A 57,671-nucleotide genomic window follows, 5' to 3' on the forward strand; every position below is an offset into this window, starting at 1 on the left:
TCCTAATCTTGATCTCGCGCATTGACGCCAATCTCGCCAGCAGGGCAGGGGCCTTTGGTCCAGATCAAGCAGTCCCGAGGCGCGACCGGGTAACCCGGTCGAGCAGCGTCCTCGCGCGCCGCCGACAAGTATTTGAACCATCCTCAGGAGGAACCATGCGCTTGCTAATCGTCGAAGACGAACCGGGAATTGCTCTCGCAATCGAGGACGTCGCAATCGCCGCCGGCTTCGAGATTGCCGGAATTGCGACAAACATGTCCGAAGCCGTGGAGCTTGGACCGGAGGCGGATGTCGCACTCGTCGATGTTCGGCTTGGCGATGGCCTCACAGGCCCTTCCATCGCTCGTGCGCTTTTTGCTGGGTTCGGACTGGGCGTCGCCTATTTCACGGCCAATCCCGATCTCATCGAGCAGACAGATGGGCGGCCCGTCATCAGTAAACCAGCAAGTCCCGAAAAGATCGGGGAGGCGTTGTCCCTGGCGGCTAGAAACGCTCGCGAACAAATGCTTCAGCATCAGTCAGGACAGGCGACATAGGAGGAGACGCGATTTAGGCCGCCTTCCTTCCGCTGCACGCAGCGCGGCTTCCGGTATCGCAAGAGAACATGAGGGGATCGTCGCGAGGTGTGGCTGGAACTCATCAGGGTCAAGAACCTCGATACCTGATGTTCACTCCGCTCAGAAGTTTCTGCCATTGCGTTTGATGGGGTCACCATTGCGCAAGAACTGCCATTCGATACCGGTGATCCGTGTCGGCTTCACAATGTGCATGCGCGCCTGCAGCAATCGGAGGGTTGGAACAAGCTTTGTAGGGTCCGCGATCTCCGCTGGGACGGGTCTGCCAGCCTCTATATAGTATTGTTCCAATTCACCGCGAAAGTCTCTGATATCGAACGTGTCTATTCCCGCGTTGAACCAGTCCGCCAATATGACATCGCAGACAATATCAAGACTATTCGGGTCATCGAAATCGAGCAATGTTGTCGGCATTGGCGGACCTTCTGATGTTCGTCCTTCAAGCCCCCAACGCAGCCTTTTCTGACGCAGCCTCGCCATGAGTGCGACGAGAATATTGGGGCTCGCCACCCAGCACGAAGACGAGCCCCAGCCCCGGTGCCTGTCTCATCTACGCCCTTCACCGTGACGATCCGATTAGAACCCCGCGCCCTGGCGGCCGCAATTCGATCGATCGGATTAGCTCTGCCGTCTGCCGCATAGAATCCCGCTAGTGCGGGCTTTTTTGGGCAATTATTTCGGAAGCGAAACTGTGGATAAGTTGGCAATGCCTCGATGTGATTAGCCTTTTCCGAATTGCCGTCTGGTGGTCGGCCTCCGGTTGTCGAGGGAATGATGTGGCGACCTGACCCGTTGCTGCCACCGGCATCTCATGCCGGTGGCAATTGTAACCACAGCCCAATGGCGACTGTGTCTCTTACCTTGCGCTTTCGGGGAAGACCGGCAGGCGCGAGATATGGCTGGGATCGTGCTGGATGACGAGCGTGGCATTCAGCCCGGCGGCAACCGCCTCGAGGCGTTCCATCGATGCAAGTGTATCTGCCCGGTTTTCATTGAAACCCGGCACGCCATGAGTGGCCAGGTTGTCCGCGAAGTGTACGACATCGCCGGAAAGCAGGACCGGTCCCTTCTTCACAAGCTTTACCAGGAGGGCGGCTTCCCCTTTGGTATGGCCAGGCATCGATAGCATCATCACGCTACCGTCGCCGAAGACGTCGCGGTCACCGGTCACGAGGTCGAGTTTCGCCTTGCCATCAAGCCAGGGTTTGACGAGATCCGGTACAACCGCGAAGGGTAGGGGGTTGTCATGAAAAGTCTGCCAGTCGGCAGCCCCAATCATGAGCGTTGCTTTCGAAAAGGTCGCGGCCTGCCCGAGATGGTCGAAATGGTTGTGGCTGATACCGATGGTGGCGATCTGCTCCGGTTTGATGCCGATCTGTTTCAACTGTGTCGGGATGTCGGCTTTGAGCGAGACGCCGATCGGCGCATCCTGATCGGGTGCCTTGCCGATGAGGCCGGCAGGAAGCCCTGTGTCCCAAAGCAGGTAATCGCCACCGTGGCGGATCACGTAGCAGCTGTCGGTCAGCACGCCCTTCTTGCCGGCAAAGGCGAACGTGTCCGAAAACATCGACAGATCCTTGACGATGACGTCGCCACAATCGAGACGCCAAAGTTCAAGGTCTGGAGCCGCGCGTGTCGGAGTGGAGGCGAAAGATAGCGATGCGACCGTTGCTCCGATTGCAAGCGCAAATTTGAAGGTCTTCATAAAGGTCTCCTTGTGTTGAAGACCTTTCTTGTGCCGCCCTTCCTCGCAGGCCGTGCGCCAGATTTGTGGTCACTTGAGCCCGAAACGCTCACCCGCGGTATTTTTTCTTGCCGCGCCTTCTCATACATTGCGCTTATGAACATGATGATCCGCGACCGACGTTCCGAGCTTTCCCGCCGCCTGCTCGATCGACTCCGCCCCATGGTGGCGGGGAAGCTCGACGTAGGGATGCATCCTTATGGCGAGCAACTGTTCGCCTATTGCTGCTTCGACCGCGAACGGCTGGCCGCTCTTCGACTTGATTGTCCCATGATCTGCATCGTGCTTCACGGCCAAAAGGACGTGTGGCTTGGCGATCGCACCCGGTCCTTCCCAGCCGGCTCGCTCTTCGTGTTGCCCGGCGGTGTAGCGATGGACGTGGTCAACATTCCGGACGACAAGACGGGCGTCTATGCAGCGTTGCGGCTCGACGTGCCGTCCCTGCCGGCGGGCATTCCACCGCTTTCCGTTGCAGAGCGCGCCGGTCGTGCCGCCGATCTCGATGCAGTGCCACTAAGCATCGATCTCGTCGAGACGATTTGCCATGCAGCATCCACGATCGCCGATGTCAGCGTTGGCGAAACGATCAAGCGGCTGAGGCTGACAGAAGTTCTGGCGCTATTGCGGCCGCTTGCCGAGGCCCGACCGCTCTTCAGACAAAGCCTGTCGGACGATATCGCCTGGCTGATCGCAACTGCTCCTTCAGAGCCCTGGAACGTTTCTGATGTTGCAGAAAAACTTGGAATTGGAGCGTCCACGCTGCGACGTCGATTGGCCACGGACGGCACCTCCTTCCGTGCAATCTTGCGGCGCGAGCGTCTAAGGGCAGCGCGCCATGCAATCACGTCCGGCGCGACGGCAATCGCCGCCGCCGAGGCTGCGGGTTACGTGTCGCGTTCACACTTTTCCCGCCGGTTTCGCGAGAGTTTTGGGACCAGTCCGACAGGGCGGTCATAACATCGAAAGTCTGTGAACCAGTTTCGCTGTCGTTCGAAACGCTTTGACGCGTCACGATCGGAGCGACTGGCATATCAAAGACCCCATACGACCGCCTCCTCGTGGCGTTTGATGAGGTGCCTCAGACTTTCGAAGCCGGAGCGGACAAATGTGGCAAACTGGTCGACGGCGGGCGAACGGGGCGCATCGACACGGCTGAGGATCGCCAACGCTCGTTCGGGATGCGGAATGGTGATGGGCAGTGCCGTGATCGATTTGTCCCTGCGCTGCGCAAAGACGACGCTATGGGGCATGATCGTCAGCGCATCGGCCATTTTCAGATAGTTGATCACTGCCATCAGCGAGCCGCCCGAATAGCGGATCTTGAGCTCGGTTGCGCCGAATGAGAGAAGCAGCGCGCGCAAGTCCGCGAGCAAGGGGCTGCCCGGTGGCGGCGCGACCCAAGGATATTCGAGAAGATGGCTCGGCTGTGGCCGCCTCTTCAAGAGCAGGGGATGCGTGATCCGACAGGCGACAACGTTGCGGCCGGGAAGAATCTGCTGAAACTCGAGCCCCGACCCTTCGTCGAGAATATCGATAGGACAGATAGCAAGGTCGATCTGGTCGGCCTTCAGCGCCGCCCTGAGATCCGGGAAGTAACCGTAGCTCTGGTCGATGCGTACATCGGGGTGGCTCGACTGAAACTCCGCACAGATGCCGGCAATCAGTCCGTCCATGAAAAAGGGCGTACCGCCTACGCGCACGACGCCGCTCTTGCCGACCCTGAAACTCTCGACGAGATCGGAGGCCTTGCGTGAGGACGCCAGCATGACGAAACCGTGCTCGGCGAGAGCGAGACCAAAAGCCGTCGGCTGCAGCGGGCGACGGCCCTTGACGAACAGCGGCTCGCCCAGGCGTTTCTCCAGCATCGACAAGGTGCGCGAGACGGCAGGTTGCGCGAGCCCCAGCAAAGCCGCGCCTTCGGTAACGCCGCCGGTCTTGACTACGGCCGCGAGCTGGATCAGGTGACGCTCATCGATCTTCATAACGATCTGTTATATTATCTTCCAACAAAATCATCAATCGATGTGTCTCCACCTGCTATTCTCCCGATACTGTCGCAGAGCAAGTCGGGAGGATTGGCATGGCGGGGCGCTCTCAACCGCTGACATTCAGCGAGGCTACTTCGTCCGAAGCCTTCGCCGAGCGCTTTTCTTCCGGCCGGGACGACAGGCTGGTCGAACTGCTCGCCGCTGCCGTGACCCATGTGCACGACCTCATCAAACAATTTCGGCCGACCCAGGACGAGTGGCGAAGGTTCATCGCCTTCCTGACGGAGGTCGGTCATGCCTCGGACGAGCGCCGGCAGGAATGGGTCCTCCTGTCCGATCTGGTCGGCGCTTCGGCACTCGTAGAAGATATCAATTCGCGCCGGCCCAAGGGGGCGACGCCCAATACCATCCGCGGGCCGTTCTTCCGCGCCGATGCGCCGGAACGTGCTTCGGCTTCGTCGATCTCGCTCGATGGCATCGGCGAACCGCTGTTGGTCTCGGTTTGTGTCCAGGATCTCGACGGCCTCCCGGTCGCAGATGCTGAGGTGGTGACCTGGCAGGCCAATGCAGAGGGCTTCTACGAGAACCAGCAGCCGGATCTCCAGCCGGAACATAATCTGCGCGGTCTGTTCAGAACCGATGCACAGGGGTGTTTTACCTATCGCTCCGTTGTTCCGTCCGGCTACGGCGTGCCGGCCGACGGTCCTGTCGGCGGGCTGCTGTCTGCGGCCGGCTACCCGTTGCGCCGGCCCGCGCATCTGCATTTCGTTGTGCGTGCGAAAGGCTTCGAGACGATTACGACGCATGTTTACGACGCGAGTGATCCGCATCTGCACGAAGACGCGCTGTTTGGCGTGCGGCCCGAACTCGTCACCTCTTTCGATCCCCTCGAGGTCGACGGTCGCAGCGCAAAGGCGGTCAAACTTACCTTCGTCATGGTCCGGGCAAAACCGGGGAGGGCGGCATGATCCGCCCATTTTCCTATGCGGGCAGTCCTGCGCAGATCGTCTTCGGTACGGGCAGTAAAAACAAACTGGCTGAATGGATTACGAATGCCGGCTGCAAGCGGGCACTGGTGCTTTCGACGCCGCATCAGAGGGCCGATGCCGAAGCACTGGCCCGCGACATTGGCCCGCTTGCCTGTGGGGTCTTTGCCGGCGCAGTCATGCACACGCCCGTCGACGTGACCGAGGCGGCGATGAAGGTCGTGGCCGAAACCAGGGCGGATTGTGTGGTCTCGCTCGGCGGAGGATCGACGACGGGGCTCGGCAAGGCGATTGCCTATCGCACCGACCTTCCGCAGATCGTCGTGCCAACCACCTATGCCGGCTCGGAAGTCACCCCCATTCTTGGCCAGACGGAAGGCGGTCGCAAGACGACCGTTCGCGACGCACGGATCCTGCCGGAAATCGTCATCTACGATCCGGCGTTGACCCTGGGACTGCCCATTTCGATGAGCGTGACGAGCGGGCTCAATGCCATGGCGCATGCCGTCGAGGGTCTCTATGCGCGCGATCGCAATCCGATTTCGACCCTGATGGCCCTTGAGGGCCTACGCGCCTTTTCCCGCAGCCTGCCCATGATCGTCGAAAGGCCCGATGACGCGGGCGCCCGAAATGAAGCGCTCTATGGCGCCTGGCTCTGCGGCACGGTGCTCGGCACTGTCGGCATGGCGTTGCATCACAAAATTTGCCACACGCTGGGCGGTTCTTTTGAAACCCCGCATGCTGAAACCCATGCGGTGATGCTACCGCATACGGCCGCGTTCAACGCCAAGGCGGCAGCATCGGAACTTGCTACGGCAGCCGACATCTTTGGCGGTTCGATCGGCGGCGGGCTTTGGGATTTTGCCAAAACGATCGGCGCACCTTTGTCGCTCAAGGAATTCGGATTGTCACAGTCCGATCTCGACCGCGCTGCATCGATCACCATCGAAAATCCATACTGGAACCCGCGCCCCATCGATCGGGATTCGATCCGGGCGCTCTTGCAGGAGGCCTGGGAAGGCCGCCGGCCGGTAGATTGAAGATCTGCCGGATCACGCGCTCTTTGGGAGGAGAGGAAAATGGGAGGATACATGTTTACGAGACGCGATTTTCTGAAGACGACGGCCGCCGGCGGAGCCGCGCTTGCTGCGTCCGGCTTGGCTGCGCCGGCAATCGGCCAGACGGCGGCTATCAAACTTGGTTACGTCAGTCCGCAGACCGGTCCGCTTGCCGCTTTCGGCGAGGCTGACAAGTTCGTCATCGATTCCTTCCTGGCAACGACCAAGAAGCTCGGCCTCAGCTATGAAGTCGTGGTCAAGGACAGCCAGTCCAACCCCAACCGCGCCGCCGAAGTTGCCAAGGAACTGATCGTCGACGACCAGATCAACCTCATGCTGGTATCTTCGACGCCGGAGACGACCAACCCGGTTTCGACCACCTGCGAAGGCGAGGGCATGCCCTGCATTTCGACGGTCGCGCCCTGGCAGCCCTGGTTTATCGGCCAGCAGGGTAATCCGGGCGACCCTGCCTCATGGAAGCCCTTCGACTATGCCTACCATTTCTTCTGGGGGCTGGAGGATATCATTGCCGTCTTCACCGGCATGTGGGGCCAGATCGAAACCAACAAGAAGATCGGCGGGCTGTTTCCGAACGACGGAGATGGCAATGCCTGGGGCGACAAGGTCGTCGGCTTTCCGCCCGTGCTCGAAAAGCTCGGTTATAGTTTGACCGATACCGGCCGCTACCAGAACCTGACGGATGATTTCTCCGCACAGATCAACGCCTTCAAGCAGGCGCAAACCGAAATCCTGACAGGCGTGATGATCCCGCCCGACCTCACCACCTTCTGGAACCAGGCCAAGCAGCAGGGTCTGAAGCCGAAGATTGCCTCGATCGGCAAGGCGCTTCTTTTCCCGCAGACCGTCGAGGCGCTTGGCAATGCCGGCCACAATCTGTCGACGGAAGTCTGGTGGACACCGAGCCATCCGTTCAAATCCTCGCTGACCGGTGAGACGACGGCTGCCGTTGCTGACGCCTTCACGAAATCCACCGGTCGTCCCTGGACGCAGCCGATCGGCTTTGCCCATGCCCTGTTCGAACTCGCCGTCGACGTCATGAAGCGCGCCGGCGATGTCAGCGACGGTGATGCGGTGGCGAAGGCGATCGGGGAAACCAAGCTCGATACGCTGGTCGGACCGATTGCCTGGGGCAATGAGAAGCTTCCGCCCTTCGCTCAGAAAAACGTCGCCAAGACGCCGCTGGTCGGCGGTCAGTGGCGGCTGAAATCGGGCGGCGGCTACGATCTCGTCGTCGTCGAAAATGGCCTTGCACCAAACGTGCCGCTCGGCGGCAAGCTCGAAGCCCTTGCGTAGGGCGCACGTCCGCCCGGCTCTGCGGCCGGGCGGATATTTGCGGAGATTGGCCGATGCCCATCCTGGAACTTAATGATGTCTCGAAGTCCTTCGGCGCGCTCGTCGTTGCAGAGGATATCAGCTTTTCGGTCGAGCCTGGCGAGGCGCTCGGGGTCATCGGACCGAATGGCGCCGGCAAATCCACGCTCTTCAATCTGATCAACGGCAATCTGTCCGTTGCGGGCGGCGCCATCAGCTTCGACGGCCGCGACGTTACCCATGCGCCGCCGATGCAGCGCTGCCTTGCCGGCATGGGCCGCACCTTCCAGATCCCGCAACCTTTCGAGCGCCTGACTGTCTATGAAAACCTTCTGGTCGCAGGCGCTTTTGGTACCCGGGCGAGGGAGGTCGATGTCGCAGGCTTCTGCGCCGATATCCTGGTCGAGACCGGCCTGATTGCCAAAGCCAACAGGCCGGCGGCATCGCTCACCCTTTTGGAGCGTAAACGGCTGGAACTCGCCCGCGCGCTTGCCACCAAGCCGAAGCTTCTGCTCCTCGACGAAATCGCCGGCGGCCTGACGGAGGGCGAGTGCCGGCAGCTGGTCGCGACGATCAGGCGCGTTCATCAGCGCGGCATGACCATCATCTGGATCGAGCACGTGCTGCATGCGCTGACGGCGGTTGCTGAGCGCATATTGGTCCTCAATTTCGGACGGGTCGTCGGCATCGGTGCGCCGGAGGCGATCATGGCTTCGGACGAGGTGCGCACCATCTATCTCGGTGTGGAGGTCTGATGGCAAGCCTTCTTGAGATCCGCGCCCTGACGGCTTTTTACGGCGACTTCCAGGCTATTTTCGGCATCGACATTGATCTTGATGCCGGTGAGACGATTGCCGTCATCGGCGCCAACGGAGCGGGAAAGTCGACGCTGATGCGCTCGATCGCTGGCGTTATTGCGAACCGCGCGGACATGGTCTTGCATCGGGGCGAGGCGATCGGTGCAGTGCCTGCCTTTGATGTCGTGCGTCGCGGCATCGCTCTCGTGCCGGAAGGGCGCAAGCTCTTCGCTTCGCTGACGGTGGAAGAGAATCTGCAGATCGGCGGCTACGGCTCAAAGCGCTCCGGACCTTGGTCGTTGGAAAGCGTCTACGCTCTGTTTCCTGTCCTGAAAGAGCGACGCGGCAGTCCGGCGACAGCGCTTTCCGGCGGCCAACAGCAGATGGTGGCAATCGGCCGGGCCCTGATGTCGAACCCGGAAATCCTTCTCTGCGATGAGCTCAGTCTCGGCCTGGCACCTGTCGTCATCAAAGACATCTACGCCGCCTTCACTCGTATTCGTGCATCCGGGATGGCGATCGTCGTCGTCGAGCAGGACATCGCCCAGGCCCTGAAGGTCGCCGATCGTGTCTATTGCATGATGGAGGGACGAATCACACTCACCGGGCGCCCCCGCGATCTCGACCGGGCCGAAATCCATGCAGCCTATTTTGGAGCGGAGAGCGATGAACTGGCTTGATACGCTTCTTCAAGGGGTATTGCTTGGCGGGCTCTATGCGCTGTTTGCGGCCGGCCTCAGTCTGGTCTTCGGGATCATGAGGCTTGTCAATCTCGCCCACGGTGACCTCATCGTGCTGGCAGCGTTCTTGATCCTGCTTCTCGTCTCGTCGCTTGGCCTTGATCCATTCACCGCGGCGCTGATCGCCGCACCCCTGATGTTTGCGATCGGCTGGCTGCTGCAATACCACCTTCTCAACCGCACACTCGGCAAGGATGTCCTGCCGCCACTGCTTGTGACCTTTGGCCTCTCCATCGTCATCCAGAACGGCCTTCTGGAGGCTTTCACGGCCGACAGCAGAAGGATCTCCGCCGGCTCGCTGGAGACGGCGTCGCTGCAACTGGGGAGCATCAATGCCGGCCTGATGCCGCTCCTGACCTTCGGCTCGGCAGTCGTGGTCATCGTCGCCTTGAACCAGCTCATCTATCGCACGGCCCTTGGGCGCGCCTTCCGCGCGACGTCGGATGATGTGGTCACCGCCGGCCTGATGGGTATTCGCCCGAATTCGATCTTCGCCATCGCCACGGGCCTGGCGATGATGATCGTTACCATCGCCGCACTCTATCTCGGCATGCGGGCGAATTTCGATCCGACAGCCGGGCCGGCGCGGCTGATCTATGCTTTCGAAGCGGTGATCATCGGTGGTCTCGGATCGCTCTGGGGCACACTTGCCGGCGGAATCATCCTCGGGCTGGCGCAGACGATCGGCGCCGCCGTCAATCCGGAATGGCAGATTCTTGCCGGGCATCTCGCCTTCCTGATCGTCCTGCTCCTGCGTCCGCGCGGCCTCTTTCCGCGCGCTGTCGATTGAGGCCGCGCCATGACCACGGGTTTGGAAACGATGACGAGCGAGAGCCAGGCATATCAGGACTGGCGGATCGAAACAGGCACACGGCTGTCGCGGGCCTTTTCATTCGTCTGCCTGGTTGTGTTCGCCGCCCTTGCGGTCGCACCGCTTTTGCTGTCGCGCGGCGTAGTGCAGGATCTGTTCTTCATTCTGACGATGCTGACGCTGGCGCAGAGCTGGAACCTGCTTGCAGGTTATGCTGGGCTGATTTCGGTCGGCCAGCAGCTCTTTGTCGGTTGCGGCGCCTATGCTCTCTTCGGCCTTGTCATTCTTGCCGGGCTCGACCCGATATTCGCCATTCCGCTCGCCGGCGTTTCGGCCATGCTCATCGCCGTGCCGACCGCATTCTTCGCCTTTCGCCTCTACGGTCCCTATTTTGCGATCGGAACGTGGGTGATCGCCGAAGTCGGGCGGCTGCTGCTTGCCCAATGGAAGGCGCTCGGCGGCGGCACCGGCACATCGCTGCCGCGGGATGCGACCCGCGACATGCTCGGCATTTCCCTCCTTGAAGACTGGTTCGGCATGCGTGCGGCAGCGGCAGCCGACGCCCTGTCCTTCTGGCTCGCGCTAATCGTTGCGGCTATCACAATTGCACTCGTCTACAAGCTGTTGCGCAGCCGGCAGGGTCTCGGGCTTGCCGCAGTGCGCGACAATGAGACGGCGGCGCGTGCGCTGGGCGTCGATGCACGCCGGTTGAAGACGATGATCTATCTGCTCACGGCCTTCATTACCGGCATCATCGGCGCGCTCATCTATCTCCAGAAGGCGCGGATATCGCCCGACGCCGCCTTCTCGCTGACCGACTGGACGGCCTACGTCATCTTCATCACCGTCATCGGCGGCATCGGCACGATCGAAGGGCCGATCCTTGGCGTACTGGTCTTCTTCTTCCTGCAGAACGCCTTTTCGGCCTACGGCTCCTGGTACCTTTTGGCACTTGGAGCGCTCGCCGTCGTCACCATGCTGTTTGCACCCCGGGGTCTCTGGGGATTGATATCCGACCGTACCGGCTTCGAACTCTTTCCAGTTCGTCGCCTGCTCAGGGGCGGACCTGTTGTACCAAATGAAAAGGGAGGACCGAATGGCTGACATCACCACCGACGTCTTGATCATAGGCACGGGACCTGCGGGTTCGGCGACCGCCGCATTGCTTGCGAGCTACGGTCTGGAGCCGCTTATCATCAATCGCTATCGCTGGCTCGCCAATACGCCACGCGCGCATATCACCAACCAGCGCACTATGGAGGTCCTGCGCGATCTCGGCCTGGACGTTGAAGACGAGGCCTATCTCTTTGCGACGGAACAGGACCTGATGGGCCAGAATGTCTTCTGTACGGCGGTGGCCGGCGAGGAAATCGGCCGCATGCAGAGCTGGGGCAATCATCCACTGTCACGTGCCGAGCATCTCCTGTCCTCGCCAGGGCGGATGAACGACCTGCCGCAGACCTATATGGAGCCGCTGCTCTTCAAGACGGCCTGCTCGCGCGGCGCCCAGTCGCGCATGTCGACCGAATATTTGAGCCACGTCCAGGACGCGGATGGGGTCACGACGACCTGCCTTGACCGCCTGACGGGCAAGGAAGTGACGATCCGCTCGAGATTCCTCGTCGGCGCAGACGGCGGCAATTCGAAGGTCGCCGAACATGCCGGCCTGTCCTTCGAGGGCCGCATGGGCGTTGCCGGTTCCATGAACATCCTCTTCGAGGCTGATCTGTCGCGTTATGTCGCCCATCGTCCTTCCGTGCTCTACTGGGTGTTGCAGCCGGGCGCGGATGTCGGCGGTATCGGCATGGGCCTCGTGCGCATGGTGCGGCCCTGGAATGAGTGGTTGATCGTCTGGGGCTATGACATTAACCAGTCGGCGCCTGCCGTCGACAACGCCTTCGCAACCAAGGTTGTGCGTGAATTGGTCGGCGTTCCCGACCTTGAACCAAAGATCAAGTCGGTCTCCACCTGGACGGTCAACAACATGTATGCGACGACCCTGTCGAGCGGCCGGGTCTTCTGCATGGGCGACGCAGTGCACCGTCATCCGCCATCGAATGGCCTGGGCTCCAACACCTCGATCCAGGACGGGTTCAATCTCGCCTGGAAGCTTGCCATGGTGATCCGAGGACAGGCCGGAATGGGCCTCCTCGACAGCTATCAGGCCGAGCGCGCGCCGATCGCCAAACAGATCGTCACTCGCGCCAACAAGTCGATCGAGGAATTCGGTCCGATCTTCAAGGCGCTTGGCCTCCTGGATTCCGTCGATCCCGTCAAGATGCAGCAGAACATGGACGCACGTTGCGATGACGGTGAGGCTGCCGAACGCCAGCGCGCGGCAATCCGCGATGCCATTGCCTATAAGGTCTATGAATTTGACGCTCATGGCGTCGAAATGAATCATCGCTATGCATCGAAGGCGATCGTCAAGGACGGGCAGGCGGAACCTGCCTTCGAAAAGGATCCCGAACTTCATTGCCAGCCGACCACTTGGCCAGGTGCACGGCTTCCGCATGTCTGGTTGTTCGGGGCGCAGGGAGAAAAGGTTTCCAGTCTCGATCTCACCGGTCACGGGCTCTTCACGATCCTGACCGGGATCGGGGGCGACGGCTGGATTTCCGCGGCAAAGGCGCTTTCAAAGGAATTCGCGGTGCCGATCACTGTGCACAAGATCGGTCCCCGCCAGATTTGGCAGGACCTGACGGGAGACTGGGCACGCGCCCGCGACATCAGCGATTCCGGCGCCCTGCTCGTTCGTCCCGACCATCATGTCGCTTGGCGTTCACATGTAGCGGCTTCCCAGCCGGAAGCAGAGCTGCGCCGCGTGCTGAAAACAATCCTGGATCGGTGAGGTCGTTATGGGTGCTGAAGAAAACGGTTATTTCACCGAGGAGAATTCCGTCGATGTCGTCATAAGCCGCAATGCGGGGGCAAAGAGCGACCGGCTGAAGCAGATCATGGAGGTTGTCACCCGCAAGCTCCACGAGGCGGTGAAGGAACTCGAGCCGACGCAGGAGGAGTGGATGGATGCGATCCTCTTCCTCACGCGCACCGGCCATACTTGCACCGACTGGCGGCAGGAATTCATTTTGCTGTCAGATGTGCTCGGTGTTTCGATGCTGGTCGACGCGATCAACAATCGCAAACCTACCGGCGCCTCGGAAAGCACCGTGCTCGGACCGTTCCACGTCGCGGACGCGCCGGAATTGCCTATGGGCGCCAATATCTGCCTAGACCACAAGGGCGAAGACATGGTCATCAGCGGCCGCATACTGGATACCGACGGCAAGCCGATCGCCGGCGCCGTTCTCGATGTCTGGCAGGCCAATGACGAAGGTTTCTATGACGTGCAGCAGCAGGGCATTCAGCCGGATTTCAATCTGCGCGGCGTCTTCCGAACGGGTGAGGACGGGCGCTACTGGTTCCGCGCGGTCAAGCCCAAATATTATCCGATTCCCGATGACGGACCGGTTGGGCAGATGCTGGGCGCGCTCGGCCGTCACCCCTACAGGCCGGCGCATCTGCATTACATCATCAAAGCGGAAGGGTTCGAGACGCTCGTCACACATATCTTTGATCCCGACGATCCCTATATCCGTTCGGACGCGGTGTTTGGCGTCAAGGAGAGCCTTCTCGCCGACTTCAGATTGACTGAGGATCCCGCGCACGCCAGGGAACTCGGCTTCGAGGGGAAATTCTGGCAGGTCGAGCACGATTTCGTGCTGGCGCCAGTTAATTCTTAGTCGGGACAGGTGGTTGCCGCTTCGACCAAAGGTGTCTCGTCGTCGCAAAGGGCGTCATTGGCATGCGGCTGTCGGTTGGCGCTGAGAGACTGATATTCCTCGGAAAATGCTGGAACAGTTCAGGCTTCTTTCGACTCATTCCGAAGCCGTTTATGCCGGCCTCGTTGAGGGGCGGTGGCGGATGCATCGTCCGTGTCCGCCGTCTCTTTGGCCATCCGCGAGGCGCGCCATTGGGCTGGGGTCAATCCCAGATGCTGCTTGAAGGCGCGCTGGAAGGCAGCTTCAGATCGATAACCGGCCAGATCGGCTGCTGCAGCGGTCGATGTCGTCTGCACCCGCAGCGCATTCGCAGCGAGCGTGATGCGAACGTCTTGGAGAAGGTCGGTAGCGGAACGGCCCAAACTGCTCTGGAAGTAGCGCGCCAAACTTGCACGAGACAAGTTGCAGAGGCTTGCCAGTTTCGAAAGCGTCCATGGGCGGGCGGGTTCGAAGAAGATCGCGTTGAGCGCAGGAGCGAGCCTGACATGGCTTGCAAGGGCGACCAGACCTAGTGGTGCGTCATGGGATTGACTTGCCAACCGGAGCGCCAGCGTGAACAGCGCTGCTGAAAACGCATTCAGCATCGCCTGACCGCCAATCCCCTCGACGTTCGCCTCGGCCCGCATGAGCGCCACCAGGGCCTCCATCTGTTGACGCGTCACGGATTGTGGTGACGTCGCTGATTTAGACGTCCCCCGTACGATCATCCGGGAATGTAAGTAAGTCCCCAGCAGTCGGTCATGCGGTGAGGCAAGCACGAAGCGGCCACAAAGCATGTCCAGCCGTTCGCCTTGGCCGGCATTCTCGCTGATCACCACATTCAGCCCTTGCCTCTGCGTCGCCTTCCCCGGCTCGGCGCCGCTGCCATCCGTCAGAACGTGAGGCGCTCCAGCGGGAACCAGCAGAATGTCGCCGGGCGTGAGGCACTGTTCTCTGTTGCCGTCGCCATCATTCAACCATGCCTCGCCGCTCAATATCACGTGATAAACGATGTCCTGGACGGGGCCTTGTTCATAGGCAACCCGCCAAGGTGCACCGTAAAGGCAGTGAAGCTCCAGCTTGCCGGTGACCGGCATCATTTCGAGCAGACGACTGAGCCAATCGATGCCTTGTGACATGTCGATCCCTCCAAGATGAGTTGATCGAGCATGAATATGAGCTAAATCGGCATTAATCAAATCACGCCGCCATTATAACCTGCTCCTATCGTCATTGCAGAAGCAGATCGCCTTCGAAGCGCTCGGCTGCTGCCAGCTCACGGAGAGTCCCATGCCTGATATTGAGAATTTCGACACTCTGATCCTTGGCAGCGGCCAGGGCGGTAAATTGCTCGCTTGGCACCTGGCTCGTTCCGGTCAGAAAGTTGCGGTTGTCGAAAGAAGGTGGGTCGGCGGTTCCTGCCCGGCGGTCGCCTGTCTGCCCAGCAAAAACGAGATCTGGAGCGCGCGAGTTGCTCATCTGGTTCAGCACGCGGCCGAATTCGGTACCGCGACCGGACCAGTCAGCGTCGATATGGCGGCCGTCCGCCGGCGCAAGCAAGCGATGGTCGATCGGGAGATCGCGTTTCACCTTGATGCCTATAAGGCAAGCGGTGCCGAACTCATCATGGGGGAGGGAAAGTTCGTCGGGCCGAAGACCATCGAAGTCAGCTTGAATGATGGCGGTCAGCGCAGGCTTTCCGGCAATCAGGTGGTGGTGAATGTCGGCAGTCATGCTGCGATACCGGATATCCCTGGCCTGCCGGCAGCGCGCGCAATGACACATATCGAGGCTCTCGAGCTCGATTATCTGCCGTCTCATCTGATCGTGCTCGGAGGAGGCTATGTGGGTATTGAAATGGCGCAGGCATACCGCCGCTTCGGTAGCCGGGTGACCATTATCGAACCATCGCAGCGGTTGATGGCTCGGGAGGATGCTGACGTCGCCGCGGAGATACAGCGCATACTTGCCTCAGAAGGTATCGAAGTCGTCCTGGGCGTCAGGCCGACACAGGTGCGGGGCTTGTCTGGGGATGCTGTTGTTGTCGAAATTCAAACCGACGCCGGGAACCGGACCGTCGAAGGCAGCGACTTGCTGGTGGCTGCCGGTCGGGTTCCAAACACGGCCGACATCGGACTTGAGAAGACCGGTGTCGAACTGGATATTCGCGGATTCATTCGCGTCAATGAACGTCTGGAAGCTACGAAAGACGGCGTCTGGGCGATCGGCGAGTGCGCCGGCAGTCCGCAGTTTACGCATGTGTCCGTCGATGATTTCCGCATCGTTCGTGACAACATGGCGGGAGGCGATCGTCGCACCGACGCTCGCCAGATCCCCTATGTGATGTTTACGGATCCTCCGCTTGCCCGTGTCGGCATGAGCGAAAGCGAAGCCCAGCGCCTGGGCATCGCCTATCGGGTCGCGACACTGCCAATGGGAAATGTGCTGCGCACCGAAGCAACCGAGGAGACGCAAGGCTTCATGAAAGCTATTGTAGGCGCGAATGATGATCGCATCCTGGGTTTTACGATGATCGGCTCCGAAGCCGGAGAGGTCATGGCCGTGGTTCAAACGGCAATGATGGGCGGACTGCCCTATACTCAGCTTCGCGAAGCGGTAATCGTGCACCTGACGATAGCGGAAGGCCTCGGCCCGCTTTTTGCTGGAATTCGCTCGCTGAAATAGTTGATCAGGGCGTTCTTGGCGCAGGAGAATGCATCACACCAACATCGGTCTTGCGCTCTCACCGGTCGGCCAGTCCGACCGGTCGGGTGAGCCTCGGGCCGATGCATTTGCGCTTATCACGAGGTCACGCGTCGAGCCGCGGGTATGCAGGAAAACAGGATTGGCTTGATGGATCTGAGATATATGCCCAGCCTTAGGAGAGGTTCATTTCACGATCTGATAGCAAAACCCCGAAACTCATTTCCAGGTCTTCACTAAATAGCCTTCGGTCGATGCGCGGCGCACCTATCGCTCGTTTTCTGTCGTCATGCCTTTCCGCCGATAGCAGCAAACTTTACGCCAGGCGCAAATCAACCAGTGGATGCAGCTTTTTCAAATTCGGAAGCGATTTTGCTTGCCAGGGATATTGGTTGGTGCCTTTCACAACAAGCTGAAGCTCGTCCATTTTCCTGGCCTCGATTGTCAGTTTGGCAAGCAGGTTTATGCCGGAAGAGTTGAGGAACTCGAGGCCAGTCAAGTTGAATATTACCTGTTTGTGACCTCCATGGAGCAGCCCCAGTATCATCGAATGAATAGGCGCGTAGGCGTCGGGTCCTGCCAGCCGAAATACACCATCTAGATATACTTCGTTGTTTTCAGCCCATACACGGAAGTTTTCGTCCCTGATTTCCATTTTTCGCTCACAGATTGGAGGAGGGCGGTAAAGCCACCAAGGCTGTCGTCGTCAGTTTGAATTCGTGCTCGTCGGCCTCTTCGAATGCCCACGCCATTTTTGCATCGTAATCGCTTAAGAGGGTGAGCAAACCCAAACCGGAGCCACTCCCTTCGGATATGGCATTGCTTTCGATTCGTTCCAGAAGGAGTTCCCCAGGTTCCGTCGAGCGAAGTCGGTGCAGCAGTTGCTGCAGACGAGATGACGATGCGCCATCGATGTTGTTCGTTATCCTCATGAAAAAGCATCCGTCGGATATTCCGGCTTCGATGAGGATTTCTCCTGGCCGTCGAAATTTTACGGCATTTTCGATCAGCTCGTTGCTGAGATAGCCGATGTCGTGATGGGCTTGCGTGTAGTCTCTCTTCGAGTGGGAATAGGGCAGCGCCATAACTTCTGCGATAAAGTCCGAAGTCATGCCCGAATGTTTCCACCCGAGTTGAAGCGGTCCGTCGTGCAAGGTCAGACGCGTGCTTGCATCCAGGTTCTCACCTGCAAGAGTTTCGATTCCATATAACGTCGGTGTCATGCATCACCTGTGTCGTACTGCGAGAAGTGTGATGTCGTCATGGATCTTATGTGACCCGATAAAGTGCATTAATGCCGCCACGATTCCGGAGACGACTTTGTCGGCACTTTCGTTCTTGACGCGAAGTGCCTCGTGGCACAGACGTTCAATGCCAAACAGTTCTCCAGCATCGTTCTCGGCCTCCGTCACGCCGTCTGTGTGGAGAAGAATGAGGTCGCCCTTCTCGAACGTTATCCTGCGCGTCTTGATGAACTCGGAAATGTCGGCCTGCAGCCCGATCGGTATTCCCAGATCCATCGTATCAATACGCTCGATCTCACCGTTCGTCCGTATAACGATCACCTCTTCGTGCTGGCCGGACAGGATCATTTCTTTTCCATCGTAATCAAGGAACGCCAAAGTGAGGTGCTTGTCGATCTTGGTTCTCACGATATTCTTGAAAAGCGCATTATTAAGGTCGGTGAGAAATTTGACTGCATCGGCATTGCCTGCCTCCTGCAGCGCGCGAGCGACCGACTGAACCATTAACATCAAGACTCCGCTTTCGAGCCCGTGCCCGGCGACGTCGCCAATGCCGATTTTCAGGCGATGGCCGCTTTTCAAAACATCGTAATAGTCGCCACCGACCTCCTCGGCGGGTCTCATATATGCCGCTATTTCCAGCGCCTGCACTTCGTCGAGCTCCTGATGCAACGGCAGCACCATCAGCTGGATTCTCTCGGCGACGGCCAGTTCCGTCCCAAGCCGTCGATTTTCTCGCTGAAGCTGAGCGTTCAACGTGGAAATCTCTTCCTTTGCATCCTCGATCTGCGCCGTTCGCTCCTCGACGAGTTGCTCGAGATTTTCAGTGTGAAAGCTGATCTCTTCGGCCATCCTGTTGAATGCTTCCCCGGCCTCGCCAACCTCGTCTCTGCTGGCGATGGCAACCCGTACCGAGTAATCCTTCGTCTGGATCCTTCTCGCGGCATCGGCGAGAGCACTGATACCGCTCGTTATTCGCTTTGATGCTGCAAGCACCGCGATGGTGACGATCGCCAGCGACATCGCGATTGCCAGGATCTGATAGAGCACGATGCGGTTCGTGGCCTCGGAAATCTTGGCTTGTGCGGCATACAGGGAAGCATCGATTTCCCGCTCGGGGACGACCAGGACGAGGGACATCGCCTCTTGACGGACCGGGCCGCTGGACCAGAGATTGGTCGCAGGGAGTTTCTTCACGATCACGATGTAGGGAACTTTTTGCCCGTTTCGTTCCAACAACAGGTGCTGAATGCCCTGTTCGCGGTCCAGTGCCATTTTCGCAATTTCGGGCTGTGAACTTCCCTTCAACGACCGCTCCAGCCCTGTCACGCCTGTGCCGCTCGCATCGCTCGCGGATCGCAGGCCCAGAGTTTCCTCGCCTGTATGGTTGATCGCGACGACGTTCCCGTCGGACATTGCGAGAAGACCAAACCCGGATTGGGCCACTTTAACGTTTTCAACGGTCTGCGCGAGTTGGTCGAGCGTGATGTCCGCGCCAGCGGCGCCGGCGACGTCCTTCCTGTCGGCTGTCCATAGGGGATGAAAGAAACTCACGATGAGCTTCCCGGTAATCGCATCGGTATATGGCGCTGTCTGCGTGATATCCTCTGCGACCGGCCGCGAATTCATATTGGCGGCCCAGCCCTGCCAAGACTCGTAGAGCCCGGGAAAAAAGAAGTGCCAGAAATTTTCATTGTTGTGACCGGGATAGAGACGATCGAAAGTCTGGGCTTGGTCCGTATATGGTGCGGTTCTGAAAATCGGCCTTTCCTTCGGGCCAATGTAATACATCTGGAGCTTGGAAGAACCGTGCTGCAGCAAACTCGGCGCTACGATGTCGAGAACCGCACTCGTCTGGATGTCGGCTTCGACATCAGGTCTGGGACTGTGGTCGGGCCTCAGCAGGTAGCCCCAGACACTCACAACGGAGACCGAGCCCGGAGCGTTTTGAGACCAGTTGCCCTTCTGGTCATAAGCGAGGTTCACGGCGCCGGGAGAGGTTCGGGCGATTGCTGCGCCGACGTCGGAATTGCGCTGCGGATTGTCGATTTGTGCCTGAAGCACGCCAGCCAGCTCGCCAACATCGCTGTGGACCTGCCGAAACAACAAACTGACCTGGGCAGCAGTGGAGTCGGCATATGTCACGATATATTCCTGGCTTGCTGCCTCGAGGCCTTGCCCGACCTCCAGCGTTGCGTCGCGTGACAGCCGTTGCACATTCCAGAGTGCCAATCCTCCGCTCACCAGCAGATCGAACAGGACTGCTCCGCCGACGACCAATATGAACTTTGCACGGAACGAGCCCAGCTTTATCGGTCTTTTCGAAAATCTTCCGCCCATCATGCTGGCTTTCGGCCGGACGCCGCCCAGATCGGCCAGCCCGCATAGCCCTTCGGATGAAGGGCCGCGAAAACGTGGTCTTTAAACCCCTGCCTGAACCTGCGAATGAACTCCGGCGTATCCCCCCGCCGGACAGCCATCTGGCCTGCATAGACGTTTTCCCAGGCTTCGATGATGTCGGCGAAGTCCTGGGGATCGCCGTCGAGGTTCGTTACCATGAAAGCATCGACCTTGATCGCGTCAAAGCCGGCGTCGGCAAGCAGATGGCGGCTTTTCGGCCCCATCTCGACATCCATGTCGAAGTAGCTGAACAGTCTGGCGACTTCTTCATATGTCCACCTGATCGTTTCCGCATGCGGCTCCCCCAGGCAATGAGAGTTTTTCTCGTTGGTAATATAGACGCGACCGCCGGGCTTGCAGATGCGATAGAGCTCGCGCAGCAGCATCTCCGGACGATCGAAAATCTGGAGAGAATGCCGGCACGTCACAAAGTCGAATTGATTGTCCCGAAGCAGCATCTGGGACGCGTCGCCATAAGTGTATTCGATTTCTTTCAAATCGAAGTCCGCAGCCACTCTCCGGGCGTATTCCAGGCTGCGCACCGAGTGATCGAGCGCAACAAGGCGGGACGGCTTGAATTCCCGTTGAACCAAGGCTGCGAAATCACCAATCCCGCAGCAGATGTCCGCAACAGCGAGACCGCTACGCAGACCGTGACGAGGCAATAGTTCCTTCTCATGCCTCCAGGTCATTTTGGTCTGAGTACGGAGAATGGGAATGAACGCCTCGTCCTCCACGAAGCTCTGACCCGGATAAAATGCCGAGTCATAAACCGCCACCGTCAAGTTGGGGTGGTGTTTTGCCAGCTTTTCAAAAACCGGGGTCGACCATTCCATCACGCTTGAGGTTACAATGACGATCTTCCGCTCCGGCCTCGTCCGGCAGCTTTCCGCAAGGATATCTGCGAGGGCCGAAAAGGCGGTCATGTTGATATGCGTCAGACGTTTGACATTGAGGTAAACGACCCCGCTGTACCTCTCCAGACTTTGCTGCACCAGCGACAGGGCATCGGCAATTTCTGCAGCACGTTCTGGCCGTATCTTGCCGGACAGGACCACCTCCTGGTTTGTCGGATCAAAAAGAACCGAGAAGGGTGCTGCGTGGTTCATCGAAAATCCTCGGCCAAGGGAAAATCCGCGACGATCTTCGTGCTCCGCACACCGTCCGTCTCGATCCGGATCGCTGTGCGAAATATTGTAGCCAAATCTTCTAGCAGCGCCGTCGTGCCGGCCGTGGACACCTTGTCGTCTCCTGCTTCAACGACGAGGTCAGGCCGGGCCTCGATCAATCTCGTCTCTGTGTGACGGCCACCGGACATATCCTGATACGGGAGTTCAATTGTCAGGCGATTTGTCGTTGCGTTTCGATGGAGGCTGAAACTCATCAAACCTGATTGACCCGACCAGCGGAAAGCAAGCTCAACAAGTTCGTTCGCCGCGACCGAAAGAAAATTCGAATATCGGGCGGGATCGCTCTGGCCCTGGCCAAGGATATCAGAGAGATATTCGGTAATTCTGTCGCAAAATCTCCATTCGGATTTCACCAGCGCGACGTCCATTTCCAGCGACAGCATGAGGGCGAATGGATGGTGATCGATGCTTGATGCTATCTCTTCCAATACATCCTCCGTTGTACCTGGATGGCGCTTGCCGTCCTTGAAACGCGCTGCAACGCTCGCACTCACGATGTTGCGCGGCTTTGAGATGTTGTCGTCCGATGGATAAATTCGCTTATCGCCGCGATTGGCAGCGGTCTGCTGACCAAATAGCCTTGCAGCCTGTCGCATCCCGCTTTGCGCAACCATTCCGCCTGCTGTTCCGTCTCAACCCCCTCGGCGGTCACGCGCATGTGGAGGCCATGAGCAAGCTCAACGACACAGCGGACGATTGCCTGGCTTTTGAAATCGCTCTCGAGATCCGTAATGAAATACCGATCGATCTTTATCGTGTCGAAAGGGAAGGTCTTTAGATAACTGAGGGATGAATACTCTGTCCCGAAGTCGTCGAGGGCGATTCTGATGCCGAGCACATTGAGAGTATTGAGGGTGTCGATGTTGTTGACGGTTCGCTCGAGCAGAACGCTTTCGGTTATTTCGAGCTCAAGGCGATCCGACGGAAATCCGACAAGATCCAGCGTTTGAGAAATCCGATCGGTAAGGCCATTTGTCAGGAATTCAGCCGCCGATACATTGACGGCGACGATGTAGTTCTGAGGCCAGTTCATCGCTTCCCGGCAGGCCTGTTCCAAAACCCATGCACCTATTTCCGGCATCAAGCCATCTGCTTCGGCCATCGGAATGAAGGTGCTTGGAGGAATACTTCCGAGCAAGGGGTGGTGCCACCTCAGAAGCGCTTCGAAACCGACGATGGTACTGGCCTCCACGATCGGTTGGTATTCCATCGAGAATTGGTGTTTTGCCAAGGCCATTCGAAGGCTGCGGCGCAGCAGTTCGCGCTGCTCCAGCAATTCAAGCATTGAAGGATCAAACGATTTTGCGCGACCGCGACCTTCTTTCTTCGCCGCGTAGAGTGCGACGTCGGATGCCTTCATAAGTTGCTCGGGACTGGCGCCATCCGGTGGGGCGGTCGAGACACCAACGCTGCTACCGACAAACACCGCGATGCCATCGATAGTGAAGGGTTTTTGAAATTCCGAAACAATGGCTTCCGCCAGTTGGTGACCCTTGAGCGGATGTCCCGGGCCCATGGAGATGACCATGAATTCGTCACCCGCGAGGCGATAGGCCCTGTCGTCTTCCGCAAGGCATCCTTGAATACGGCTGGCAGCAAGTTGAAGAAGCTTGTCCCCGGCCGGATGCCCCAGCGTGTCGTTCACGGGCTTGAAGTCGTCGAGGTCAAGCTGCATCAGAGACAAGGTCTCGCCGGAGGCAATTATTTCCGTCAACGACGTTGCGAGATCCTCGCCAAACTGGCGTCGATTGGGCAGGCCCGTCAACGGATCATGGGTGGCCAGATGCAGTAGGGTTGCCCGTTCGTCATCAAGGCGATCGCCGGATCGAACAACGGCGTACATATTGCCGATCTGAAAGATGGTCAGTCGTTGCGAACCAGGTTTGCTGACATTGACCGATAATCGCAGGGACTGAACACCTTCGCCCATTGACTGGAGTGCCAGAGTGGTTGCCGATTTGTCCAGCTCCGGAAAATGCTCCCACAGCGACATCGCGGGTGTAAGCGCGGCGGGCAGTTCATCGCCCGGCAAATTTCCAATCGGATTGAAATCGCGGTCAAAGAACAAAAGCCTATCGATCGGACTCGAGGCATGTTCCTGTCTATTTTCAGGAGCCGTGCCTGCGGCACGAGCTTTACGCATGTCTGAGCTCTCCATGGTCGAATTTCCCTGAGAACGATCACCGCAACTGAACGCCGCCACAATATATGTATGAATTTTCTAATTTAGGTAGCGATGATTAAAAATGTTCAAATCTCCTTCCACGCGAGCAACACAACCTTCGGCAGGCGTGTCAATCGCCGCGCCGTCCTCAATATATATCTAAAAGTGTAGCTGTGCGAGAGAGCTAAGTGCGTAGTCTCAGAATATGGAGTGGCGTCATCGACGCTGAGCCGTAGGAAAGGGGATGTAGTGGTCTCGTTCTGGTCCGCCGCCGTCCCGAGGAGGAGATTGAAACGGGATTTCCGCTAGCATAGATCGGCTGGCAAGCGGGATCTTGGACCGCACCAATAGGGTAAGCAAGGCCTCTGTCTAGAAGTTAACTTCAACTTCTCGAGGTCTTGGCCAGCATCTCGCTCAGCGTTGCTGCCGAGAGCATGGCTTCCGCCAAAAGCTTCTTGAGCTTCTGGTTCTCTTCCTCCAGCGCTCGCATTTTTTTGGCGTAGAGACTGACATTACCGAATTGCAGGGACTGCCACCGATAGAAGGTCGGCTCGCTGATACCATACCTGTGGCAGACATCCGCTACCGTAACCCCGGCCTGGTGTTCCTTCAGAATGCCCGTAATCTGGTCGTCATCGAATTTTCTCTTGCCCATCACCGGTCAGTCCTCGCGAAATGCTCTGTTGAAACTGTCGAGGAGTGGTCTGACGGCATAGAGCGCCACGCTGCTTTGGCCCGTTTCTATCAGTGTCTGTGCGGGCATGCCGGCGACCAGTTCGACATTTCTCATTTTCGCCAGCCGCTCGTCCGTTACACGGATCGTTGCGGCAAAATAGGGCTGGCCGCTCTGCTGATCGATGAGACGGTCGGCCGATACATATTCGACACGACCTTTCAGGAGCGGGACGCGCCGCTGATTGTAGGGAAGGAGGTGAACCTGTGCCTCGAGCCCCGCACGGACGAGGTTCATGTCTTCCGGTCTGACGTGGACGGACACGATGAGGCGATCGGAGCGCGGCAGGAGATCGACGAGCGGTTCGCCCGCGCCGACCACGCCACCGGCCGTGTGGATGCGCAGGTTCATGATCGTTCCATCTTCTGGAGCCCGGATATCTGTTCTTGCAAGCTGGTCGTCGATCGCCCGCAAGCGCTCGCGCAATTGCATGATCCGGCTTTCCGTATCGCGCATGCCCTGGGCGACTTCGCTCAACCGGTCGCTCTCAAGCTTTGCGATATCGGCCTCGGACTCGCTGATCACCTGGTATGCGCGAGAGATCTGCGCCTCGACCTGCCCCTCCTGGCCATCGAGATCTGCCTTTTCCCGCTGGAGGTTGAGAAGCCTGCTCTTTTTTTCCAGCCCCTTGGCGTTGAGGGTCGTAACCTGATCCATCTCCTCGCTCGAGATTGCGGTTCTGCCGGCCAGCGCCGCCTTCTGCGCGCCAAGTCCGGCGATTTCCTGCCGCACCTGCGCGATCTTTTCATTGGCGATCTGGATTTCCGCCTGCATGACCCGGCGGCGGGCTTCGAAGATTTTCTGCTGCCCGGTCAGGATCGCGCCGACCGAGGGATATCTCTCCATTGCTGCCCTGAGATCCCCGGGATAGGTGACATGGTCGGCCCCTGTCTGCTCCGCGAGAAGGCGCGCACGGCTTCCTTCGGCGTCCCAGAGCTGCCCTTGAATGCTGTCGCGCTCCGAGCGGAACTTGGTGTCGTCGAGCTCTATCACGATCTGCCCGCCCATGACCGCATCGCCGTTTTTCACGAGGATCCGACGCACGATCCCGCCTTCCAAATGCTGAATGGTCTTGCGGCTGGTTTCCGGTTCGATAACCCCCGATGCGACCGCAGCACTTTTCAGCGGCGCCAGAACCGACCAGATACCCAATCCGACGATGAAGACCAGGATCAAAAGGTTGCCCGTCCAGACAACGCCTCTGAGCCCGGGCATGGGCGAGGGCGGCGCGGGCCCGCGCTGTTTCGGATCGATGACCGGGAAAGAGCCTGCCTGTCGTCTGGCTGGCGCTGTCGATCGGTGAGCCAACCGCAAACCCGTCTTCGACAGGTCTGAAAATCTCGCCAGCGCTGCGTCCAACTGAACAAAGGTCACGGCGGCATCCTTCCCTATGTTCCTGTTCGAGATGGTGGCTGAAGATAGGTATCGTAGATACGGTCGCTGTCGCCGAAGGCCGCCACCGTCCCGTTGCGCATGATGGCAATCTTGTTGGTAACCGGCAGGATCCCCATCCGGTGCGTTATGATGATGACGGTCATCCCTCGGGATTTCATGCGCTCGATCGCCGTGAACAGCATGCGTTCGCCTTCATAATCCAGGCTCGAATTCGGATCGTCGAGAATGATGAGAGATGGATTTCCATAGGCTGCGCGCGCCAGTCCCAGCTGTTGGCGCTGAGCCCGAAGGAGCAGGTTTCCCCCTTCGCCGATATCGGTCTCGTAGCCCCGGGGAAGCCGCATGATCGCTTCGTGCAATCCGACCAGCTTTGCGGCGTCGATCGCCTTGCCGGGATCTCCTCCGTCCAGCCGGCCGATCACATCCTTGATCGCTCCGCCGAAGAGTTCGATGTCTTGGGGCAGGTATCCGACATGGCGGGTTCCCCCGCAAAGGCGCAGGGTCGAGATATCCACGCCGCCGAGAAGAACACATCCGCTCGTGGCCGGCACGACGCCGGCTATGACGCGACCGAGCGTTGATTTTCCCGATCCCGACGGACCGATCAGCGCTACGCAATCGCCAGGTGCCAGGCGCAGGGTGATACCGGTCAATATCGGTCGATCGGCGAATGGCCTGACATAGCTGACATTATCGAGAACGAGGCCGTTAGGCTCCGGAACCGGCACTATTCTCCCGTCGTGTTCCGACGCAACTGTTATCAGCATTCTGTTCAAGCGATTGAAGGCATTGCGCGCAAACGTGAAGGAGCGCCATGCCCCGATTGCGCCCTCGATTGGTGCGAGCCCGCGCCCGAGCAGCAGGCTCGCAACGAAGATGATGCCGGGACTGCCGCTGTTTACGAGCACCAGCCATGTCGCCGATCCCATCATGAGGATCTGCGCGAGCGTGCGGATCGATTTGGAGAAACCAAGAATGATTTCTGTCCGATGCATCGCGACGTCCAGCGCCTTTCTTCCCATTTCTGCATCGCGATAGACGATCTGTGCAGCGCCATCCTGCATGCCCATCGCCCTGATCACCTCGATGTTCTTGAGGGCGGTCGCAAATCGGATATAGCTGCTCGAAAGCGCAAAATTGGCTTGGGTAAGCGGCTCTTTCGTCGCCACTTCCGTCAGGAACGCAAACAGCAGAAGTGCAACTGCGCTCAGAAGACCGATGGTCCCGAGCAGCGGATGAACGAGAAAGAGCAGCAGCAGGAATACTGGCGCCCAGGGAACGTCAAAAAAGAGGGAACTGGCCGGTGAATCGAGAAACTGGCGCAATGCGGCCAGATCCCGGTAGCACTCCGTGGCGGCTCCCGTATCGGCAAGAGTGGCATATTCGAATGATGCGGTGAGCACCATGGGCCGCAGCCTATGGTCCAGCCAGCTGCCGATGCGCGAAAGAGCTGCCCTGCGCACGATATCCAGCATCGACCCGACCAGGACCGCAACGGCGATGATCAGGGTCAGCATCAGCAGCGTGTCGGCGCTCCGGCTCGACAAGACCCTGTCATAGATCTGCAAGAGATAGATGGAAGGCGCAAGAAGAAAGAGATTGTATCCGCAGCTATAGAGGAAGACCAACCCGAAGGCGCCGGCGCAAGCTCGGAGCGCAACAACGAGGTGGGTCTGCGGGCGCAATGGTTTTATGGAAATCGTTGCCATTATCAGATCTCGCTGCATTTGATACTGACACGAAGAGGCTGCTTGCCGGTTCAGCAATACAGGAGGGTCGCCAGCCGAAGCCGGCGACCCTCAGAGCATTGAGTTCACGAGCCGAGATGGCTGACGTCGATATGGCCGAAGGCGTTTATGAAATGATCGAGAGCATTGTTCACCGTCGTCGTTTCGGGATTTGTGTGAACCACTGCTGACGAGATGTCCCCGCCGAGAGCGTTGTTACCGTTGCCGCCGTTGCCGCCGACGCCTGCCAGGATGGTGGCATGCTGATCGGCCACGAGCTGGGTATACTGTGTTGCAGTCGTAGCCGCATTCACCGTAGCCGTATCGCCGCCGCTCGTGTTTCCTTGGCTGCCGTTGGAGGTAGCCGCTCCCCCTGCGCCGCCGGCGCCGCTGGTGAGCGATGCCAGGAAGCCGTTCTGGGCCTGGCTGAAACCGCCGGGTCCACCGCCGCCAGCGTCCCAATCTGCCCCCTGCCAAACGTGATCGCCGTTGTGCAGATGGGTATCTGCCCCGTAGACCGTTTGAACGGGATCTACATAAGCAACCGGGTTGTAGTCGATATTGCCATGGTTGATGCCATCGCCGCCGTTGCCGGCATTTGCGTCACCCGCATCAGGGTTGTGGAGATAGATCGTGTCAGACAATTGTGGAATAGGCATTGATATCACTCCTTCTACTTCGTTTACTTCGTTTCGTCCGAGTTCCTTCTACGGCTTTTCCCTACGGTGTGGGTATTCAGGAAGCCACCGCCAGCCAATACAACCGCCTGCAAATATTGCCTGCGATTTAAACTTTAAACCATCTAGATATTCGGAGACGTTCTTTTGGATGTATACTTCGATTCTGCGCGACGTTATTTGGTGTGAACTTGGTCGCATGGCGGGAGATGGAGTTGTTATGATCATGCCTGTGTCCTACCGCTTTTCGATGCACAGGCCATCAGAAGGAGCTGGCTCAGTTGCAGGGTTCTCATCAGGCTGCGCCCCGCAAATGCGCCCTTTTCCCGCGCTGAGAGACTCTCATGAGCGGCGGCGCGAGCGGAGTGCAGGATGCCGGGCCTCCAACCGGAAGGCGGATCTGACGCTGGCAAACTCGCTTAAAGAGCGCCGACGCCATCACAGCCAAATGGCTACAGAACTAGCCGATGGGATGTAGCCGAATTGCAGGCTCCGCTTTTCCTGCTTTCAGATGCACAATACCTGAGCAACCAGGGCCTGAACAATTCAGCCTGCATCCGCTGCACGCTCGTTGGCCGTGCGATTGTCCGCGGAATGGAGACGGTAATGACGGAAACTCGTCCCTTATCGGAAGACCTGCCCAAGTCGGGCTCCGATCAAAACCTTGCCCCCAACGTAGCCGCGGGGCATCTGGCATTGGTGCCGACCTGGCTTCCATTGGATGTCGCTTCCGGTCCAGGCTATAGCTCAGCCGGCGGCGGCGGTGATGGAATAAGTGACGGCGTGATCAGCAGCAACGCATTGGCCGTCTTCATGCCGTCCAATGCCGCTATTGCAGGACCGCATTCGAGTGCCGACGCCTTCCAGGGCAATGATGCGCTCATCAATCAGCATCCCACCGAAATGGCCGGGATAGGCGGGAATGGCGGAAGCGGCAATGTTGCCATCGGCAGTGGCGAGGGCGCCAGTCATGCCGGCAGCGGCGGCATGGGGCTCTTCTACGGCGGGCTCGTCAGCACCGAAACCGCGCTCTTCGTTCCCGTCAATACGGCCGTGGCGGCGGGCCCCGGCGGGGAGGCTCACGCCCTGCAAACGAACAACGCACTCTTCCTGCAGGGCGCAACCCAGATCGGCGGTATGGGCGGCTCGGGCGGAGACCATAATGCTGCGGGCCATGACTCGCTGAGCCCGGGAACGTCGCTTACATTGAACGGCGACTTTTATGCGGGCCACGGCGGCAATGGATATTTCGTCGGCAGCATGGTCGACATAAGTATTGCCATATTCTCACCGATCAACATCGCCATCGGCGCGGCAGGCGGATCAGCTGAGGCTCATCAGACAAACAATGTCATTTTCGATCAGGGCGCCATGCAGATCGCCGGCATCGGCGGCAATGGCGGTGGCTTCAACCTGTCGTCTGACACGATCTTCACCGGCAACCATGCGGGCGGAGGCGGCGGGGCCGGATCGTCGACCGGCAGCATGGTCGACGTCAATTTCGGCTATTTCCATCCCATCAACATTGCCGTTCCCGCCGGCGGGACGGCGGATGCGCAACAGGTCGATCATGTTCTCTATGACCAGCATGCGCTCCAGATGGCTGGCATCGGGGGGCATAGCGGAGAGGGCAACCTCACGGACGCCCATTCGGCTCTCGTAGACGACATTCTGGGCTTCATGCACAGCTAGAGCATTTCCGGCGAAAACAGATTCGCCTTCAATGCTCTAGCTTATTGTTTTCTCAGCAATTCCGGACGCAAAACCGGTTCCCACTTTTGCTGGAATTGCTCTAGCGCATTTTCACTTGCATCGCGGAAGCTCAGCCGCACGAGGCTGTTCCTCGTGGCATTTTTCAAGCCGTTGTTGAATTGCTTCCTCCGCCGGGCTTTCGTCTCCTGGGCCGATATGACACGGAACGGCCGGCTCACTGAGATACCGAACGTCCCACCATGATCTTATCTCCATCGTCCTCGATTTCGCCCCAGAGGCCGCTGCCTCGGGCCGGCATCCGGCAGTGCCGGCGCTGTGCTGCCAGAGTGAAAAGGATGCCAACCGGTATCTATGCGTCGTTAAAACCCTAGTTTTTCAGTAATCATAAAGGGTTACCGGCGATCTCAGGCTTTTGTCGCCTTTCGCGTCGGTCGTCTTGCCGTCGAGATCTGCCACTGATTTGAACTGAGATATGGACACAAGGCCGAGCCGATCGGCAACTCACTATATCCAACGGCTCTTTCCTGAACGGATCTATAGCAGATCACCTGCCTTTTCAGTGCCTTTGAAAGCTTTGTTGACTCGCTTGCCATACGTGAATTCGACGAAGACTGGTAAGTCTGCAGCGGCAAGTCGCTTCAACAGCTCCTTATAGATAAGCTTTCGAAAGTGCTCTACGGACCCAGTTGTCTCTCATCAGATTCTTATAGACTATAAGAATTATCATGAGAGTTCAGACTATTGATTCCCGTAATACACTCATTTTTTCTCATGACATGAAGCGAGAACAGGAATAATGTGAGCGGCTGTTGGGTTGCAAATCTTCTGGGGAGCACGAAAGTGTCCGACAGTGCTAAAACTAAGCGCCGTATGGGGCGCAATGCACCAACTGTGATCATAATCGAACATTCTACACTGGCACGCACCACCGTGGTGAAGCTGCTTGAGCATGAGCTCGCCGGGTGGAACTTTATCGATTTGATCTCGACTGAGAGTCTCGACAGGGCTCTTGGAGCTGAGGTGCGTTTGATTGCATTGGATTTGGCCGGCAGAAGCATTGAGAGCATCAGCCTGCGCGATGACCTTGCGGCAATTGCCGCACGTTTTCCTGAGGCTCCTGTCACGTTGCTCTCAAGTACGGATGACGTCTTCATAGCCCGTCAGGCGCTCACGATGGGTATCCGTGGCCTCTTCTCGACTTCACTCGGTATTGACATCGCTCTTGCTGGTCTCCGTCTTGTCCTGGCAGGAGGAACATTTTTCCCGCAGCTGCTGGGAGCCGCTACGAATGGCCCACAGCAGTATATTCCGGCCAGGAACGAGGCCGAGAAAAGCCTGGATGACAGGATGCAGTATCTGGCGATTGCCGACTTCACCCCCCGCGAGGCGGATGTGCTGGCAGAGTTGCAAAGTGGCTGCTCGAACAAGGTCATTGCGGGAAAGCTCAATTTGTCGGGGCATACGGTGAAGATGCATCTGCAGCACATCATGCGCAAGCTGCAGGCACAGAACCGCACCGAGGTGGTTGCTCGCCTGGTTCAAAGAGCCGCCGGCGGGCATGACGTCGCCCCGAGTTAGGCGATATTCCCGTAGCGGGGATATTCAGCTGCCTGTCCGGACATTGGTTCCAAGAGCGGGAACTCTGTCATCGCTGCTTGCACCAACAGCGCGGTGCCAATGGGTTCCAGCCTTCAGCCTGAGCTTCGGCGGCGGTCGAGGAACAGCAGCCAGGCCGTCCCGGTAAGCCCAGAGAGAGCGCCGACGACCGCCGTGCCGGAATAGCTGGTGATAGCGGTTCCGGCCGCAAAGAGCACGGCGCTCAGTCCGGCGCTGAGGAAGATGTTGACCGAGATCAGCGCGCTGCCAAGACCTGGCCGCTCAGCTATCAGATCCTGAAGATAGGTGATCGGGACGGAGATCAGCGAGGCTGCGCCTATGCCGCTGATGATGGTGAGGGCGTAGACATGCCAGGGTTGATCGGCAAAAGCCAGAAGCATCAGATAGATCGCATAGATCAATGCTCCAACGGCAAGAGCTGTGAGCTGGCTGACAATGCGCAGCATGCGTGACCATACGATAATGAAGACCACTTCCAGGAGTGCGACGATCCCCACGAGAATGCCGATATCGGCGACCGTGCCGTGGGCGGCACCGGTGACGACGAGGGGAAATATTGCGTCGTTGACATGCAGCGTGCTGCTGATCAGCGCGATCGCCATCACCCGACTGAATATCTTCGGAGAGATCACCTGGCCGAGAGCGGCGAGATAGGAGAGATGGTGCGTGGCAGCTCGGTCGGTGCCGCTTTGTCGCGGTAGCAGGATGCCGATGAGGCCGACACAGACCAGACAGGATATGCAGGCAAACAGATAGGCCGGCAACATGGACGGCGAGGAGGAGAGCAGAACGCCCGTAAATCCCGGAACGAGCACCCAGGAAAGCGAAATCATCGCCCGTGTCCCGGAATTGACGGTCGCAATCTCGCCAGGCGCCATTCCTCTGGCCGCCGCGCGCACATTGGCAAAGAGCAACGAGTTCAGCGATCCATAGACCGGCAGCAGCAGGAGAGCGCTGAGAACAAAGATTTCCCGGGTCGGGAAAAAATAGACCGCACCATAGCCGAGAATGCCGAATGTCGCGGCAACGAGCATCATCGTGCGGTATTCGCCGAGCCGATCGGCAAGATTGCCGAAAAGAATGCTGACGATCACGTTGACGGCCGCTGCGGCAAAAATCAGCGCGGAGTAGACCCCGTTCGACAGGCCGAGTTCAACGATACCGACCACGGATCGATAAGGGTTTGTCGTCGCGCCGGCAAAACCGAACGTGAAGATGGCAATCATGCTCACCCGGATTGCAGGATTGCGGAAGACATCGGGGATCAGGCGGTTCATCGTCATCATCAGCAATGGTTTGGAGCGCATCTGCGAAGACGAGCAAAATTCCCGTCCTTGCAAGAATCGCCGTGGGTCAATGTCAGGCGCGCCAGCGGGGAGGGGCGCATTGGCCGTTTAGCCGAATTTCCTATTGAATGGAAAGGTCAGGCCGGTCGCGCCCGACATTTGCCAGGGGCGTCCACTGTCGGATCAATGACCGTGGCGCCGACTGCCTCTCGATTACCATATTAAAGCGTTGGGCTTAGCGGCACGATCGCAGCAAACCGAGCCCAGTCCTTCGATGCCCTCGGCGTCCAGGCGGCTTCGGCAATGGCAGGCAGGCGGGGAAACGCCAGCCGGTTGAAATAGCCGCGCGACAGGAAGTGCTCCGACCAGATGCAGGCCTGGACACCTTTCAGCTTGTGCTTCAATTCCTCCGGGAATTCGCCTGCAGCTTCATAGGCATATGTGTGAGCCGGCGGCACGGTGCCTGCCCAGCTCGCACCCGGTTCCTGGAAGGCTTCCGCCTGTACCATGTCGAGATAATAGGCCTGGCCCGGCGTCATGACGACATCATAACCCTGTTCAGCAAGTTCGATACCGACCTGCGGATTTTCCCAGGCCATCAGCAGGCTGTCCTTCGCGGCAACTCCGCCGCCATGAGCGACCTCGTTCCAGCCCGCAAGCTTGCGACCGCGCTTGTCAAGCATCGTCTTGATCTGCTTCAGGAAATAGGACTGAAGACCGAACGTGCCGGAAATGCCTTGTTCCGCCATCAGCTTCCTGGCAAGCGGCGAGGCGAGCCAGGAGCCGTTCGCCACTTCGTCGCCACCGATATGGATGTAAGTCGAGGGAAAGAGTTCGACCATTTCGTCGAAGACCTTTTCCAGGAATTCGTAGGTCAGCGGCACTGCCGGGTTCAGCGCATTGTTCGGGTAGCCTTGGACGGAATGGTAGCTTTCCGGTGCCTCCTGTCCATCAGTCAGATCGGGCAAGGCAATCAGGGTCGCCGCATTGTGGCCGGGAATGTCGATCTCGGGAACCACCTCGACGTTGAGGGAGCTCGCATGCGCGACGATGTCTCTGACATCGTCCTGCGAATAGAAGCCGCCGACCGGCTCGGCTCCATTGCCGAGTTGTGGCAGCAGCGGCTCGTCCGGACCTCGCAACACGCCTGATGTCGTCAGCTGCGGATAGGCCTTGATTTCCAGCCGCCAGGCCTCGTCATCTGTCAGATGCCAGTGGAAGATGTTGAGCTTGAACCAGGCAAGAATGTCGATCAGCCGCTTGACGTCGTCAACCGGATAAAACTGCCTGGAAACGTCGAGATGGCAGCCGCGCCAGCTATAGCGGGGGTGATCGGAAATCGTCCCCGAAACAGGGAAGCGGAATTTGCCCTTGGTGACGCGCGCGCCGTTCAGCATCTGCGCGAGCGAGGTCAATCCGTACTGGCGCCCGGCGGAACCGGAATAGGAAAGTGTCACGCGATCGGCCGCGAACGTCAGCCGATAGGCTTCGGCGTCGAGCAAGGCGTCCTTGTTGAAGGTGAGAGCGCGGCCTTGCTGCGAGGCAACCAGATTGAAAACCGAATGATCGCTTTCGAAAAGTCGGCGCGTCAGGGAAATGCATGTTGATATCGCCGACAATTCGTCTGCGCTGGCGCCCTCCGGATAAAGGATGACCGGAAAACTATCGCCCGGCTTCGCATCGATCTCGGCCGGCCATGGCTGCAAGGCAAAGGGCAGGTCGAGCCGGCCTTCAGGCAGGAGCGCAGGCGGAGGCTCGCTCACTCGGCCTTCGAGAAGTAGATCGGAAACTGCAACCGGCACATGCTTTCCGGATGACAGCGTCAGATAGGCGGACTTGGCGCCGTCAGTGCAATGGCGCGCTGGGCGATGCAAGCCGGCGACGGTGAAGGTCCAGCTTTCACCGGCGGCGAGGGCCAACCCGGCCGGCGGCTCGAATTCGTGAAAATTGGCGTTGCGTCTCAGAAACGTGGCATTGCCGCACGCCGTGGCATCGATGACCCGGGTGAGGGAGGTGTAGACAAGCTTGAAACCGGAAAGTGCCGCGCCGGAGAGATTGAAAAGCGTGAAGGTGAACGCGCCATGCGGCCCGCCACCAGGGTTCCAGCTGCTTTCCAGGCGATAGTCGGCCGGCTTCATATCTCGTTCCTCTTGTTGTCTATTTCGATTTCAATAGTGCTCGGACTGGGAAAACGTGCGGGCAAGCTCGGCCTGGCCAGCTGTCAGGCCGCAGTCGACCGGCAGGCAGACGCCAGTGATCGCTGCAGCCTGCGGCCCAGCCAGGAAGGCGACGGCATTGGCGACGTCCTTCGGATCGACCACGCGCTGCAGCGGATACCAGCGGCGGGCATCCTCGAAGACATTAGGATTGGCAGCGGCACGGACTTCCCATGCCTGCGTCTTTACCGTTCCGGGAGCAACGGCGTTCGCGCGGATGCCGAATTTTCCGTATTCGACGGCGACCAGCCGGGTGAAATGCAGAAGTCCGGCTTTGGCCGCGCTGTAAGCCGGATGGCCAAACACATTCATGCCGTTGACCGAGGCAATGTTGACCATTGAGCCTCGCGACGCCTTCAACTGGTCTTCGACAGCCCGAAAGCAGAGAAATGCCGCTTCGAGGTTGAGCGCATTGTCGGCACGCCAGATCTCCGGCGTCGTATCATGCAGGCTGACGGCGCGGGCTGCACCCGCATTGTTGACGAGGGTACGAAGACTGCCGAGCTCCGCCGCACGCCCGGCGAGAGACGCAACGCTTGTCTCGCTGGTCACGTCGCATTCGATGGGGACGAAGCGGTCGGATGGTCCAAGTTTGCTGGCAACGGCTGCTGCACTGACGAGATCGATATCAGCAAGCAGAACGACATCATGATCGACGGCCAGTCGATCGGCAATCGCCGCGCCGATATCACCTGCTGCTCCCGTCACGATGGCCACCGATTGCGTCATTGTCGCTCCCTCTTGTTGATCAGTCCCCAAGTAGCTGCTTGTCGTCGCCATCGCGGTGTGCAACCAGCTGCTGCTTGATGCGTCTCAGCGTCGTCATCGCCCTCGGTTGGATGGCATAGGCGACAAGGCTCGCCAGGATATCGACGGTTGCGATGTAAGCGATACGCGTCGATGTCGGGCGGAAGATGTTGGTCCCTTCCGGAAGATCGATCGGCACGACGATCTCGGCGGCTCTGGCGACCGGACTGTCGGATTGCGTCAGCGCAATGGTCCTGACCTTGGCCTCGCGTGCCAAAGCAAAAGCCCGCACCAGCTCGGCATTGCGGCCGGAAAAGGACGAGCCAATGATCACATCGCCAGCCTTCGCCGCCGCCGCCATCATCAGCTGCATACTGTGGTCGGAACTGGAGGTGATCCTGAGGCCAAGCCGAAAGAGCCGATTCTGCAGCTCGTCGGCAATCATCGACGAGTTGCCGCCCGATCCGAAGGCATAGATCATCTCCGCCTTGGCGATCTGCGCGACCGCAGCTTCGATCGCGGTGAGGTCCAGTGAGCGATGCAACAGGAAAAGGGCATTCTGCGCCTTGGTAATGATATCCTGAGCGACATCGGCCGGATCGCTGCTCTTTGATTCCGGCTTCAGATAACGCACGCCGACATGGGCGGTGCGGGCAAGCTGCACCTTGAAATCGGAAAAGCTGTCGCAGCCGAGGCGGCGGCAGAAACGCGTCACCGTCGGTGGCGAGACTTCCGCGCGTTCGGCAAGCTCGATGATCGAGGCATTCACCGCAAATTCGAAATCGTTCACGATGATATCGGCGATACGGGCCTCGGAGGCGGAGAGCCGGCTCTTGTCTTCCTGCAATGTGGAAAAGATATCCAAGCCGGTCCTCCCGCCGATCCGTCAGTCAACTCTTCTTCTTGTAGGCAACGCAATCGATCTCGACCTTGCAATCCACCATCATGGACGATTGGACGCAGGCGCGGGCCGGCGGATGTGCGCCGAAATAATCCTGATAGATCTTGTTGAAGGTCCAGAAGTCGCGCGGATCGTCCAGCCAGACGCCGACGCGCACAACATCCTCCACGCCGTATCCGGCTTCATCGAGAATGGCGAGCACGTTGGCGATCGTCTTGTGCGTCTGGGCAACGATATTGCCGTCGATGATCTCGCCGTTTTCCATCGCCACCTGGCCGGAAACATAGAGCCAGCCATCGGCTTCGACCGCGCGCGCAAAAGGCAGCGGCTTGCCGCCAGCGCCGGTCTGAACAGTGCCATATCGCTTGATGGACATGCTGGGATCCCTGCAAATTATTTTCTTGATAAGTTGACAAGGGACCATAGAAAGCAGATTTTGACCAGTGAAAAACGCCATTTATGAAAAGAATTTAAATCGGGGGCGAACATGCGTGATCCTTTCAAGAATCCTTTCGCGTCCTCCGACGCCGCACGGCACGCCATCTGGGAGATGCTCGTGCCCCGCGACATCGATGCCTTTCTGACTGCCGACTGGTCGATGGTCCAAGACGATTTCGTCGAGGAAGGCTTCATCGGCATCGATGGCCGCAAAGAGGTCAGCCCTGACAAATGGCGCCTGGCATTCCCCACACTCAATGCCTATCGCGATGAGTGGCTGAGGCAGGCAAAGGATTTTGCGACGCAGAGCTTTGCCGAGGATACGCGTACGGCGATCTTCACCACCACGACGCTCGAAGACATCGAGATCGAGGGTGACATGGCGCTTGTCCGCAAGAAGTTCGATGGGGGCCTGACGAAGAGTGATGGCACTCGCGATATCATGCAGTGGCAGACGCTCTATTATTGCAGGCTCCACGAGGGACGGTGGAAGATCTGCGGATTTACCGGCTACCTGCCGAACCCGATGGGTTGAAGCAGGGCCGCAAAACAAGGCCAAATCACTTGCGCATTTTCACGGCAGCACTGGCGACCGAAACCAATACGTTTTCCCCGATCTGCGTGGATCGCCGCGCTTTCGAAGCCTCTCTCTATGCGCCGCCCGGCCAGCATCCGGAGACGCCCACGCTCTGCACTGCGCCGATCACCGTCGGCCGCCGTGTCACCGCTGAAAAGGGCTGGGAGCTGATCGAAGGCACGGCAGCATGGGCCGATCCGGCCGGCCTCGTCAATCGCCAGGCCTATGAGGGGTTGCGCGACGAAATCCTCGGCCAGCTCCGTGCCGCAATGCCCGTCGATGCCGTTGTGATGGGCCTGCATGGGGCGATGGTGGCTGCGGGATATGAGGACACGGAGGGCGACCTCCTGACCCGCATGCGCGACATCGTCGGGCCTGATGTCCTGATCTGCGCCGAACTCGACCCGCATAGCCATCTGACCCGGAAGCGCATCGACGCGCTGAATTTCGCCGTCTATTTCAAGGAATTCCCGCATACGGATTTTGTTGATCGCGCCGAGGATCTCTGGCGTATCGCCGTCGATGCGCTTGAGGGCAGGGTCAAGCCGGTCAATTCCGTTTTCGATTGCCGGATGATCGATGTCTTTCCGACCTCGCGCGATCCAATGCGCTCCTTCGTCGATAAGATCATGCGGATCGAGAAGGAAGATCCTGAAATCCTGTCGATCTCCGTGGTCCACGGCTTCATGGTCGGCGATGTGCCGGAGATGGGGACCAAGCTGCTTGTCGTCACCGACAACAATCCGCAAAAGGGTGCGGCTCTGGCGCGCGAGCTCGGCATGGAGCTGTTTTCAAAGCGCGGCACCTTCATGGTGCCGCAGATCGACGAAAAGGAAGCCGTCTCCCGGGCGATGGCTGCCAAAGCCTGGCCGGTCGTCATCGCCGATGTCTGGGACAATCCGGGCGGTGGGACCGCCGGCGATGCCACCGTCATTCTCGAGGAGCTTCTGGCCCGCGGTGTAACAAGTGCTGCTGTTGGCACGATCTGGGATCCGGTCGCCGTTCAGATCTGTTTTGCCGCAGGCGAGGGGGCTGAAATCCTGCTGCGCTTCGGCGCGAAATCGGCACCCGGAACCGGCAATCCTGTCGACGGCATGGTGAGGGTCGTCAAACTGGTGAAGAACGCCGAGATGCAGTTCGGCGAGAGCCTCGCACCCTTCGGTGATGCGGCGCATATCGTGCTTGATGGTATCGACATCATCCTGAACTCGACGCGGGCGCAGAGCTTCGATCCGAGCCTGTTTTCAGTAATGGGCATCGATCCGACCAAGAAGAAGATTTTGGTGATCAAGTCCACCAACCATTTCTTCGCATCCTTCTCGAAGATCGCCGCCGAAATCCTGTACTGTTCTGCAGGAACCCCTTATCCGAACAATCCGGCGACAACCAACTATCGCCGTGCACCGAAGACCATCTGGCCGATCGTGGCCGATCCTCATGGAACCGAACGCGGAGCTGCCTGAGATGCATGACAACCGGTTTGCCGTCGTCGCGAAGGCTGGAGACAGGATCGCTGATCTTTCCACGCCGCGCCCGATCATCGACGAAGACAGGCTGGCTGCCAACATATCAAGGGTTCAGTCCTACATGGACGAGCACGGGCTGAATTTCCGCCCGCATATCAAGACGCACAAGATACCTGCACTTGCCACCGCCCAGGTCGCGGCCGGGGCCAAGGGGATCAACTGCCAGAAAGTGACGGAAGCCGAGGTCTTTGCCGAAGCCGGTTTCGAAGACATCCTGATCACTTTCAATATTATCGGGGCCCCGAAGCTTGAACGGCTCGCTGTTTTGAACGATCGCATTTCTGGTCTCAAGGTCGTCGCCGACAGCCAAGTCACGGCCGACGGGCTCTCTGCACATTTTTCCGGCCGCAAGCCGCTCACCGTCCTCGTTGAATGCGACACCGGCGGCGCGCGCTGCGGTGTGCAGACGCCGGAGCAGGCGGCCTCGCTGGCAAAATATATCGCTGCAGCCGACGGGCTGGCATTTGGTGGCATTCTCACCTATCCGAAGCCGCAGTCGGCCGATGCCGTCGAAGCTTTCATCCAGTCTACGTTGAAGCAATTGGCGGCGGAGGGGATCGCCTGTCCGATCGTCAGCAATGGCGGCACGCCCAGCCTGTTTCAGGCGCATCTGGTCAAGTCGGTGACGGAGCATCGGGCCGGGACCTATATCTATAATGACCGTCAGATGATCCGGATGGGACATTGCGCGCAGGACGATTGTGCAATGCATGTCCTGGCGACTGTAGTGTCGCGGCCGAATGCAGACCGCGCCGTGATTGATGCAGGCTCGAAGGCGCTCACCTCCGATCTTCAGGGCTTTACCGATTTCGGCCTCGTCGTCGGATATCCCGAGGCGAGGATAACCAGCCTGTCGGAAGAACACGGCGTCATCGACCTTTCGGCCTGCACCGGTCAACGGCCCCAGATCGGCGAAAAGCTCTTCATCATCCCGAACCATACATGCGTGGTTTCGAACCTGTTCGATACGATGGTTTTTCATCGCAACGGGATCGTCACGCGCGTCGAGGACGTCGCCGCGCGGGGTCTCGTCTGGTAAGCCAATCGGCCGTTCAGGCTGTTGCTGGGGCCAACAGGTTCATATCGATATCGGTGAGTTCGACACGACGTTCGAACGCGACCCCTTCCGCATCGAAGAGATGGCAATCGGCAGCATTGATGCCGACGGCAACCGGCAAGTCCGCGCGGATGCCGACACTACCGGGCAGCATGGCGCAGAAGTTTTCCGTTTCGCTGCCGAGTGCCGCATAGGCCACGGTATTGGCCCCAAGCCGTTCGATAACGCTGGGTGTAACGGTCAGCGAAATCTCACCGGAACCAAGCTGGATATGCTCGGGCCGGATACCGAGCGTCATCATCTTGCCGACCATGCCGTCTCGCGGCTTTATCGGCAGGGTCGCCGTTTGGCCGCGATAGTCGACGGTCGCTCCCGCCTCGCTTGCGGACGTGCAGGTCACGGGCAGGAAATTCATTTTCGGATTGCCGATGAAGCCGGCGACGAACTGGTTGGCTGGCTTATGGTAGAGCTCAAGCGGCGCGCCGGTCTGTGAAATATTGCCGGCATCCAGCACGACGATGCGGTCGGCCATTGTCATGGCTTCCACCTGGTCGTGCGTCACATAGATCATCGTCGCCTTCAGCTGCCGGTGCAGCTTGGCAAGTTCGATGCGCATGTCGGCGCGGAGGGCGGCATCAAGGTTGGAAAGAGGCTCGTCGAACAGGAAGATCTTAGGTTCGCGAACGATGGCGCGGCCGATTGCGACGCGCTGGCGCTGTCCGCCGGAGAGCATGCCGGGCTTCTGCTGCAGCCGCGTTTCGAGATGCAGGATGCGTGCGGCATTCTCGACCTTGGTCTTGAGCTTTTCCTCCTCCATCCGCTCGACACGAAGAGGGAAGGCGATGTTCTCGAAAACAGTCATATGCGGATAGAGCGCGTAAGACTGGAAGACCATGGCGATGCCGCGCTTGACCGGTGGCAGGTCGTTGACCCTGACGCCATTGATGATGATGTCGCCTTTGCTCGTTGCGTCGAGACCTGCGATCATGCGCAGGAGGGTGGACTTGCCGCATCCCGAAGGCCCGACGAAGACGACGAACTCGCCGTCCCGGACATCGAGTTCGACGCCCTTGAGAACTTCGTAGTCGCCATAGAATTTTTGAACCTTGTTGAGCTGAAGCTGTCCCAAAAATCTGTCTCCGGTCCCGGCCTGAATACGCAAGAGTTTGGTCGGTGAGGATCGCAGATCGTCGACCTGCGATCCTCGACATCGGTTTACTTGAAGGCTTCGATCTCGCCGGCAGCCTTCTTCAGAGCTGCCTCAGGCTCGGCCTTGCCGGTGACGACGGACTGGATCATCTCGATCATCGAGTTCTGGAAGCCCTTATAGTCGGTGAAGAGCGGCTCGGGACCACCATAGCTGATGCCCTCGATGAAGGGTTTCCAGAAGGGATCCTTGGCAACGAATTCGTCGACCTTTGCAGACGGACGCAGCGGGGTAAGGCCTGCGCCGCCCTGCAGCTCGTATTCGCCCTGGATGTCAGGTGAGGTAATGTACTTGGCGAATTCTGTCGCCTTGTCCTCGACACCAGAGCCCTTGAAGATCGCAAGGCTGTCGGTGATGAGAAGCGTGCCTGCGCCCTTGGCATCCGGACCAAGCGGCAGCGTGGTGACGCCCCAGTTGATCTTCGTGTCTTTCAGGCGATAGGCGGCTCCGGAGCCCGCCTGGATCATCGCGACCTTGCCATCGAGGAAGATGGCGCGGACTTCGTTCTGCTCATAGGCTGTCGGGCCTTCTTCGGCAGAGGCCGAAATATCCTTATAGGCCTTCAGCGCGGCAAGGATCTGGGGGCTGTCGAGCGTGATCTTGCCTTCGGCATCGGTGACCGCACCGTTATTGGTATAAACCCAATGCATGAACTGGTGCATCGTGTTGTCAAAGGTCTTGGCGGAAAGACCAAAGCCCGGAATGCCGGTCTTTTCCTTGATGGTCTTTGCCATCTGGATTTCTTCAGCCCAAGTCTTCGGCGGCGTCTCGGGATCGAGGCCGGCCTGCTTAAAGAGGTCCTTGTTCCAGTATAGCGCCTTGGTGGAGAAAGCGATCGGAACGCCCCACTGATTGCCGTCGAAAGTGACCGTGTCGACGATATGCGGGTAATAGCCCTTCTTCTCGTCATCGGTCATCGGAACGGGAACGATAAGGTCGTTCTGTGCGAACTCCTTCAGCGTGCGCGACCCGACATAAGCCATGGCGACCGGCGTGCCGGCGGCAGCCAGCGTCGTTGCCTTGTCCTGGCACTGCGCCCAGCCGACGACTTCCGGCGTAACCTTCCAGCCGGCGTTCTTGGATTCCCATTCCTTGATGTATTTGGTGTGGATCGGGTCGATCGTGTCGCCGCAATAGATCCAGCTGATTTCCTTGTCGGCTGCCTGGGCCGTGACCGCAGTCAACGCCGTCGAACCAAGCAGGGCGAGCGCCATAAGGCCTGTCTTGATGGTAATGCTCACGTCGTTACTCCCATTCTCGTTGTTAGCTGTTCACTCTTTATTGTTGGTCTTATTGTTTCACCGCACCGGCGGTCAGGCCGCCGACGAGATAGCGCTGAAGGAAGAAGATGACGATCATCGCCGGCGCGATGCCGACGAAGGAGGCCGCCATCAGTTCGTTCCAGATGACCTCCTGCTTGCCGAAGTAAGCAAAGAGTCCCACCGGCAGGGGCATGTATTCAGTCTTCGAGTTGAAGGTCAGCGCGAAGATGAACTGCTGCGCATAGGCACCGATGAAGGTGGTGATCGCGACGACGATAATCCCCGGCATCGCAATGGGCAGAATGACGCGGCGCAGCGTATAGAAATAGCTGGCGCCATCCATGTAGGCCGCTTCGTTGAGTTCTTGGGGAATGCGGATCATGTAGGTGCGCAGCAGCCAGATCGCCGACGGGATAAGGAAGGCGACGCCCGGCACGATCATCGCAAGATAGGTGTTCAGAACACCGATGCTGCGCATCAGGCGAAAGAGCGGGATGAGCAGGACGGCACCGGAGAACATGTTAACCGTCAGGAAGGCGCCGAGCAGGATGCCCATGCCCCTGAACTCGAATTTCGCAAAGGCATAGGATGCCGGAATGACGAGGCAGAGCACGATGACGGTGACGATGATCGAGATGAAGAACGAGTTGAAGATGTAGCGACCGAAGCCCGGCACGCTGATCCACATCGTCCGGTAAGCTTCGAACGAGCCGTTTTCCGGCCAGAAGCGGTAGGGCGAGGAAAACAGCTGGCTGAGCGGCTTCAGCGACACCAGGAAGCCTTCGACGAAGGGCGACAGCACGAAGAACAGGAAGATCGCTATGCCGCAATAGATGAGGATGATTTCCCACCAGCTGTAGCGATCGATCATGGGACGGCTGCTCATGCGCGCTTCTCCGGGTTCAGGCGGCGGGTGACACGGAAATAGGCGAAGCAGAAGAGCGACAGGAAAATGCAGATCAGCACCGCACGCGCTGCCCCTTCGCCATATTTCTTCGAGCCGATAGCCGTCTGATAGGTATCGATGATCATCGTCGTCGTTTCGCCGCTCGGACCACCCTGCGTCAGGATCCAGATAATGTCGAAGGAATTGAAGGTCGCAATCAGCGACAGCATCGACATTGTGATAATGGCGGGAACCATGAGCGGCAGTGTGATGCGGCGGAAACGGTACCAGCGGCCGGCGCCGTCGGTCCATGCTGCTTCGTAGAGATCCTTCGGGATCGACTGGATTGCAGCGAGGAAGTAGATCGTCACCAGCGGCACGCCGATCCAGACGTCAGTGACGATCGTCGCCCAGAAGGCAGTGCTGCCATAGGCGAGGAAGGCTACCGGGCCATCGACGAGGCCGAAGCGCTGCAGCAGCCCGGAAATCATTCCGAACTGGCCATTATACATCCAGCCCCACATGAAGATGCCGATAGCCATCGGCACGATCCACGGCGGCATGGTCAGCAGTCGAAACAGCGACCGGCCGGGTACGGCAGCATTCAACATTGCGGCACCGAACGTGCCGATGATCATCTTCAGGGCGACCGAAAAGAAGGTCCAGATGAAGGTTCGCAGAATGACTTCCGCGAACGTGTTGTTGAAGATCTTCTCGTAATTGGCCCAGCCGACCCAGTTCGTCACCTTACGCAGCGATGCATCCGTAAACGACAGGATGAACGTATCGACCAGCGGATAGGCGACGATCGCGAGCACGTAAAGGACAGCTGGAAGGAGAAGGATCCAGGCGAAGATGACGGCACTTTTCTGAGCACTCATCTTGCCGGTCTCCTCAGGCCGCTCTGGAGTGTAGCGCCTCGTCGAACCGGTCCCAGATGGGACGAAGGTCGATTACGGCCTTCTTCATGCGGGCTTCATCCATGGCGAGCGCCAGGATGCCTGCCTCCAATGCGTTCAGCGTGGAGACCGGGAGTTCCGACCCGGTGCGCACGCTTTGCAGAATATCGGCTGCCATCTGCTCGTCTGCGCCATAATGCTGCGACAGTTCGGTCGCGGCATATTTGTTTTCGACGATCTTGTTGCCGGTCAACTGCTCATGAACGTCAAGATAGCCGCGGACAAAATCGCCTTCTGCCATGCCGCGCGAGCCCATGATGGCGAAGCGGCGGAACTGGTCGGGAACATTCAGGTTGGTGTGGAAATTCATTCCGACGCCATTGGCGTATTCGACGATCGCCACCTGGTAATCGATAATGTCGGCATCGCTGTCGAACACCTTGTCCGAGCCCATCCAGCCGCTCGGCTTGCGGTGGAAGAGTTCCAGATCGTTGATTCCTTCGCGCGCCGGGTCGTTGGCGGGGATAAAGCTCTTGCGGCCGCCGAAGCTTGCAACACGTTCGGGCCGGGCGCCGACCACACCATTATAAAGGTCTAGGTCGTGGCAGCATTTCTCCAGCATGAAGCTGCCGGAATAGCGCTCGTAGCGGCGCCAGTCGCGCATGAAGAAGGCGCCGTGATAGGGCTCGATATGTTCGGAGGCTTCGATGGAGACGATTTGGCCGAGCTTGCCGTCGGCCTGGATGGCGCGCAGATCCTTGTAAAGAGGCGAGTAGCGCAGCACGAGACCAACCATCAGCCTTTCATGGCCGAACTTTGCCATCAGGTGGGCAAGTTCGATGCTCTCGGCGATCGTGGTGACGATCGGCTTTTCGCAGAAGACCTTGAGGCCTGCCTCAAGGCCGAGGCGAATATGATCGAGATGCATGTGGTTGGGAGAGCCGATCATCAGGAGATCGAGCTTTTCGGAAGCGAGGAGCTCCTGCGGCGAACCATAGGCCGTGCCGGCAGAGACGCCGTTTTCCGTCAGTCCGGGAAGCCCCGCAGGGTCCGGATCGACATAACCGACAATCTCGAAGCTGCTGTCGATAGCCTTGAAGACATAGCCAAGATAGCCGAGCCGGAATCCCAGCCCAATGATTCCCACTTTCATGCTAAAGTCGTTCCCAATTTCGTAATTTATTTTCTTCAGGTTGGGACAAAAATCAGGGGCCGTCAACCGAAAACGGGGCTGAAGACGAATTGATGAAATTAATTTTCATCAAGCCCGATATGACCGCGGCTTGCGGTTGAAGCGCAAGCCGGGGTGCGACCGATCGATGCGATGGCGGCCAATCCGTGCCGAGCGGTCCGGCGGGATGCCTTGCAGGAAACAGGATATCGGCCGCGTTGACAGCGCTTGTGGGTGGCGTGCGCAGGCGTCGATGTCTCCATCGCCGGCAAGGCAGTACCATCTGTTTCCCGTCGGGCTTTTCGTCATCAGACCCCAAACCAAACTCGCTTGCCTTTCTCATCAGGACGCTAGGTTTGTCTTGATTGTTTCACGCTCTTTTGGGGAGGCCTCATGTCCGGTTCCGATGATCTAACGCTCCAGGTCGCCAACATGCGTCCGCAGGATGCTGGAGCAAGCATAGCGCGGCTGCCAACCGCAGCGATGAGCAAGCTCGGGCTTTCGGAGGGCGATCTGGTCGAACTGATTGGTAAGCGCCATACGGCCGCACTCGCAGTCCGGCCCTATCCGGAAGACGAGGGACTGAACATCATCCGGCTAGATGGTCTCCAGCGTGTGAATGCGGGTGCCACGAGCGGCGATCATATCGAAATTCGCAAAGCGGACGCGCGTCCAGCAACCCGGATCGTCCTTGCGCCGGCTCAGAAAAACATGGTGCTTCAAGGCTCGGGCGACGCGCTCCTGCGGACTTTCATGTATCGCCCCATGGTGGCAGGTGATGTGATTTCGACGTCGGTGCAACAGCGCAGCCGCGATCCTCAGTTGCTTCAGGCCTATGGCCTTCAAGAAATCAGGCTGGTCGTCGTATCCACACAGCCGCGCGGCATCGTGCAGGTTACCGAAGACACGGCTATCGAGCTTCGTCCACAGTTCGAGGAACCCAGAGAAGCTCGACGAGCCGACGTGACCTACGACGATATCGGTGGTCTTGGATCCTCTGTCGAGCAGGTTCGCGAGATGGTCGAGCTTCCACTTCGTCATCCCGAACTCTTTCAGCGCCTGGGCATCGATCCACCGAAGGGAGTTCTTCTCTACGGACCTCCCGGGACGGGTAAAACACTTCTGGCCCGCGCAGTGGCAAACGAGACGGAAGCGAACTTCTACCATATCGCTGGCCCAGAGATTATGGGCAGCAAGTACGGTGAATCCGAAGAGCGTCTGCGGCAGGTTTTCCAGGAAGCCTCGCAAAACGCACCTTCCATTATATTCATTGACGAGATTGATTCGATTGCGCCAAAGAGGGAGCAGGTAACGGGGGAGGTCGAGCGCCGGATCGTCGCTCAGTTGCTCACTCTCATGGACGGCCTTGAGCCGAGACAGAACATCGTCGTTATCGGTGCCACCAACCGGCGCGATGCAATCGACGAGGCCCTTCGACGCCCGGGGCGTTTCGACCGCGAAATCGTGATTGGCGTGCCTGATCAGAATGGCCGGCGGGAGGTTCTAGCGATCCATACGCGCGGCATGCCTCTGGCTGAAGGCGCCGATTTGGACGAAATAGCGCGGACGACCTACGGCTTTGTTGGTGCCGACTTGGGAGCACTCGTGCGTGAGGCTGCCATGGATGCACTTCGTCGCGTCCTGCCGGACATCAATCTCAAGGAGGGTATCCCCGCAGAAGTTCTGGAAAAACTCACAGTCTCCCAGGATGACTTCAATTCAGCGATGAAGCGGATCCAGCCGTCTGCACTGCGCGAAATCATGATTCAGGCGCCAAATGTGCGCTGGGACGATGTCGGGGGGCTCGACGATGCGCAGCTGAAACTTAAAGAAGGAGTGGAATTACCCCTGCGGTCGCCACAGTCATTCAAGCGGATGGGAATTCGGCCAGCTAAGGGCTTCCTGCTTTTCGGGCCTCCTGGAACCGGCAAAACGCTGCTCGCAAAGGCAGTCGCTCGTGAAGCCGAGGCGAATTTTGTCGCCACGAAGTCCTCTGACCTCCTGTCCAAATGGTACGGTGAATCCGAACAGCAAGTCTCGCGGCTTTTTGAGCGTGCCCGTCAAGTCGCGCCGACTGTCATCTTCATCGACGAGATTGATTCCCTGGCACCGGCCAGAGGCGGCGGACTTGGCGAACCCGCCGTCACCGAAAGAGTTGTCAACACGCTGTTGGCTGAAATGGACGGTTTGGAGGACATGCAAGGCGTGGTCGTGATGGGGGCGACGAACCGGCCTAACCTGCTCGACCCCGCACTCCTTCGGCCAGGGCGTTTCGACGAGCTTGTCTATGTTCCGGTGCCGGACTTGACTGGGCGTCGTAAGATCCTGGGTATCCATACGCGGAAAATGCCACTGGCCGATGATGTCAGTTTGGATGACCTCGCTGAGAAAACGGAGCGGTTTACCGGCGCGGACCTGGAAGACCTGACCCGCCGAGCCGGGCTTATCGCACTCAGGCAATCGATCGACGCGTCAACGGTCTCGAAGGAAGACTTTGCCATGGCTCTCCAAGAGGTCCGTCCGTCCGTAACGCCCGAAGTCGAACGGGAATACGAGGACATGCTGCGGACCCTGAGGCAGGAGAATCCGCAGAAGATGCAGATCGGTTTCACGCCTTTGCGCCTTGCGAAGTAACGCAAAGCAAAAAGACCATCATAATCGCGCTCAGCTTTGGCGATGGCGGCGCGACTATTTGCGACCGCATCTTGCTATTCTCCAGCGGCACGGGAAGACCTTCAACGCTGGCGTTTGGCAGCGGTCGCATTAATCGTCGTCCGGTTCTCATGAAAAACAGGAGCCCTTGACAACCGCTAGCGGGGATCGGGGCTAACTCCCGACAGCCAGAGTATGAAGAGCAGGGGCGGGTGGGTGCAAGCCACATCACCAATCAGGATAGCGTTGCCGATCGTCCAGAGCCCGGTAGAGTACAAGGGAGTGGAGTTCAAATTCCCTCGACGCTGCGGGTCGATGCGGCCGTACCGGTCTCGTTCCAGTCGTCACCCAGCCGGCAAAGAGTAACGTTTCGTGCATGGCTTTTGCAGACAACCAAAGGATAAGCCAATGACTCTTAAGGATATTCTGCCAAGCCGGCTCGGCTTCGGCGCAGCCCCTCTCGGCAATATGTTCCGCGATATTCCCGAACAGGAAGCAATCGCCACCGTGGAAGCCGCCTGGAGTGACGGTATACGCTACTACGACAATGCCCCCTTTTACGGCGCCGGCCTTGCGGAGATCCGCATGGGCGAAGCACTGGCGAACAAGCCTCGCGACCAATATGTGATCAGTACCAAGGTCGGTCGCATCATTCTCGACGAGATTGAGGATGTCAGCGCCCGGGATCTCGGCGAAAAAGGCGAGGTCTTCAAATACGGCCGCCCCAACAAGATCATCAACGACTACTCGGAAGACGCCACCCTTCGCTCGATCGAGGACAGCCTGAAGCGGCTGAACACTGACCGCATCGAACTCGCCTTCGTTCATGACGTCGCCCAGGATTTTTACGGCGACGAATGGCTCGGCGTTTTCGAAAGCGCGCGTAAAGGAGCCTTCAAGGCACTCGATCGGCTGCGCGACGAAGGTGTGATAAAGGCCTGGGGCCTCGGCGTTAACCGTGTAGAGCCCATTGAATTGCTGCTGGCGCTGGACGGGCCGCGCCCGGATGGCTTCCTGCTTGCCGGCCGCTACACGCTGCTCGACCACGAGCGCGCGCTTCAGCGCGTCATGCCCCAAGTCTCCGAAAGGGGTCTCGGCATTGTCGTCGGCGGTCCCTACAGTTCAGGCGCGCTCGTAGGTGGGCCGAATTTCGAATACGCCCCCGCAACACCTGCGATCCTCGACAAAGTCGCGCGCATCAAGGCTATCGCCGATCGCCACGGCGTAAGCATGAAGGCAGCCGGCCTTCAATTCGCACTCGCAAACCCCGCAGTCGCCGCCGTCATTCCCGGCGCAAGCAAGCCCGACCGCATCGCCGAGGATCGCGCCGCGCTCGAAGAAGTCATCCCGCACGACTTCTGGCGTGAGATCCGTCACGCCGGTCTCGTTCACCCCGAAGCACCGTTTCCCTTTCTGGAGTAAGGGCAGGCGATAAAGACTGGTGCTGGCCTGTGCATCCGAAGGCACGGCTTAGGCCGTTTGGTTCCATAATGTTGATTATGCGATTTTGACGTGGAGCCGGGTGGGTTCAGCATGAACTCACCCGTTAAAGTGTCGTGCGCGACCCGACAGTGTTGGCCGGCCAAGCAAACGACCGTGGCTATTCAAAGAGAATGAGGCTTGCCGGAGTCGGCGGTAACGGCCTGACCTTGACGCCGGTAAGGCCGGCCAGTCTTGCCATCTCAGTCAGCTCACTTTGCGTATAGGCCTGGCCCGCCGGCGTGCCGGCGAGCATCTCCCAGGAGAAGGCCGCGGGAAAAGGCGGCGACACGCCGTCTTCGTTCGGCACGAAATCGACCGCGACGATTCGGCCTTGTTCTGCAAGGCTCGCAATGATCCTTCGCAGCAGTTGGGCGCAGGTCGGCAAATCGAAGTGGTGCAGAAAATTCGGAAGCAGCACGAGATCGTAATCCGTGCCCCACTCCACATCGAAGGCACTGCCGGCGATCGTCCGGTATCGGTCAGCCACGCCAGCCTGTTGCGCATTCTGCCGCGACAGTTCCAATACGGCAGCCCAGTCGACGGCGACGATCTCCGCCGACGGAATGGCCTTCGCAATTTCGATGCCGAAAACGCCTGGACCTGCGGCGATGTCCAACACCTTTTTGGGAGACCTCGGCCAGCCGGAGATTGCGCCAGCCAGCACTTTGGCGCTAAGCCCGGTAAATGAGCCCATGCCGCGGGCAAACTTCACCCAGACAGGGTTATCTGCCGACATGTTCGCAAGCCCGGCCGAGCCGCCGTTTCGCACGATGGCGGCTGGATCGCGCAGAAAATTATCCAGTACTTCGGGCGCGGCGACGAACTCGACCGCAGAGCCCATATAGGCAGGCGAATTGCGATCGAGGAACATCTTGGTCGACGGCGTCATTCGGTACTGTCCGCTCTCCTTTGTCAGGAAGCCATGAACCACAAGATAGTCGCAGAGGATGCGCACCCCGCGCTCCGAGGCGCCTATTGCCGACGCCAGAAGCGCCGCCGTCTTGCCCTCGCCGATATGCGTAAAGAGATCGAGCTCGATGGCCGCCCTGATCGCTGCCGTCTTTCGGCAGGCAAACAGTGCCTCGACCACGAGCTCGGGCGATACTGCGCCAGCATGGGCGTCCGCAACATTTGTTTCCATGGAATCCCCCGAGCCTCGAGTGATCTTGTCTCGTGATGCCAGCCGCAGAAATTATGCGTATATTCGCGCCTTCTACAATACATATTGCGCTAACCCTATCGGGTGACTGCGCGCTCCATCTTGCACGGACAACTCCCCGAGCGTCGGGTCGGCTGTCTCGCCTCAAAGAACTCGCTAGAGACACGAAATAGGGTCTCTCCGGCCGCGCTATGGAGCTCGGCAGCCTCGATCGGTGCCGCCAGCTTTCCTCTCGTTAACGACGACAATCCCTATGCAGCGGTGGCGACAAACATTGCAAAGGCGGCAGGCCGTCTCCGAGGCCCGCGTTGCGCGCCCGCGTACAACACGGACTCGTTGATCCGGTACGATGCAGCTTGTGGCCGTGGAGAACCCTTCATTGGACGAAAGGCCAGGCGACCCAACCGTATTTTGTTTCGGCGCCCTCTCCCCGCCCCTCCCGAGATCTAGATGCCGCGCCGCAAGCACGCAGGCCGAGATCGCTCTGTTACAGCGAACGAGACCGATTTTTGAAGGGCATCGTTACTGACACTTTCGCGCAATAGCTAAAAAGCCTCTCCAATCAAAGAGTAACGCTAAGAGGCTATCGGACTGATGACACGTCATCATTCAGAATGCCGCGGCAGCATCATCTGCATGTCTGATCCGAAAAGCGGACAAACGACAATGAAGCGTATCGGAACATTCGGGAGCGCCTGGAGGGTGACCGAAGGCGTACAACATTCCTTTGACGCTGCTTTGACGCCAGGGTGTTACGGCCGGTCTGCGAAGTTACGCGGAGGGATTTCAGCCAGTTATGCTTCAGTTCAATCATCGCCAGGTCACCCGTATACCTTTCGAAATGCCGATTTCTCTTGTCGGTTGCTTGCCAGACGCCTCAGTTGTGACAGAGTGGACTCCGGATGCTAGATCTTCGGGCTGCCACACGAGCGTACCGGAGCCAACGGGGGCGGGGCCGGTGGATCGCATGAACAAGGAGCAAAATCCGTTTCGGATGTTCCTGCTCGGGCCATTTGCCCTGGTGGACGCCGCAGGACGGTCGGTTACTCCGAAATCCAAAAAAGCCCAGGCCCTTTTGGCAATGCTTGCGTTGTCAGCCCGTGGTTCGCGCTCGAGGATCTGGCTCAGGGACAAACTGTGGAGTGATCGTTCTGACGACCAGGCCGCAGCGAGTCTGCGTCAGGCCCTACTGGACATCCACAAGACTCTGGGACCGGCTCGTAATCTCCTGGTAGCCGACAAGAATACCGTTTGGCTGGATATGGACCGGCTTGTCCTTGACACTGACGTGTTGGTTCGGACGGAGCGATCGGCTGATCAAATCACTGACGAATTGCTCGAAGGCATCGACATCCGCGATCCGGAATTCGAGGACTGGCTTACGCTTGAACGGCAGAACTGGTATCGCCGCCTCGATGAAGGCCAGGTCCATGATGTATTCGAGCCCCGTCAAGAACCGAACCGTGATATCGCCAGACATTCCACGCTGCTGCCCCTTACAGCATCCCGAGATGCGCCAAGACAAGGCAAAGCCGTGGAGACTGGCGGCAGCGAGACGTATCGCCGGCGAGGCGACGGCGGCTGGCGATGGGTCATGGCTCTTCAGTCCCCCATCGTGATAGGTGCCGGAGATGGCGGACAAATTGCTGCCACGCGGTTCCAGAATCTCATTGCAAAAGCCGTCACCGATGGGCTCGCCATTGGCGTCACCGACCTCTCTTTTACTTTGCCGGATATTGAGGAGAGCGAGGGGCAGATCAGCCTTCCGATGTCCCTTCAGCTTCGGCTAACGTTTGACGGTAGCATGGTGCTCGTCGAACTGGTGATGAAGCACCTGATCAACAACCGTATTCATTGGCTCGGCAGTCAGGCAATGAGCCGCACGCAATTCGAGCGCGGCGAGTTCGGCATCGCCGCTGCACTGATCAGCCAGGCCGTCGATCAACTGGCCTATTTCCAGGAGACCCAGTCGAACGACAATCGATTGTCGCAGGATGGGCTGCTGATCGACGCCGTCAATGCGATCTTTCGCCTGTCGCGTGACGACCTCGCTAACGCCGAGCAACGCCTCGAAGAACAGATCCAGCATGAACCACGGTCATCGACTTTTGCGTGGTTGTCCTTCATCCGAACGTTCCAGGTCGGCCAACGGTTCAACGCGCTTGATGCGCATCTGATTGAGGAAGCCCAGTCCTACGCGCGCAAGGCGTTGGAAATCGATCCGCACAATTCCGTATCGCTCGCGCTTGTCGGCCATGTCCACTCGTTCCTTTTCGGCGAGTATGATTACGCAGCCAACTTGTTCGAAAAATCGATCCGTCTGAACCCGGCCCTGCCGCTCAGTTGGGATCTCTACGCGATGCTCCACTGCTATGCAGGCCAGCCGGACAAGGCCATGGCTATGGCGCGTTGGGTGCAAGAACTCGGCGTCTACAGCCCACACAAATACTACTTTGACACGACGAAATGCATAGCAGCAGCACTTGCCGGTGATCACGCAGCGGCCATAGCTGCCGGCGAAGAGGCCTTGCGGGCACGGCCGAAGTTCAACAGCCTGCTACGCTACCTCGCCTCAAGTCATGCGCACCTCGATGATCTCGGCGGCGCACGCCACTATCTGCAGCGACTTGCGGCAGTCGAGGACGGCTTCTCCATCAACGCCTTCCGAGCTAGCGGCTATCCGCTCCTTAATACAGGCGGCGGCCAGATCTTGATCGACGGTTTGGTGAAGGCCGGCGCCAAGCTGCGCTGAACCCCGGATAATTTTTCTGAACTTTGCACAAGGAGGCTGCAATGGAAGCGGAAATAACCCCAGAGCCACAATCAAAAATTGTCTTATTCCTCAATCACTACAAATTCAAGATTGAGCCGGATGCGGTTCTTCCATGTGAACCGAGGGAGGACGAAGGGACGGCTCCTGTCGCTGGTGTACTGCCGATTGCCCCGACAGCAACCTCCGAAACTGCACTTACGCTCAACACGGGCCAGGAGGAATCGCCCGATGCAGGTCCCATGATGGCGACGATGGCCGCCGCCTCGGTCCTCAACAAGAGCGTGGCGAACAAGTCCGTGCTCAACAAGGCGTCGCTGAACAAAAACAAGAATAAAAATAAAAATAAGAACAAGAACAAGTCGACGATGGATGGCGCCAGCCTCGGCGTGTCGCAGCTTATCCCCGCCTTCGAATTGCGGCGGCTGCACCAGCAACCGTCACGCAACGCCTATACCGCAGCGCGACGTTTTACGTGGGAGATGCTGGATATATTGCCGCCGCCCGGCCCGGATTATACCCGTCTCGAAACGACGGTGCTGCTCTCGATGCAGCGACGCGACCGTGAACGTGTGCGGCGACTGCCCGACATCCAGCTCGAGTCGACGATCTCGGTCTCGGAATTCACGCGAGCATTGTACATCGAGGATCTTGGCGGTTACGAGCAGACGGAAGGACTTTTCCAGGCGATCCTGACGGCCTGCGAATATGTCGGGCTGATTTACAAGAGCAAGTTCAACCGGCAGCGGCCAAATCAGTTCGAGCCCATGCTGCGGCCATTGCTGGCCGTGCCGGTGCATGAATCCTATCCCAGCAACCACGCCTTCCAGTGCTTTTCGATCGCTTTCGCGTTCTCGACGATCCTACCGGAACATCCGGCCACCGACGAGCTTGCCCGCATTGCCCAGAACGTCGCAGAGAACCGCGAATGGGCTGGTCTCCATTATCCGAGTGACACGCAGGCCGGTCGCGATCTCGCCCGCCGCTTCGCTCCCTACCTCCACGATGCCTTCGGTCCTTTGTTCCAGGCCGTGCACCACGAATGGGTCTGAATTCGCCAGCTGCTCAACAGGGGTAAAACCATGACGGATCAATCGCAAATGCCTGAGCTCACGCCGATAAACTACTATTATCTCTGGCACTTGACCGCGCTTGGCGTGGTCGACGCCGAATATGGATCGCCTCCGCTTGTTCCACCCATGCCCGATGAGAGCGCGGCACGCGCGCTGCCCGATCCCATCATCACCGGTACGGTCTGGGATGATATCGCCTCTGCCGGCCCGTTGCGACCCGCTCGCGTTGCTTTGATCGATGTGGGTGTATCTGCGGATCATCCCAATCTTGCGACACGGCTCGACCGGGAGGCGTCAATCGACTTGACGACGCATCGCTACGGCGCACGCATTCTCGAAATTCTCGATACGACCAGCTCATTTGACCGAGAAGAAAAGCATGCCTTCTTTGCCGGACTCAACATCGCTCCGCTCGGAAATATCGGCCTTTCAAACGACGATGGAGATTATCTCAGTGATCTCGTTGCCGAATATGCCGCATCGGAGGGCGTTTTGCGGCGGCTCTACAATCCGGAATCGCTTTTTGCATCGCATGGTACCTGCTGTGCGGGGCTGATCGTCGGCGAACCCGCCGTTGTTTCGGAAGAAGGTACGCCCGCTCTTCCGCCGGAAGGAGCTTTTTACGGCGATGGCGAGGAGTTGCGCACGAGCGGCAACCGTAATGTCATCCCTTATTTCGGGGTTGACCCTTTCTCTAGGCTCATCTCGATCAGAACGTCCTTCGAAGACGATGTCAGGCAGTTCATTGCTGCCTTTCTCTATGCCTATCATCAGAAGGCGGACGTGATCGTCCTACCGCGTGGCCTGCCGGACCCGATACGCGGTGTGGTCGATCCAAAGAACGAGTTGAAGGCCGATCTGGAACTCTGGAAGAACCAGGATGCCGCCAATCTCTTCACGCGCATTGCCTTCGCCGACCTGGGTGCGCCCGAACTGGAGCCAAAGGCATCGCAGAAAGGCTCCAATCCCGACCGCCCTTGGCACATCCTCAAACAGCTCATCCTCGCTATCAGTCGCCAGATCCCTATCGTCTGTGCCGCAGGAAACAGTGCGGAAAGTCAGCTGATCTACCCGGCAAATCTCGCCGCCGACAATAACGGCATCATCGCCGTGGGGGCCGTTACTGTCGAAGGTTTCCGTTCGGGCTACAGCAATTATGGCGAAGGATTGACGGTGGTCTGCCCCTCCAACGACGGTGAGGTCTTCAACCGGCATCAGTTGCGCCTCGACCGGCTTTCTCCGTTTGCCGCACAGCACGACTACAACACCCCTCGGAGCCGGGAATACTACTATTCACACTTCTCGCTGCTGACGACGGACCTGTCGGGAATTTTTGGCTATGATCAAGGCTCGGATCCATGGTCGGCCATCGTGCCCTTCGGAACCAACCCGGGCATCGGGGGTGGATACTACACGAGCTTCGGCGGCACTTCCGGCGCGTCGGCACAAGTGGGCGGGCTCTGCGCGCTGATACAGCGGGCTTACAAGAGCCGCCACAACGCTGCTGACCGCCTCTCGGGGCCTCGTGTGAAGTCCATTCTGAAAGCAGCATCCCGCCTGGATGCCGTTGTCGCGCCCGGAACAAGAAAACTAACGGCAGATTGCATGAACGCCGAAGGTGAAGACGCCATCGATATGGCCTTTTTCTTCGGGTCGGGCCTGCCGAATGCGCGAACCGCGGTACAGTCAGCCCTCGCCATCTGAATCCCGGTAGGTGACCTTCAAAAATCCAAGCCCCCTTTATCACGGGGGCTTTTTCTTTGTTTACGCGCTTTTTACGGATTTTTAACGCCGAACTGGCGGGCGGATGACGCCCTTGAGCAATAGTGCGTCACAGAAAACGACGCTCACCGCTCCGATGGGACAAAGCCAGCCCGACACGGAGCATTTTCGCCCAAGATGAAATCTTGGTCTGGCTGAGGATAAACCCAAGGAGGCTGTCAATGTCCGCGTCCCGCATTCAACAAGTGGCAGATGAGGCGCGCCATGTGCTCAAGGCCAATCCCCTGATGGCAAGCACCGTCTCCTTGCGACGCATCGCAACGCGCAATCTTTCGAAGCGACGCTTCCGATATGGTCGCGCGCTCGCGGCAGCGTCGAAGCTCGCCGGCTGCTCGACCGGTACAGAGGCGCTGTCAGCCTATTTCCCCGGCCTGGCGGATGGCGGATACACTCGCTTGCTGGAGCTTCCAGCAGCCATTGCCGGACCGGTCAATTCCGACCCCTATCGCTCATCCGTGCTCGCAGCCTGGATGGGTGGGCTCACACGAAGTGTGGAATGGCAGGCCGACGGCCCCGATGCCCGGGCCGTCAGCGACTATCTGCAGACGGATATGATCGCATCGGATCTTGAACTCGAACGTCAGCCGGCGCGCCGGCTCTCCTGTGGCATCGGCCTTGTCCCCTTGGAAAGTCCGGCACGAAGCCGCGTGATGCAATCCCTCCTCCACCAATGCATGCAGGACGATCCAGGTCTCGACCGCATCGTCACCGGCGAGGAGGAGCTGGACCAAATCGCCGGCCATATGGAGAGGGTCTTCGCGCTGATCGCGAAATTGGACATGTACGGGCATCAGCGTCTGATCGACAGCCTGCATACGCTTTACGTTGGCGTGCGGCGCGAACCGGCCTGTTCGGTATCGAGTTCGACTGAATTGCCCGGTAGCGTCATCATCGCCATTTCCAGAGAACGTTTGCGGGACGGTGATCATGCCGAGACCGCAGCCCAATTGCTTCACGAGGCCGGGCATGTCCTGCTAGGGCTGTATACGGCCTCGGCGGCAGCATGCCTGCCTGACGAATTCGAGTATGTTTCCCCGTACAAGAACGACCTACAGACGCTCGAAAGCATCCTGCATACGGCCTACACCATTCCCTGGGAGTGCGCCTTCCGCATGGCATGTCTTTCCGCCGAAGCGGATCCTGAGCGCCGCGCCCGAAAGGCTGCATCCATAATAGCCTATGCCGCGCGGCAAGTCCCGCTCATCGATATCGCTCGAAATGGAAT

General features: G+C 58.8%; 48 protein-coding genes (1 of these 48 only partly in view). 23 read left to right on the forward strand and 25 right to left on the reverse strand.

The genetic code is table 11. From position 1 onward, the window contains the following. Nucleotides 1–155 precede the first annotated feature (155 nt). Nucleotides 156–536, forward strand: coding sequence for a response regulator (locus FHT93_RS26430; protein WP_112545432.1), 381 nt, complete (start codon nt 156–158; stop codon nt 534–536). Between the two features lie 141 nt (nt 537–677). Here FHT93_RS26430 and FHT93_RS26435 read toward each other — a convergent pair whose 3' ends face one another. Together FHT93_RS26435 and FHT93_RS26440 are read right to left on the reverse strand one after the other, a co-directional pair. Beyond that, a complete protein-coding gene (locus FHT93_RS26435) occupies nt 678–989 on the reverse strand; it encodes a hypothetical protein (protein WP_113014173.1) in 312 nt (103 codons plus the stop codon). A gap of 442 nt (nt 990–1,431) precedes the next feature. Then, nucleotides 1,432–2,280, reverse strand: a complete 849-nt coding sequence (locus FHT93_RS26440; protein ID WP_183850234.1) for an N-acyl homoserine lactonase family protein — start codon at nt 2,278–2,280, stop codon at nt 1,432–1,434. A gap of 135 nt (nt 2,281–2,415) precedes the next feature. On the opposite strand from FHT93_RS26440, the gene FHT93_RS26445 reads away from it, so the two are divergent. After that, the gene (locus FHT93_RS26445) at nt 2,416–3,276 is read left to right on the forward strand and encodes a helix-turn-helix domain-containing protein (RefSeq protein WP_246781741.1); all 861 of its coding nucleotides are present in this window, start codon (nt 2,416–2,418) and stop codon (nt 3,274–3,276) included. 74 nt (nt 3,277–3,350) lie between these two features. On the opposite strand, the gene FHT93_RS26450 is transcribed toward FHT93_RS26445, so the two are convergent. Further along, entirely contained in the window at nt 3,351–4,301 is a 951-nt protein-coding gene (locus FHT93_RS26450; protein WP_113014174.1) for a LysR family transcriptional regulator, read from the reverse strand. Nucleotides 4,302–4,399: 98 nt separating this feature from the next. Here FHT93_RS26450 and FHT93_RS26455 point away from each other — a divergent pair, with 98 nt between their 5' ends. From FHT93_RS26455 to FHT93_RS26495, 9 genes are read left to right on the forward strand one after another with little or no spacing between them, the layout of a single operon-like run. After that, complete coding sequence (locus FHT93_RS26455; protein ID WP_183850236.1) at nt 4,400–5,275, forward strand: dioxygenase; 876 nt, start codon at nt 4,400–4,402, stop codon at nt 5,273–5,275. Continuing rightward, a complete protein-coding gene (locus tag FHT93_RS26460) occupies nt 5,272–6,333 on the forward strand; it encodes a maleylacetate reductase (protein ID WP_183850238.1) in 1,062 nt (353 codons plus the stop codon). The genes FHT93_RS26455 and FHT93_RS26460 overlap by 4 nt, the downstream gene beginning before the upstream one ends. 51 nt (nt 6,334–6,384) lie before the next feature. Continuing rightward, nucleotides 6,385–7,665, forward strand: coding sequence for an ABC transporter substrate-binding protein (locus FHT93_RS26465; protein WP_183850240.1), 1,281 nt, complete (start codon nt 6,385–6,387; stop codon nt 7,663–7,665). Nucleotides 7,666–7,718: 53 nt separating this feature from the next. Continuing rightward, a complete protein-coding gene (locus FHT93_RS26470; protein ID WP_183850242.1) occupies nt 7,719–8,438 on the forward strand; it encodes an ABC transporter ATP-binding protein in 720 nt (239 codons plus the stop codon). Then, nucleotides 8,438–9,160, forward strand: coding sequence for an ABC transporter ATP-binding protein (locus FHT93_RS26475; protein ID WP_183850244.1), 723 nt, complete (start codon nt 8,438–8,440; stop codon nt 9,158–9,160). Before FHT93_RS26470 ends, FHT93_RS26475 begins: the two co-directional genes overlap by 1 nt. Continuing rightward, complete coding sequence (locus tag FHT93_RS26480; RefSeq protein WP_183850246.1) at nt 9,147–10,010, forward strand: branched-chain amino acid ABC transporter permease; 864 nt, start codon at nt 9,147–9,149, stop codon at nt 10,008–10,010. Before FHT93_RS26475 ends, FHT93_RS26480 begins: the two co-directional genes overlap by 14 nt. Before the next feature lie 9 nt (nt 10,011–10,019). Next, the gene (locus FHT93_RS26485) at nt 10,020–11,135 is read left to right on the forward strand and encodes a branched-chain amino acid ABC transporter permease (RefSeq protein ID WP_183850248.1); all 1,116 of its coding nucleotides are present in this window, start codon (nt 10,020–10,022) and stop codon (nt 11,133–11,135) included. Continuing rightward, nucleotides 11,128–12,882, forward strand: a complete 1,755-nt coding sequence (locus FHT93_RS26490; protein WP_183850250.1) for an FAD-dependent monooxygenase — start codon at nt 11,128–11,130, stop codon at nt 12,880–12,882. The genes FHT93_RS26485 and FHT93_RS26490 overlap by 8 nt, the downstream gene beginning before the upstream one ends. Nucleotides 12,883–12,889: 7 nt before the next feature. Then, nucleotides 12,890–13,774, forward strand: coding sequence for an intradiol ring-cleavage dioxygenase (locus FHT93_RS26495; protein WP_113014189.1), 885 nt, complete (start codon nt 12,890–12,892; stop codon nt 13,772–13,774). Nucleotides 13,775–13,893: 119 nt separating this feature from the next. On the opposite strand, the gene FHT93_RS26500 is transcribed toward FHT93_RS26495, so the two are convergent. Further along, nucleotides 13,894–14,931, reverse strand: a complete 1,038-nt coding sequence (locus FHT93_RS26500) for an AraC family transcriptional regulator (protein WP_113014190.1) — start codon at nt 14,929–14,931, stop codon at nt 13,894–13,896. 151 nt (nt 14,932–15,082) lie between these two features. Between FHT93_RS26500 and FHT93_RS26505 the strand changes: the two genes are divergently transcribed. Continuing rightward, complete coding sequence (locus FHT93_RS26505; RefSeq protein WP_113014646.1) at nt 15,083–16,477, forward strand: FAD-dependent oxidoreductase; 1,395 nt, start codon at nt 15,083–15,085, stop codon at nt 16,475–16,477. Nucleotides 16,478–16,811: 334 nt separating this feature from the next. Here the strand turns inward: FHT93_RS26505 and FHT93_RS26510 are convergent, their stop codons facing one another. The 10 genes from FHT93_RS26510 to FHT93_RS26555 form a co-directional block, all read right to left on the reverse strand. Then, nucleotides 16,812–17,150: a hypothetical protein gene (locus FHT93_RS26510; RefSeq protein ID WP_112545418.1), complete on the reverse strand. Its 339-nt coding sequence runs from the start codon at nt 17,148–17,150 to the stop codon at nt 16,812–16,814. Nucleotides 17,151–17,157: 7 nt separating this feature from the next. Continuing rightward, nucleotides 17,158–17,718: a hypothetical protein gene (locus FHT93_RS26515; RefSeq protein ID WP_113014191.1), complete on the reverse strand. Its 561-nt coding sequence runs from the start codon at nt 17,716–17,718 to the stop codon at nt 17,158–17,160. Between the two features lie 3 nt (nt 17,719–17,721). Next, nucleotides 17,722–20,082 carry a SpoIIE family protein phosphatase gene (locus tag FHT93_RS26520; protein WP_113014193.1) on the reverse strand — a complete coding sequence of 787 codons (2,361 nt, stop codon included), beginning with the start codon at nt 20,080–20,082 and terminating at the stop codon, nt 17,722–17,724. Beyond that, nucleotides 20,079–21,248 (reverse strand): class I SAM-dependent methyltransferase, encoded by a 1,170-nt coding sequence (locus tag FHT93_RS26525; protein ID WP_113146467.1) that lies wholly within the window; start codon nt 21,246–21,248, stop codon nt 20,079–20,081. The genes FHT93_RS26520 and FHT93_RS26525 overlap by 4 nt, the downstream gene beginning before the upstream one ends. Further along, nucleotides 21,245–21,757: a hypothetical protein gene (locus FHT93_RS26530; RefSeq protein ID WP_183850252.1), complete on the reverse strand. Its 513-nt coding sequence runs from the start codon at nt 21,755–21,757 to the stop codon at nt 21,245–21,247. The genes FHT93_RS26525 and FHT93_RS26530 overlap by 4 nt, the downstream gene beginning before the upstream one ends. A gap of 62 nt (nt 21,758–21,819) precedes the next feature. Beyond that, nucleotides 21,820–23,472: a bifunctional diguanylate cyclase/phosphodiesterase gene (locus tag FHT93_RS26535; RefSeq protein WP_113117006.1), complete on the reverse strand. Its 1,653-nt coding sequence runs from the start codon at nt 23,470–23,472 to the stop codon at nt 21,820–21,822. 403 nt (nt 23,473–23,875) lie between these two features. Then, entirely contained in the window at nt 23,876–24,148 is a 273-nt protein-coding gene (locus FHT93_RS26540; protein ID WP_112545414.1) for a transposase, read from the reverse strand. A 6-nt stretch (nt 24,149–24,154) separates the two neighbouring features. Then, nucleotides 24,155–25,600, reverse strand: coding sequence for an HlyD family type I secretion periplasmic adaptor subunit (locus FHT93_RS26545; RefSeq protein ID WP_183850254.1), 1,446 nt, complete (start codon nt 25,598–25,600; stop codon nt 24,155–24,157). 14 nt (nt 25,601–25,614) lie between these two features. Continuing rightward, nucleotides 25,615–27,330 carry a type I secretion system permease/ATPase gene (locus tag FHT93_RS26550; protein ID WP_183850256.1) on the reverse strand — a complete coding sequence of 572 codons (1,716 nt, stop codon included), beginning with the start codon at nt 27,328–27,330 and terminating at the stop codon, nt 25,615–25,617. A 104-nt stretch (nt 27,331–27,434) separates the two neighbouring features. Then, nucleotides 27,435–28,007, reverse strand: coding sequence for a PE-PGRS family protein (locus tag FHT93_RS26555; RefSeq protein ID WP_112970376.1), 573 nt, complete (start codon nt 28,005–28,007; stop codon nt 27,435–27,437). Between the two features lie 624 nt (nt 28,008–28,631). Here FHT93_RS26555 and FHT93_RS26560 point away from each other — a divergent pair. After that, a complete protein-coding gene (locus tag FHT93_RS26560; protein ID WP_183850258.1) occupies nt 28,632–29,717 on the forward strand; it encodes a hypothetical protein in 1,086 nt (361 codons plus the stop codon). A gap of 891 nt (nt 29,718–30,608) precedes the next feature. Then, nucleotides 30,609–31,316, forward strand: a complete 708-nt coding sequence (locus FHT93_RS26565) for a response regulator transcription factor (protein WP_183850549.1) — start codon at nt 30,609–30,611, stop codon at nt 31,314–31,316. Between the two features lie 113 nt (nt 31,317–31,429). Here FHT93_RS26565 and FHT93_RS26570 read toward each other — a convergent pair whose 3' ends face one another. From FHT93_RS26570 to FHT93_RS26590, 5 genes are all read right to left on the reverse strand, one after another. Then, nucleotides 31,430–32,632 carry an MFS transporter gene (locus FHT93_RS26570; RefSeq protein WP_183850260.1) on the reverse strand — a complete coding sequence of 401 codons (1,203 nt, stop codon included), beginning with the start codon at nt 32,630–32,632 and terminating at the stop codon, nt 31,430–31,432. Nucleotides 32,633–32,862: 230 nt separating this feature from the next. Then, nucleotides 32,863–34,779 carry a beta-N-acetylhexosaminidase gene (locus tag FHT93_RS26575; protein ID WP_183850262.1) on the reverse strand — a complete coding sequence of 639 codons (1,917 nt, stop codon included), beginning with the start codon at nt 34,777–34,779 and terminating at the stop codon, nt 32,863–32,865. Nucleotides 34,780–34,809: 30 nt separating this feature from the next. Next, nucleotides 34,810–35,586: an SDR family oxidoreductase gene (locus FHT93_RS26580; RefSeq protein ID WP_113116973.1), complete on the reverse strand. Its 777-nt coding sequence runs from the start codon at nt 35,584–35,586 to the stop codon at nt 34,810–34,812. Nucleotides 35,587–35,605: 19 nt separating this feature from the next. After that, nucleotides 35,606–36,469 carry a MurR/RpiR family transcriptional regulator gene (locus FHT93_RS26585; protein ID WP_112545406.1) on the reverse strand — a complete coding sequence of 288 codons (864 nt, stop codon included), beginning with the start codon at nt 36,467–36,469 and terminating at the stop codon, nt 35,606–35,608. Nucleotides 36,470–36,494: 25 nt separating this feature from the next. Continuing rightward, complete coding sequence (locus FHT93_RS26590; RefSeq protein ID WP_037108793.1) at nt 36,495–36,881, reverse strand: RidA family protein; 387 nt, start codon at nt 36,879–36,881, stop codon at nt 36,495–36,497. Between the two features lie 111 nt (nt 36,882–36,992). Between FHT93_RS26590 and FHT93_RS26595 the strand changes: the two genes are divergently transcribed. The 3 genes from FHT93_RS26595 to FHT93_RS26605 are packed head-to-tail and all read left to right on the forward strand — an operon-like array spanning nt 36,993 to nt 40,085. Continuing rightward, nucleotides 36,993–37,478 carry a hypothetical protein gene (locus FHT93_RS26595; RefSeq protein WP_113116975.1) on the forward strand — a complete coding sequence of 162 codons (486 nt, stop codon included), beginning with the start codon at nt 36,993–36,995 and terminating at the stop codon, nt 37,476–37,478. A 29-nt stretch (nt 37,479–37,507) separates the two neighbouring features. Then, complete coding sequence (locus tag FHT93_RS26600; protein ID WP_183850264.1) at nt 37,508–38,983, forward strand: M81 family metallopeptidase; 1,476 nt, start codon at nt 37,508–37,510, stop codon at nt 38,981–38,983. A 1-nt stretch (nt 38,984) separates the two neighbouring features. After that, on the forward strand, nt 38,985–40,085 hold the full coding sequence (locus tag FHT93_RS26605; protein ID WP_183850266.1) for a D-TA family PLP-dependent enzyme: 1,101 nt from the start codon (nt 38,985–38,987) through the stop codon (nt 40,083–40,085). A 13-nt stretch (nt 40,086–40,098) separates the two neighbouring features. On the opposite strand, the gene ugpC is transcribed toward FHT93_RS26605, so the two are convergent. The 5 genes from ugpC to FHT93_RS26630 all read right to left on the reverse strand — a co-directional run bounded on the left by ugpC (nt 40,099) and on the right by FHT93_RS26630 (nt 45,510). Then, nucleotides 40,099–41,232 (reverse strand): sn-glycerol-3-phosphate ABC transporter ATP-binding protein UgpC, encoded by a 1,134-nt coding sequence (gene ugpC, locus FHT93_RS26610; RefSeq protein WP_183850268.1) that lies wholly within the window; start codon nt 41,230–41,232, stop codon nt 40,099–40,101. Nucleotides 41,233–41,318: 86 nt separating this feature from the next. Beyond that, a complete protein-coding gene (locus tag FHT93_RS26615) occupies nt 41,319–42,524 on the reverse strand; it encodes an ABC transporter substrate-binding protein (protein ID WP_183850551.1) in 1,206 nt (401 codons plus the stop codon). 76 nt (nt 42,525–42,600) lie between these two features. Then, nucleotides 42,601–43,458, reverse strand: a complete 858-nt coding sequence (locus FHT93_RS26620) for a carbohydrate ABC transporter permease (protein WP_183850270.1) — start codon at nt 43,456–43,458, stop codon at nt 42,601–42,603. Further along, nucleotides 43,455–44,339 (reverse strand): sugar ABC transporter permease, encoded by an 885-nt coding sequence (locus FHT93_RS26625; protein ID WP_112545401.1) that lies wholly within the window; start codon nt 44,337–44,339, stop codon nt 43,455–43,457. Before FHT93_RS26625 ends, FHT93_RS26620 begins: the two co-directional genes overlap by 4 nt. 13 nt (nt 44,340–44,352) lie before the next feature. Beyond that, a complete protein-coding gene (locus FHT93_RS26630) occupies nt 44,353–45,510 on the reverse strand; it encodes a Gfo/Idh/MocA family oxidoreductase (protein WP_183850272.1) in 1,158 nt (385 codons plus the stop codon). A 411-nt stretch (nt 45,511–45,921) separates the two neighbouring features. Between FHT93_RS26630 and FHT93_RS26635 the strand changes: the two genes are divergently transcribed. Together FHT93_RS26635 and FHT93_RS26640 are read left to right on the forward strand one after the other, a co-directional pair. Next, nucleotides 45,922–48,162 carry a CDC48 family AAA ATPase gene (locus tag FHT93_RS26635; RefSeq protein ID WP_029868930.1) on the forward strand — a complete coding sequence of 747 codons (2,241 nt, stop codon included), beginning with the start codon at nt 45,922–45,924 and terminating at the stop codon, nt 48,160–48,162. A 426-nt stretch (nt 48,163–48,588) separates the two neighbouring features. Beyond that, on the forward strand, nt 48,589–49,602 hold the full coding sequence (locus tag FHT93_RS26640) for an aldo/keto reductase (RefSeq protein WP_113146455.1): 1,014 nt from the start codon (nt 48,589–48,591) through the stop codon (nt 49,600–49,602). Nucleotides 49,603–49,780: 178 nt separating this feature from the next. On the opposite strand, the gene FHT93_RS26645 is transcribed toward FHT93_RS26640, so the two are convergent. Further along, nucleotides 49,781–50,803: a methyltransferase gene (locus tag FHT93_RS26645; protein WP_183850274.1), complete on the reverse strand. Its 1,023-nt coding sequence runs from the start codon at nt 50,801–50,803 to the stop codon at nt 49,781–49,783. A gap of 814 nt (nt 50,804–51,617) precedes the next feature. Between FHT93_RS26645 and FHT93_RS26650 the strand changes: the two genes are divergently transcribed. The 4 genes from FHT93_RS26650 to FHT93_RS26665 all read left to right on the forward strand — a co-directional run. Next, complete coding sequence (locus tag FHT93_RS26650; RefSeq protein ID WP_112970365.1) at nt 51,618–53,573, forward strand: SARP family transcriptional regulator; 1,956 nt, start codon at nt 51,618–51,620, stop codon at nt 53,571–53,573. 41 nt (nt 53,574–53,614) lie between these two features. Next, nucleotides 53,615–54,643, forward strand: a complete 1,029-nt coding sequence (locus FHT93_RS26655; RefSeq protein ID WP_183850276.1) for a phosphatase PAP2 family protein — start codon at nt 53,615–53,617, stop codon at nt 54,641–54,643. 30 nt (nt 54,644–54,673) lie between these two features. Continuing rightward, nucleotides 54,674–56,368, forward strand: a complete 1,695-nt coding sequence (locus tag FHT93_RS26660) for a S8 family serine peptidase (RefSeq protein WP_112970363.1) — start codon at nt 54,674–54,676, stop codon at nt 56,366–56,368. A 239-nt stretch (nt 56,369–56,607) separates the two neighbouring features. Further along, a protein-coding gene (locus FHT93_RS26665; protein WP_183850278.1) for an HEXXH motif-containing putative peptide modification protein crosses the window boundary here: on the forward strand, nt 56,608–57,671 show its 5' portion. 382 nt of this gene lie beyond the right edge of the window; only the first 1,064 of its 1,446 coding nucleotides appear in the window; its start codon is at nt 56,608–56,610; its stop codon lies beyond the right edge, outside the window.

The organism is Rhizobium sp. BK379, from assembly GCF_014193955.1.
Lineage (GTDB): Bacteria > Pseudomonadota > Alphaproteobacteria > Rhizobiales > Rhizobiaceae > Rhizobium.

Coding starts and splice junctions, on each gene's coding strand:
- FHT93_RS26540 (WP_112545414.1), bottom strand. CDS start 24,148: ATGGGCAAGAGAAAATTCGATGACGACCAGATTACGGGCATTCTGAAG.
- FHT93_RS26580 (WP_113116973.1), bottom strand. CDS start 35,586: ATGACGCAATCGGTGGCCATCGTGACGGGAGCAGCAGGTGATATCGGC.
- FHT93_RS26450 (WP_113014174.1), bottom strand. CDS start 4,301: ATGAAGATCGATGAGCGTCACCTGATCCAGCTCGCGGCCGTAGTCAAG.
- FHT93_RS26550 (WP_183850256.1), bottom strand. CDS start 27,330: ATGGCAACGATTTCCATAAAACCATTGCGCCCGCAGACCCACCTCGTT.
- FHT93_RS26490 (WP_183850250.1), top strand. CDS start 11,128: ATGGCTGACATCACCACCGACGTCTTGATCATAGGCACGGGACCTGCG.
- FHT93_RS26645 (WP_183850274.1), bottom strand. CDS start 50,803: ATGGAAACAAATGTTGCGGACGCCCATGCTGGCGCAGTATCGCCCGAG.
- FHT93_RS26595 (WP_113116975.1), top strand. CDS start 36,993: ATGCGTGATCCTTTCAAGAATCCTTTCGCGTCCTCCGACGCCGCACGG.
- FHT93_RS26430 (WP_112545432.1), top strand. CDS start 156: ATGCGCTTGCTAATCGTCGAAGACGAACCGGGAATTGCTCTCGCAATC.
- FHT93_RS26470 (WP_183850242.1), top strand. CDS start 7,719: ATGCCCATCCTGGAACTTAATGATGTCTCGAAGTCCTTCGGCGCGCTC.
- FHT93_RS26640 (WP_113146455.1), top strand. CDS start 48,589: ATGACTCTTAAGGATATTCTGCCAAGCCGGCTCGGCTTCGGCGCAGCC.
- FHT93_RS26635 (WP_029868930.1), top strand. CDS start 45,922: ATGTCCGGTTCCGATGATCTAACGCTCCAGGTCGCCAACATGCGTCCG.
- FHT93_RS26520 (WP_113014193.1), bottom strand. CDS start 20,082: ATGATGGGCGGAAGATTTTCGAAAAGACCGATAAAGCTGGGCTCGTTC.
- FHT93_RS26565 (WP_183850549.1), top strand. CDS start 30,609: ATGGGGCGCAATGCACCAACTGTGATCATAATCGAACATTCTACACTG.
- FHT93_RS26605 (WP_183850266.1), top strand. CDS start 38,985: ATGCATGACAACCGGTTTGCCGTCGTCGCGAAGGCTGGAGACAGGATC.
- FHT93_RS26515 (WP_113014191.1), bottom strand. CDS start 17,718: ATGACACCGACGTTATATGGAATCGAAACTCTTGCAGGTGAGAACCTG.
- FHT93_RS26465 (WP_183850240.1), top strand. CDS start 6,385: ATGTTTACGAGACGCGATTTTCTGAAGACGACGGCCGCCGGCGGAGCC.
- FHT93_RS26435 (WP_113014173.1), bottom strand. CDS start 989: ATGCCGACAACATTGCTCGATTTCGATGACCCGAATAGTCTTGATATT.
- FHT93_RS26500 (WP_113014190.1), bottom strand. CDS start 14,931: ATGTCACAAGGCATCGATTGGCTCAGTCGTCTGCTCGAAATGATGCCG.
- FHT93_RS26620 (WP_183850270.1), bottom strand. CDS start 43,458: ATGAGCAGCCGTCCCATGATCGATCGCTACAGCTGGTGGGAAATCATC.
- FHT93_RS26480 (WP_183850246.1), top strand. CDS start 9,147: ATGAACTGGCTTGATACGCTTCTTCAAGGGGTATTGCTTGGCGGGCTC.
- FHT93_RS26475 (WP_183850244.1), top strand. CDS start 8,438: ATGGCAAGCCTTCTTGAGATCCGCGCCCTGACGGCTTTTTACGGCGAC.
- FHT93_RS26570 (WP_183850260.1), bottom strand. CDS start 32,632: ATGAACCGCCTGATCCCCGATGTCTTCCGCAATCCTGCAATCCGGGTG.
- FHT93_RS26555 (WP_112970376.1), bottom strand. CDS start 28,007: ATGCCTATTCCACAATTGTCTGACACGATCTATCTCCACAACCCTGAT.
- FHT93_RS26560 (WP_183850258.1), top strand. CDS start 28,632: ATGACGGAAACTCGTCCCTTATCGGAAGACCTGCCCAAGTCGGGCTCC.
- FHT93_RS26505 (WP_113014646.1), top strand. CDS start 15,083: ATGCCTGATATTGAGAATTTCGACACTCTGATCCTTGGCAGCGGCCAG.
- FHT93_RS26485 (WP_183850248.1), top strand. CDS start 10,020: ATGACCACGGGTTTGGAAACGATGACGAGCGAGAGCCAGGCATATCAG.
- FHT93_RS26575 (WP_183850262.1), bottom strand. CDS start 34,779: ATGAAGCCGGCCGACTATCGCCTGGAAAGCAGCTGGAACCCTGGTGGC.
- FHT93_RS26650 (WP_112970365.1), top strand. CDS start 51,618: ATGCTTCAGTTCAATCATCGCCAGGTCACCCGTATACCTTTCGAAATG.
- FHT93_RS26455 (WP_183850236.1), top strand. CDS start 4,400: ATGGCGGGGCGCTCTCAACCGCTGACATTCAGCGAGGCTACTTCGTCC.
- FHT93_RS26510 (WP_112545418.1), bottom strand. CDS start 17,150: ATGGAAATCAGGGACGAAAACTTCCGTGTATGGGCTGAAAACAACGAA.
- FHT93_RS26625 (WP_112545401.1), bottom strand. CDS start 44,339: ATGAGTGCTCAGAAAAGTGCCGTCATCTTCGCCTGGATCCTTCTCCTT.
- FHT93_RS26495 (WP_113014189.1), top strand. CDS start 12,890: ATGGGTGCTGAAGAAAACGGTTATTTCACCGAGGAGAATTCCGTCGAT.
- FHT93_RS26630 (WP_183850272.1), bottom strand. CDS start 45,510: ATGAAAGTGGGAATCATTGGGCTGGGATTCCGGCTCGGCTATCTTGGC.
- FHT93_RS26445 (WP_246781741.1), top strand. CDS start 2,416: ATGAACATGATGATCCGCGACCGACGTTCCGAGCTTTCCCGCCGCCTG.
- FHT93_RS26535 (WP_113117006.1), bottom strand. CDS start 23,472: ATGCGTAAAGCTCGTGCCGCAGGCACGGCTCCTGAAAATAGACAGGAA.
- FHT93_RS26590 (WP_037108793.1), bottom strand. CDS start 36,881: ATGTCCATCAAGCGATATGGCACTGTTCAGACCGGCGCTGGCGGCAAG.
- FHT93_RS26655 (WP_183850276.1), top strand. CDS start 53,615: ATGGAAGCGGAAATAACCCCAGAGCCACAATCAAAAATTGTCTTATTC.
- FHT93_RS26525 (WP_113146467.1), bottom strand. CDS start 21,248: ATGAACCACGCAGCACCCTTCTCGGTTCTTTTTGATCCGACAAACCAG.
- FHT93_RS26460 (WP_183850238.1), top strand. CDS start 5,272: ATGATCCGCCCATTTTCCTATGCGGGCAGTCCTGCGCAGATCGTCTTC.
- FHT93_RS26440 (WP_183850234.1), bottom strand. CDS start 2,280: ATGAAGACCTTCAAATTTGCGCTTGCAATCGGAGCAACGGTCGCATCG.
- FHT93_RS26660 (WP_112970363.1), top strand. CDS start 54,674: ATGACGGATCAATCGCAAATGCCTGAGCTCACGCCGATAAACTACTAT.
- FHT93_RS26615 (WP_183850551.1), bottom strand. CDS start 42,524: ATGGCGCTCGCCCTGCTTGGTTCGACGGCGTTGACTGCGGTCACGGCC.